The organism is Listeria tempestatis, from assembly GCF_963575625.1.
GTDB classification, from domain to species: Bacteria; Bacillota; Bacilli; order Lactobacillales; family Listeriaceae; genus Listeria; species Listeria tempestatis.
In genome coordinates, this window is the sequence record NZ_CAUYTK010000008.1 from 56,464 (window position 1) to 108,508 (window position 52,045).

At 38.6% G+C, this 52,045-nt stretch carries 55 protein-coding genes and 1 tRNA gene (1 of these 56 cut by a window edge); 4 read left to right on the forward strand and 52 right to left on the reverse strand.

Translation table 11 applies throughout. From position 1 onward, the window contains the following. The 4 genes from R8923_RS10340 to R8923_RS10355 all read right to left on the reverse strand — a co-directional run. Window positions 1-95, reverse strand: the beginning of a protein-coding gene (locus R8923_RS10340; protein WP_485872695.1) for a hypothetical protein. The gene continues 136 nt to the left of window position 1, outside the view; 95 of the gene's 231 nt are visible here — the first part of the coding sequence; it begins with the start codon at window positions 93-95; its stop codon lies off the left edge, out of view. Between the two features lie 144 nt (window positions 96-239). Then, entirely contained in the window at window positions 240-797 is a 558-nt protein-coding gene (locus R8923_RS10345; protein ID WP_485872696.1) for a hypothetical protein, read from the reverse strand. 15 nt (window positions 798-812) lie between these two features. Continuing rightward, entirely contained in the window at window positions 813-1,472 is a 660-nt protein-coding gene (locus tag R8923_RS10350; protein ID WP_485872697.1) for a hypothetical protein, read from the reverse strand. A gap of 410 nt (window positions 1,473-1,882) precedes the next feature. Then, window positions 1,883-1,954: transfer RNA gene (locus R8923_RS10355), tRNA-Arg, on the reverse strand. A 182-nt stretch (window positions 1,955-2,136) separates the two neighbouring features. Here R8923_RS10355 and clpP point away from each other — a divergent pair. Continuing rightward, a complete protein-coding gene (gene clpP / locus R8923_RS10360) occupies window positions 2,137-2,730 on the forward strand; it encodes an ATP-dependent Clp endopeptidase proteolytic subunit ClpP (protein ID WP_088809773.1) in 594 nt (197 codons plus the stop codon). A gap of 45 nt (window positions 2,731-2,775) precedes the next feature. On the opposite strand, the gene R8923_RS10365 is transcribed toward clpP, so the two are convergent. The 4 genes from R8923_RS10365 to R8923_RS10380 are packed head-to-tail and all read right to left on the reverse strand — an operon-like array spanning window position 2,776 to window position 7,465. Further along, entirely contained in the window at window positions 2,776-3,945 is a 1,170-nt protein-coding gene (locus R8923_RS10365; protein ID WP_485872698.1) for an MFS transporter, read from the reverse strand. A gap of 46 nt (window positions 3,946-3,991) precedes the next feature. Then, on the reverse strand, window positions 3,992-4,480 hold the full coding sequence (locus R8923_RS10370; protein ID WP_485872699.1) for a hypothetical protein: 489 nt from the start codon (window positions 4,478-4,480) through the stop codon (window positions 3,992-3,994). Window positions 4,481-4,537: 57 nt separating this feature from the next. Next, window positions 4,538-5,863 carry a 6-phospho-alpha-glucosidase gene (locus R8923_RS10375; protein WP_485872700.1) on the reverse strand — a complete coding sequence of 442 codons (1,326 nt, stop codon included), beginning with the start codon at window positions 5,861-5,863 and terminating at the stop codon, window positions 4,538-4,540. A gap of 21 nt (window positions 5,864-5,884) precedes the next feature. Further along, window positions 5,885-7,465, reverse strand: coding sequence for an alpha-glucoside-specific PTS transporter subunit IIBC (locus R8923_RS10380; RefSeq protein ID WP_485872701.1), 1,581 nt, complete (start codon window positions 7,463-7,465; stop codon window positions 5,885-5,887). A 245-nt stretch (window positions 7,466-7,710) separates the two neighbouring features. Here R8923_RS10380 and R8923_RS10385 point away from each other — a divergent pair, with 245 nt between their 5' ends. After that, window positions 7,711-8,469 carry a MurR/RpiR family transcriptional regulator gene (locus tag R8923_RS10385; RefSeq protein WP_485872702.1) on the forward strand — a complete coding sequence of 253 codons (759 nt, stop codon included), beginning with the start codon at window positions 7,711-7,713 and terminating at the stop codon, window positions 8,467-8,469. Between the two features lie 150 nt (window positions 8,470-8,619). Here R8923_RS10385 and R8923_RS10390 read toward each other — a convergent pair whose 3' ends face one another. The 44 genes from R8923_RS10390 to R8923_RS10605 all read right to left on the reverse strand — a co-directional run bounded on the left by R8923_RS10390 (window position 8,620) and on the right by R8923_RS10605 (window position 51,258). Next, window positions 8,620-9,417 carry an alpha/beta fold hydrolase gene (locus R8923_RS10390; RefSeq protein ID WP_485872703.1) on the reverse strand — a complete coding sequence of 266 codons (798 nt, stop codon included), beginning with the start codon at window positions 9,415-9,417 and terminating at the stop codon, window positions 8,620-8,622. Window positions 9,418-9,938: 521 nt separating this feature from the next. Further along, window positions 9,939-10,952 carry an NADPH dehydrogenase NamA gene (namA, locus tag R8923_RS10395; protein ID WP_485872704.1) on the reverse strand — a complete coding sequence of 338 codons (1,014 nt, stop codon included), beginning with the start codon at window positions 10,950-10,952 and terminating at the stop codon, window positions 9,939-9,941. A 15-nt stretch (window positions 10,953-10,967) separates the two neighbouring features. Then, on the reverse strand, window positions 10,968-11,942 hold the full coding sequence (gene whiA / locus R8923_RS10400) for a DNA-binding protein WhiA (protein WP_485872705.1): 975 nt from the start codon (window positions 11,940-11,942) through the stop codon (window positions 10,968-10,970). Window positions 11,943-11,947: 5 nt separating this feature from the next. After that, the gene (locus R8923_RS10405) at window positions 11,948-12,913 is read right to left on the reverse strand and encodes a gluconeogenesis factor YvcK family protein (RefSeq protein ID WP_485872706.1); all 966 of its coding nucleotides are present in this window, start codon (window positions 12,911-12,913) and stop codon (window positions 11,948-11,950) included. Between the two features lies 1 nt (window position 12,914). Next, on the reverse strand, window positions 12,915-13,790 hold the full coding sequence (gene rapZ / locus R8923_RS10410) for an RNase adapter RapZ (protein ID WP_485872707.1): 876 nt from the start codon (window positions 13,788-13,790) through the stop codon (window positions 12,915-12,917). A 211-nt stretch (window positions 13,791-14,001) separates the two neighbouring features. Next, on the reverse strand, window positions 14,002-14,130 hold the full coding sequence (locus R8923_RS10415) for a hypothetical protein (protein WP_485872708.1): 129 nt from the start codon (window positions 14,128-14,130) through the stop codon (window positions 14,002-14,004). Between the two features lies 1 nt (window position 14,131). Then, window positions 14,132-14,779, reverse strand: a complete 648-nt coding sequence (locus R8923_RS10420; protein WP_485872709.1) for a hypothetical protein — start codon at window positions 14,777-14,779, stop codon at window positions 14,132-14,134. A 301-nt stretch (window positions 14,780-15,080) separates the two neighbouring features. Then, window positions 15,081-16,808: a phospho-sugar mutase gene (locus tag R8923_RS10425; protein WP_485872710.1), complete on the reverse strand. Its 1,728-nt coding sequence runs from the start codon at window positions 16,806-16,808 to the stop codon at window positions 15,081-15,083. Window positions 16,809-16,856: 48 nt separating this feature from the next. Further along, window positions 16,857-17,891: an aldose epimerase family protein gene (locus R8923_RS10430; protein WP_485872711.1), complete on the reverse strand. Its 1,035-nt coding sequence runs from the start codon at window positions 17,889-17,891 to the stop codon at window positions 16,857-16,859. Between the two features lie 66 nt (window positions 17,892-17,957). Next, window positions 17,958-18,947 (reverse strand): UDP-glucose 4-epimerase GalE, encoded by a 990-nt coding sequence (galE, locus tag R8923_RS10435; RefSeq protein ID WP_485872712.1) that lies wholly within the window; start codon window positions 18,945-18,947, stop codon window positions 17,958-17,960. Between the two features lie 132 nt (window positions 18,948-19,079). Further along, window positions 19,080-19,469, reverse strand: a complete 390-nt coding sequence (locus R8923_RS10440) for a hypothetical protein (RefSeq protein ID WP_485872713.1) — start codon at window positions 19,467-19,469, stop codon at window positions 19,080-19,082. Between the two features lie 189 nt (window positions 19,470-19,658). Then, window positions 19,659-20,615, reverse strand: coding sequence for a thioredoxin-disulfide reductase (trxB, locus tag R8923_RS10445; protein ID WP_485872714.1), 957 nt, complete (start codon window positions 20,613-20,615; stop codon window positions 19,659-19,661). Between the two features lie 82 nt (window positions 20,616-20,697). Further along, window positions 20,698-22,161, reverse strand: coding sequence for a tetratricopeptide repeat protein (locus tag R8923_RS10450; protein ID WP_485872715.1), 1,464 nt, complete (start codon window positions 22,159-22,161; stop codon window positions 20,698-20,700). A gap of 200 nt (window positions 22,162-22,361) precedes the next feature. Further along, complete coding sequence (locus R8923_RS10455; protein ID WP_485872716.1) at window positions 22,362-23,297, reverse strand: hypothetical protein; 936 nt, start codon at window positions 23,295-23,297, stop codon at window positions 22,362-22,364. 1 nt (window position 23,298) lies between these two features. Beyond that, window positions 23,299-23,970, reverse strand: coding sequence for a hypothetical protein (locus tag R8923_RS10460; RefSeq protein ID WP_485872717.1), 672 nt, complete (start codon window positions 23,968-23,970; stop codon window positions 23,299-23,301). Further along, window positions 23,967-24,461 (reverse strand): acyltransferase, encoded by a 495-nt coding sequence (locus tag R8923_RS10465; protein ID WP_485872718.1) that lies wholly within the window; start codon window positions 24,459-24,461, stop codon window positions 23,967-23,969. Before R8923_RS10465 ends, R8923_RS10460 begins: the two co-directional genes overlap by 4 nt. A 1-nt stretch (window position 24,462) precedes the next feature. Then, the gene (gene ppaX / locus R8923_RS10470; RefSeq protein ID WP_485872719.1) at window positions 24,463-25,116 is read right to left on the reverse strand and encodes a pyrophosphatase PpaX; all 654 of its coding nucleotides are present in this window, start codon (window positions 25,114-25,116) and stop codon (window positions 24,463-24,465) included. 30 nt (window positions 25,117-25,146) lie between these two features. Further along, window positions 25,147-25,977, reverse strand: a complete 831-nt coding sequence (gene lgt, locus R8923_RS10475) for a prolipoprotein diacylglyceryl transferase (RefSeq protein WP_485872720.1) — start codon at window positions 25,975-25,977, stop codon at window positions 25,147-25,149. Window positions 25,978-26,075: 98 nt separating this feature from the next. After that, complete coding sequence (gene hprK, locus R8923_RS10480) at window positions 26,076-27,011, reverse strand: HPr(Ser) kinase/phosphatase (protein WP_485872721.1); 936 nt, start codon at window positions 27,009-27,011, stop codon at window positions 26,076-26,078. A 95-nt stretch (window positions 27,012-27,106) separates the two neighbouring features. Then, entirely contained in the window at window positions 27,107-27,463 is a 357-nt protein-coding gene (locus R8923_RS10485; RefSeq protein WP_485872722.1) for a phage holin family protein, read from the reverse strand. A 6-nt stretch (window positions 27,464-27,469) separates the two neighbouring features. Then, window positions 27,470-27,667 (reverse strand): PspC domain-containing protein, encoded by a 198-nt coding sequence (locus tag R8923_RS10490; RefSeq protein WP_485872723.1) that lies wholly within the window; start codon window positions 27,665-27,667, stop codon window positions 27,470-27,472. Between the two features lie 31 nt (window positions 27,668-27,698). Further along, window positions 27,699-28,913, reverse strand: a complete 1,215-nt coding sequence (locus tag R8923_RS10495) for a PspC domain-containing protein (protein WP_485872724.1) — start codon at window positions 28,911-28,913, stop codon at window positions 27,699-27,701. Window positions 28,914-28,974: 61 nt separating this feature from the next. Beyond that, window positions 28,975-30,222, reverse strand: a complete 1,248-nt coding sequence (locus R8923_RS10500) for a DUF4097 family beta strand repeat-containing protein (protein WP_485872725.1) — start codon at window positions 30,220-30,222, stop codon at window positions 28,975-28,977. Between the two features lie 183 nt (window positions 30,223-30,405). Next, window positions 30,406-33,273, reverse strand: coding sequence for an excinuclease ABC subunit UvrA (gene uvrA, locus R8923_RS10505; protein WP_485872726.1), 2,868 nt, complete (start codon window positions 33,271-33,273; stop codon window positions 30,406-30,408). A gap of 7 nt (window positions 33,274-33,280) precedes the next feature. Then, window positions 33,281-35,254 (reverse strand): excinuclease ABC subunit UvrB, encoded by a 1,974-nt coding sequence (uvrB, locus tag R8923_RS10510; protein ID WP_485872727.1) that lies wholly within the window; start codon window positions 35,252-35,254, stop codon window positions 33,281-33,283. 435 nt (window positions 35,255-35,689) lie between these two features. Then, on the reverse strand, window positions 35,690-35,935 hold the full coding sequence (locus R8923_RS10515) for a CsbA family protein (RefSeq protein WP_485872749.1): 246 nt from the start codon (window positions 35,933-35,935) through the stop codon (window positions 35,690-35,692). 29 nt (window positions 35,936-35,964) lie between these two features. Beyond that, complete coding sequence (locus R8923_RS10520; RefSeq protein ID WP_485872728.1) at window positions 35,965-36,612, reverse strand: HD domain-containing protein; 648 nt, start codon at window positions 36,610-36,612, stop codon at window positions 35,965-35,967. A 21-nt stretch (window positions 36,613-36,633) separates the two neighbouring features. Further along, window positions 36,634-37,020 (reverse strand): hypothetical protein, encoded by a 387-nt coding sequence (locus tag R8923_RS10525; protein WP_485872729.1) that lies wholly within the window; start codon window positions 37,018-37,020, stop codon window positions 36,634-36,636. A gap of 179 nt (window positions 37,021-37,199) precedes the next feature. Beyond that, window positions 37,200-37,499: an ArsR/SmtB family transcription factor gene (locus R8923_RS10530; protein ID WP_485872730.1), complete on the reverse strand. Its 300-nt coding sequence runs from the start codon at window positions 37,497-37,499 to the stop codon at window positions 37,200-37,202. A gap of 62 nt (window positions 37,500-37,561) precedes the next feature. After that, the gene (locus tag R8923_RS10535; protein WP_485872731.1) at window positions 37,562-38,611 is read right to left on the reverse strand and encodes a bifunctional transcriptional activator/DNA repair enzyme AdaA; all 1,050 of its coding nucleotides are present in this window, start codon (window positions 38,609-38,611) and stop codon (window positions 37,562-37,564) included. An 83-nt stretch (window positions 38,612-38,694) separates the two neighbouring features. Further along, the gene (locus R8923_RS10540) at window positions 38,695-39,273 is read right to left on the reverse strand and encodes a nuclear transport factor 2 family protein (RefSeq protein WP_485872732.1); all 579 of its coding nucleotides are present in this window, start codon (window positions 39,271-39,273) and stop codon (window positions 38,695-38,697) included. A gap of 73 nt (window positions 39,274-39,346) precedes the next feature. Then, a complete protein-coding gene (gene phoU, locus R8923_RS10545; protein ID WP_485872733.1) occupies window positions 39,347-40,006 on the reverse strand; it encodes a phosphate signaling complex protein PhoU in 660 nt (219 codons plus the stop codon). Between the two features lie 13 nt (window positions 40,007-40,019). After that, window positions 40,020-40,766, reverse strand: a complete 747-nt coding sequence (gene pstB, locus R8923_RS10550) for a phosphate ABC transporter ATP-binding protein PstB (RefSeq protein ID WP_485872750.1) — start codon at window positions 40,764-40,766, stop codon at window positions 40,020-40,022. Between the two features lie 45 nt (window positions 40,767-40,811). Further along, on the reverse strand, window positions 40,812-41,639 hold the full coding sequence (gene pstB / locus R8923_RS10555; protein ID WP_485872751.1) for a phosphate ABC transporter ATP-binding protein PstB: 828 nt from the start codon (window positions 41,637-41,639) through the stop codon (window positions 40,812-40,814). 17 nt (window positions 41,640-41,656) lie between these two features. Continuing rightward, window positions 41,657-42,544: a phosphate ABC transporter permease PstA gene (gene pstA / locus R8923_RS10560; protein WP_485872734.1), complete on the reverse strand. Its 888-nt coding sequence runs from the start codon at window positions 42,542-42,544 to the stop codon at window positions 41,657-41,659. Further along, window positions 42,541-43,464, reverse strand: coding sequence for a phosphate ABC transporter permease subunit PstC (gene pstC, locus R8923_RS10565; RefSeq protein WP_485872735.1), 924 nt, complete (start codon window positions 43,462-43,464; stop codon window positions 42,541-42,543). Before pstC ends, pstA begins: the two co-directional genes overlap by 4 nt. Window positions 43,465-43,576: 112 nt before the next feature. Next, window positions 43,577-44,473, reverse strand: a complete 897-nt coding sequence (locus R8923_RS10570) for a phosphate ABC transporter substrate-binding protein PstS family protein (RefSeq protein WP_485872736.1) — start codon at window positions 44,471-44,473, stop codon at window positions 43,577-43,579. 245 nt (window positions 44,474-44,718) lie between these two features. Beyond that, the gene (gene pnpS, locus R8923_RS10575; protein ID WP_485872737.1) at window positions 44,719-46,497 is read right to left on the reverse strand and encodes a two-component system histidine kinase PnpS; all 1,779 of its coding nucleotides are present in this window, start codon (window positions 46,495-46,497) and stop codon (window positions 44,719-44,721) included. Then, entirely contained in the window at window positions 46,494-47,207 is a 714-nt protein-coding gene (locus R8923_RS10580) for a winged helix-turn-helix domain-containing protein (RefSeq protein WP_485872738.1), read from the reverse strand. The genes pnpS and R8923_RS10580 overlap by 4 nt, the downstream gene beginning before the upstream one ends. A 157-nt stretch (window positions 47,208-47,364) precedes the next feature. Beyond that, window positions 47,365-48,540: a serine protease gene (locus R8923_RS10585; protein WP_485872739.1), complete on the reverse strand. Its 1,176-nt coding sequence runs from the start codon at window positions 48,538-48,540 to the stop codon at window positions 47,365-47,367. A gap of 25 nt (window positions 48,541-48,565) precedes the next feature. After that, window positions 48,566-50,014 (reverse strand): cardiolipin synthase, encoded by a 1,449-nt coding sequence (cls, locus tag R8923_RS10590; RefSeq protein ID WP_485872740.1) that lies wholly within the window; start codon window positions 50,012-50,014, stop codon window positions 48,566-48,568. Between the two features lie 188 nt (window positions 50,015-50,202). After that, entirely contained in the window at window positions 50,203-50,415 is a 213-nt protein-coding gene (locus R8923_RS10595; RefSeq protein WP_485872741.1) for a hypothetical protein, read from the reverse strand. Window positions 50,416-50,498: 83 nt separating this feature from the next. Continuing rightward, window positions 50,499-50,729 (reverse strand): recombinase zinc ribbon domain-containing protein, encoded by a 231-nt coding sequence (locus tag R8923_RS10600; RefSeq protein ID WP_485872752.1) that lies wholly within the window; start codon window positions 50,727-50,729, stop codon window positions 50,499-50,501. Beyond that, window positions 50,686-51,258, reverse strand: a complete 573-nt coding sequence (locus tag R8923_RS10605; protein ID WP_485872742.1) for a recombinase family protein — start codon at window positions 51,256-51,258, stop codon at window positions 50,686-50,688. Before R8923_RS10605 ends, R8923_RS10600 begins: the two co-directional genes overlap by 44 nt. Window positions 51,259-51,448: 190 nt before the next feature. Between R8923_RS10605 and R8923_RS10610 the strand changes: the two genes are divergently transcribed. Both R8923_RS10610 and R8923_RS10615 read left to right on the forward strand, forming a co-directional pair. Continuing rightward, complete coding sequence (locus R8923_RS10610) at window positions 51,449-51,685, forward strand: glycoside hydrolase family 25 domain-containing protein (RefSeq protein WP_485872743.1); 237 nt, start codon at window positions 51,449-51,451, stop codon at window positions 51,683-51,685. Continuing rightward, a complete protein-coding gene (locus R8923_RS10615) occupies window positions 51,612-51,863 on the forward strand; it encodes a hypothetical protein (protein WP_485872753.1) in 252 nt (83 codons plus the stop codon). The genes R8923_RS10610 and R8923_RS10615 overlap by 74 nt, the downstream gene beginning before the upstream one ends. Window positions 51,864-52,045 lie beyond the last annotated feature (182 nt).

The following is a 52,045-nucleotide window of genomic DNA, read 5'->3' on the forward strand; positions in this document are numbered from 1 at the left end:
CGAATACATACCGCCTTTTTTAAATTCATCGCATTCAGTAATGTAAAAACAATTTCATCTTCTAACATTCTTTCCTGTTCAAACAAACTATACATGCTCTCGCCACCTATTTATTTCCTTTTAAACATTATACGAACGTTTGTTCTATTTTGAAATAGGTCAAATGAACGAAAAAAAGAGACGAGCTTTCCTCATCTCATTCGAAACTAAAGATTAGTATATGACTACATGCTATTCTGTTAACTGTTTACTGTCTCTAAATCCAAAATACATTTTGCTAGCTTTTCTTGTATCTTGTTATTAAAAGCAGCTTCACCAAAAGTTACATAATGCGTTTGATTATAATAGAATAACAATTGCACCTCTTCTTTATCTTGCATTTCTAGCGCTGTCCAATTTTCAATGTCGGAATTCATAAAAGCTGGGGCACTTATATTTTGACAGTTTAAAAATAAAAGCGGGGTTTTTTTAGCGCCTCGTAGTAGCTCTCTTAATTTCTTTAGGTCGGCCTTTTTTAAATATTCACCTGTCACCGCGAGAGCGTCGTATTTAGATAAATTTTCCGACGTTACTTTTTCAGTTGTTAAACTTTCAAAATCAAACCATTCACTTGTCCCTGTGCCTTCTCCAAAAATACCAACATGTATTATTTTTTCGTTTTCTGATGTAGAAATAAGCGTATTCCCTCTACTAGATGCGTGGAGTATTTGACTAGGATTAACAAAAATGACAGTGATGAGGCAAAAAGCAATGACAAGGATACAAATTGCAAATTGTGATGCTTTTTGAATTTTCATTTCCAATCCCCCCTGTTATTGAGCGTAAAAATGACCATACTTATACACATACTTATATTTTGTCTTAGCTTTTGAGACAGAATAATTAACTGAGCCTACTCCACCAACATTTAATGATACGGACGAGGAAGAAGAAGTCGTTCCTTTATCATAAAAATCACCATTTATACACCAATAAATATTATTTTTCGATAAAAATTTTACTTTGAATGAGCCTTTAAATTGTTTAGATACACCGTACCATGATCTGACTAAATTATAATCAATAATTTTATCAAATTGTCTAAATGATCCTTGTGCCCACATTTTCACATAAATATCAATTTTAGGCTTCCATATTCCGCCAATATTTATCGTTTTTGTTAAGTGTTTATACAATGTATTTGAGGAAGCTTTTAAAAGTGGACGTTTAACATCTCCTTGCGCTAAACGCTTTTTTACTTGATCGATTGAAAGCCCGTCTCGTTTTGCGATTCCTGCTATCATTTCGTCATATGTAACTGAATCAATTGTCGTCCCGTCTTTTGTCACAACATGGGGTTTAGTTAAATCAACACCTTCTAAATTAATAATTTCACCTTGCACATTTGAACTAGCAGAAGCACTTTCTGTACCGGTTTGAGCTCCTGTCAAAATAATCGTGAGAAGTAAAATTCCATAGAAAAACTTTTTCATCTTATATGCTCCATTCTATTATGCGTTTAAAAAGCTTTTACATGTAAATGATATCACATAAATGAAATGTATAGATTCAGAAGCATATTGATGTAAATCCTTACTTTTTTAAGCGATTTTTATTGCCAAAAAGAGTTATTTACCCTTTTCATTAGTAAAAAATTAGTTTTTATCTGTAACTATTCACATTTTATGCAGTTCGCTTAGCGACTAGACATATTTTCTTCATAATTTTAATAGAATATGAAAACAATAATAGTTTTTTAAGCATAATTTATTTAAATATGTGACTTTTGATAAATAATTATTTACCGATATACAAAAATAATAAAAAACATCTCGAAATTAGCCTGAACAGTTAAAAACTGATTTTAAAGCCGTTTTCGAGATGTTTTCAAAAGAATTTTTAACGCCCTCGGAGGGAATCGAACCCCCATTTTAAGAACCGGAATCTCACGTGCTATCCGTTGCACCACGAGGGCAAATAAATTTACCGTACGAATAGTAATTATAGCGGAAGCAGTGCTCTTTGACAAGTTTTTAATCAAAAGAAAGGGTTTTAAGAGTCTTTCATTTGACCTAATTTGACCAATATTGTATGATGTAAACAGTGAATGGGATATATGCCCATCTTAAATTTTAGGCTTATAGGAGGAATCTTAATATGAATTTAATCCCTACAGTAATTGAACAAACAAGTCGCGGGGAACGTGCTTACGACATTTATTCCCGTCTTTTAAAAGATCGTATTATTATGCTTGGTTCTGCAATTGATGATAATGTTGCCAACTCCATTGTTTCGCAGCTACTTTTCTTGGATGCACAGGATCCTGAGAAGGATATTTTCCTATACATTAATTCTCCGGGCGGGAGTATTTCTGCTGGGATGGCAATCTATGATACGATGAATTTCGTTAAATCTGATGTGCAAACAATTGGTATGGGTATGGCGGCTTCAATGGGGTCATTCTTGCTAGCTGCAGGAGCGGACGGTAAACGTTTTGCGCTTCCTAATACAGAAATCATGATTCACCAACCACTTGGCGGAGCACAGGGACAAGCTACGGAGATTGAAATCGCAGCACGCCACATTTTAAAAATCAAGGATCGTATGAATCGTATTTTATCCGAAAAAACGGGTCAAACGCTTGAAGTAATTGCGCGCGATACGGACCGTGATAACTTCATGGATGCGGAGCAAGCGAAGGAATACGGCTTGATTGATGATATTGTTGTAAATAAAAATAACTTGAAATAAGACTATTTATAAAGATTGTCGGTTGCTAGCAATCTAAGTCCAAACTCAAATGAGTTTGGACTTTTTTACTGCCTGTGCTTGCAATTGGGTTGTCAGCCACAAAGCAACAATCGGGATGACACCCACAATAAATAGCGTAATATCAACATTAAATGCCTTTGTAAGGTAACCAGATAAAACGGGGATAAGTAAGGATGAGAGCCCGGTAAAAATACTAAGGGCGAACAATTGACCAGTTGATTGCATTCTTTCATCAGTCATATCAAAAATAAGTTGTTTGGAGGAAATCATTAATAATGGGGTTGTAAAAAACTGGAGAGCGCTTAAAGCAATGATGACCCAAGCACTTCCAGAAATAGCGAATAAAATGAATTGCATGCTAAGGACACACGCCGTTATTTTTAATAATGTGAAATTGGTCCATCTACTAAATAGTTTGGCACCAAATAAGTACGCTGGAATTTCAAAAAGGGATTGAATCGACCATTTGTAACCAATTTGGAGATTAGTTGCCCCGAGCGTTATCATTTTATCAACAACCGTAATATTATTCGCAATAATCGCGCTATAAAGTAAAAATAAAATGATAATGAGCAGTCGGTAGTGCCGGCTAGCAATTACCGTTTTAAAATCTTTTAACTTCACCTTTTCAGTATGTTTTTTTATTGTCTTTTCAATATCTTTTAGAAACAAAACGAGTAGCATTGAAATCACAACTAAGGCAAATATCCCTAAAGAAAGCCCTGTGTATCCAGCGCTACTAATAAAAAGCGACAGCAATAAACTCCCAATTGCCCAGCCAATCGAACCGAATGCTTTAATAAAAGAAAAGTTTGCCCGAACTTCAGCACTTCCTTTTAAAATCCACGTATCCGATAATCCTGTAATCGTGTTGATTAGTCCGCCACTAATAGCTAAAAGAAATAAATGCAGCAAAAAAAGTGGTGCATCAATCAAATAAAGCCCGCATGTTGCGAGTAAATAAAAAAGAAGCAGCAAAAATACAAATCGCTTGATTGTTTGAAATTTATCCGCATAAAAGCCGATAAACATTTGTAAAAAAATAGTAGTTACCGCGTAAGAGGATAATAAAATACCTCGTTCAAATTCATCGTAGCCGATTTTTGACAGATACGGAGTAAACTGAGTTAAACCAAACGAAAAAGCCATATACATCAAAATGTACAGCACGACAAAACGCTTCCTCTCACTCACACAAAAACCTCCTTTTGCTTAAAAGAGAACGTTTTTTAAGCGCCGTTCATAATAAAAGTTGCCTAATTATAAAAATGACAAAAGCAATGATCCCAACATACACACAAATTAATAGCTGCCAGCGCCATTTCAATTGCCGAAAATGAATGTGCCTAACATCCCACGAAAACTCATTTTTAATAAACCAAACGATGAGTGCTGCACCTATCATGTTTAACATAAAAAGTTGCGAGACCAGTAAAACAATTGCTGCAAGCTTCGCAAATGATTTGTCTTCCTCTTTTAACACACGAATTTGACGCGTTAGAAACCCGCAAAAAAAGAAGCAGAGAAACGTAATGAAATATACCGTATAAATTGGGTTGTGCTGAACAGGTGATAAAATTCCTAATTTTGTTTCTAGTGATACAAAAAAAAGATATCCTAAAAAAAGACACGGAATTATATAAAAGAATTTTTCCGTTATGTGTAAAATCCAATCTGGTGTTATTTTCGTTCGAAACAACTGCATTTTATGTAAAACCAGCGCTCTCATTTTATTTCCCCCTAAAAGGAGAAGCAAAATGACCGAGGTCATTTTGCCCCTTCCACTTTATTTTAAAACCGGCCAAAACTCCTTGTTCGCCTCAATTAAATCGTCTAAAATTTCCTTTGCCACTTTCGCACTTGGTACCGTCTTGTTCATCGTAATGGCCTGCCAAACTTTCTGGTAAGAACCTTCGATATAACCTTCCACAGCCAATTTTTCAGAAGCAATTTGCTGCTCCATCAACCCCTTTTGGAAAGTTGGAATTTTGCCCATTGAAAGCGGCTCAAAACCATTTTTCCCAACAATACAAGGAATCTCCACCATCGCCTCAGAATCAAAATTTTCAATTGCTCCATTATTTTGCGTGATAAGAAGCATTCTTTCTTTTGTGTTAAAAGTTAAGGCTTTAGCTAAGTCGACGATAAATGAGGCGTGTTCACTCGAATGAATCGATGTGTCTTTCGCTGTTTGATTCCCCACAATTCGTTCGCACTCTTCAAAAACTTCTTTTTCACGTCCATCTATTATTTCATTGGCACGCGTATAATTTTTATCCGAATGAAGAACGGTTTCATCGGCCATCAAATAATATTTCAAATATGTGTTGGACAAGTACTCTGGCTCAATTTCAAGCAACTCTTTACCAGCACGCATCGCTTCAAGCCAGCTTGCCTCTTTATGTTGTCCCGCTTGAGTATCTTCCGTATAGCCCTGCTTGGCAATATGTGCTTTAATTTTTGGCATTAAGTCATTCCCTTCGTGATCTTGAATGTTTGTCCACCAGCCAAAATGATTGAGCCCGTAATATCGCACTTCCATATCTTTACGGTTTTTCAAGCCAATTACACGCGCCATAATATCTTCCAGACAAATTGGCATGTCACAAATATTAATGATTTTTGAATTAGGACGTAGACGTCTAGTGCCTTCTGCTACAATTGCCGCCGGGTTCGAATAGTTTAACATCCATGCATCAGGCGAATATTTTTCCATGTAATCGACCATTTCAATAATCGGTCCAATCGAACGTAAACCGTAAGCAATTCCCCCCGGACCACACGTTTCTTGCCCAACAACCCCATGTTTTAATGGGATTTTTTCATCTTGCTCGCGCATCGCATATTTCCCAACACGAAGTTGTGCCATCACGAAATCAATATCAGAAAAAGCTTCTTTTGGATCAGTAGTATAGCTAAACTCCACTTCTGGCGCACGTTCTTTAATAATAATTGCACAAGCCTCTGCCACTTTGCGCTGCCTTTTTTCATCATTATCATAAAACTTAATTTTCCGCACTGGGAATTCTTCCATCGCTTCTAAAAGCATGACAACAATCCCAGCCGTATACGTACTTCCTCCACCAGCAATCAAAATTGAACTTTTTTTCATAACAACAACATCCTTTTCTAATTAAAGTAATTTTTCAAATTCCGAACGAACAGATGGGACCGACAGGCCGACAATAATTTGAATGGCGTCACCGTTTTTTACAAGCCCCTGAGCCCCAGCCTTCCGAAAATCGCTTTCAGAAGCAATGATGGACCCGTCTTTAACGGTCAGCCGTAAGCGCGTCATACAATTGGTCACATCCACAATATTCTCTTTTCCGCCTAGCGAATCTAAAAATTGTAACGCCTTTTTTGCATTCGGATTTTCTTTTTTCCCATTTCCTTTTTTCTCATTTTCCTGTTTTTCCTTATAATCTTGTTTGCTATAAAGCTTCATTTCCTCGTTTTCATCTTCACGACCAGGCGTTTTCAAATTGAATTTTTTAATTAGGAATGTGAAAACAAAGTACCAGATAAATACGAATATGAGCCCGAGAATGATTTGCGTCACATAGGTTGGCCAGTGATATTTCCAAAGTGGCAACCAGTTTATCGCAAACCAATTGATTAACCCGCCTCCAAAGTCTCCGACAACACCAAATACATAACCTAACGTTGAAAGTGTAGCGGCTAACAAGGCATGCACCACAAATAATACTGGCGCAAAAAATAGGAATGTAAATTCAAGCGGCTCCGTAATACCAGCAAATACGGCTGTAGCCGCGACTGGAATCATCAAGCCTAGTACTGCCTTACGTTTTTCTGGTTTCGCCGTTTTATAAAACGCCAACGTAATCCCAATGGAACCAAATACTTTTGACATGCCAGATAGGGCAAAGCCGCCTGCAGGATACATTTCCTTCAATGTTTGTGCATTTGTTTGGAATTCACCAAGATGTGTTGCCCAATATGCGGCCATTCCTCCTGGAACAACAGCATTATCATACGCGAAAGGCGCATATACAAAGTGGTGAAGTCCCGTTGGTATTAATATTTTTTCTAAGAAAGAATACACCCACACGCCTAGTGCCCCTGAAGAAATGAAGAATCCTTGCATATCGAGCATAAAAGCTTGGAAATGCGGCCAAATAAAAGCAAATAAAAAAGCGACGGGGAGCATCACAACAAATCCTAAAATAACGATGAAAGATGTTCCTCTAAAAACGCCTAAGACTTCTGGTAATTCTGTATCAAAATAACGATTATGTAAGTAAACGACAATACCAGAAATAATCAATGCTCCGACCATTCCAGTGTCGAGGGTTTTAATGCCCGCAATATTGGCTAGCCCACTTGTTCCGCCAATTTCTTGTGTCATATCCACACCAAAATTCGCTCCCCAAGTCGTTAAAATCGCAGATACAAAATAGTTGAAAGTCACATATGTAACGAGCGCTTCAAGACAGGCACGCCCGCTTTGTGATTTTGCAAGCCCAATTGGAAGACCAATTACAAATAGTAACGGAATTTGCCTAAAAACAGCCCATGCTCCCTCTGCAATGACATTCCAGATTTGAAACCATAAATGATCTGGAGTCGCAATATCTCCCATAATATCTGGATTCATAAATAAAATTGAGAATCCTACGACAATCCCTGCGAATGAAAATAATAGTGCTGGTGCCAGCATGGCTCCCCCAAATTGTTGTACTTTCTTCATCATAATTTGCAAAACCTCCTTTTTTAATGTTAAGACGTCTTATGATGCTCATTTTAGACTGAATGATAGCGCTTTACAATACTATTATTCGGATTATCTCTCAAGTTCCAAAACAGGAATTTTTCACAAAAGATGGAACTTTTCACACGTTTTGTTTTATAAAGAAAATATCGCTCTGTCGTCAGTTTAATGCTACAATAAACTTAGAAACGTAAGCGCTAACAAATATGTAAAGGATTTGATTTCAATTGAAACTTGAAGAGCTTGTGAATAAAAATTACGAACAACTTAATCAGAATGATAGGCATATTTGGAATTATATTTTGTCGAATAAGCGGGCATGCAGTGAAATGAACATTAATGAAATTGCGAAAAATTGTGCCGTTTCAAGAACGACGATTCTTCGTTTTGCAAAAAAAATTTCACTTTCAGGATTCAGTGAATTAAAAATTCATTTAAAGTGGGATTTAGAGCAAGAGGTGAACATGATGGCAGAATCAGTCGATATGATTTCTGAGGGTTATACGCGTACAATCCAAGAGTTGGTACGAAAGGATTTTCTTCCAATTTGCCGGCTGATTCATCAAGCAAACCGCGTCTTTATCTTTGGTTCAGGTGATTATCAAATGTCGGTTGCCAAACAACTAAAATTACTTTTCTTACACGGTGGAGACTGTTTCTACGATTTTGATGCGGTAACGATGAACAAAGAATTTTTCCAAATTGTAAAAGAGGATGATTTAGTTTTATTAATTTCATTAGATGGCGAGTCACAGTCTGTCGTCTCTGTTGCACAGCAATTAAAACTTGCAAACGTACCCGTTATTTCGATTTCAAAATTAAAAAATAGTACGCTAGCAAGCTTGAGTACCGAAAATATTTATATGAATAACACTAAAATTAGTTTTGACAATAAAAGCACCAAAACATTTGAATCTACTGCTAGCCTATATCTCATTGCCGAATTGCTTTTTGTACAGTACAACCTTTATAAAAATCAACTTTAAAACGAGTTTTCTCAAAACAAAAAGCCATACGACGGGGAGATGGCTTTTTGTCATTCTAGTGAATGCTCTTTACTTCTTTATGTATATTCTCATTCTTTGGCTAATCAGTGTAAGCTATCACACAGGCGAATTAGGGGCTGAATAAATATGTTACACATCCCCAATAAATTTCAAAAAATGCTTATTTAGCTCTTCTTTTGCATCTATTGGCAAATTGTGCCCAGCTTCATCAAGAATATACACCTCTTTATTCTTTTTACGCTCTTTGTCTTTCATCAATTGTTCTTGATCTAAAAAACCAACAATCTGATCAAATTTCCCCAATAAAACGGTGCCCTTCACCTCAGAAATATCATCAAATAAAGTGCCTTCAAATGAAAATGCATAATCGTCATCCTTGATATGTTCCCAAAATTCATTAATTCCTTTTTGAACTCCAGGTAAAATAGACTGCTGGTAATCAAACCAAGTTTCCTCGCTAATACGAACATTCATATTTAAAAAATCCGAGAAAAATTCCTGATTGCAAATTGGATCTACTCTTTCTGCAAAAATATTTTTATGTTTAGCAAGACGTCTCTCTTCTTTTTTTGCTTTAACAACTGGACAAGTCAAGAAAAAACCTCTAACTTGATTTGAAAATATACGGGTTAATCCTAAGCAAAGATAGCCGCCATATGAGTGACCACAAAGGATAATTGGCTGTCCCTTTGAGTGACGATTAATAAATTTTTCAAATTCAAGTAAGACATCATCCGAATTTTTTATGCCCTGCTTTATTTTAGATTCTCCCATACCAGGAATATCTAGATAAACTCTGTTAAAACTTGATTTACTATCAAATAGTCCTTCATAAAATTGAATCATACTCTCTAAACTCAGACCATTTCCATGAATAAAATAAATAGGTACTCCCGCACCAAATTCTTTATAATGAATATCCTCCATTTCCATCCCCCTAACTATTTATCATAAATCAAATCCATGTTTCATCTTATTTTCAGACAAACTTCAAGATTATAGACTTCTATTTTTTTAAAATTAATAAGTATATTTCTATACTATCATAACTTTGACTCTTTTCTTGAATTTTTTTGTCCAACTTTACTGTTCCACTCAAATACGACTTATTTCCCTAGCATATATTGAACAGGTGGAGTATATTCTATTGCTCCATTTACTCTTCATAAATTAGTTATTTAATACATTTGACGTGTAGCACACTATACTTTTAACTTACCCTAATAATTAATTCTGTCAACTCATTGTCTATATGAAATCTCCTTCTAAATCTTCGAAACATACTTGCCTAGCTGCTTCAGCTCCATTTAATATTTAAATCAAGTTATTCAACTATAAGCATGAATTGTCACTCTAAGCTTATCCCGTCATTTATCCCCAAAAAACCGGGCAAAATTTTACCCGGTTTTCATATTCAGCTAAGATTATGTCTCAGCCACATTAATTTTTTACCATCCTCGGCTATACTGCTTCGGACCATCAATTGTTTCTCCGAGCTCAATGGCTGCTTCACGTGTAAAATATGGGTTACGCAGTAGTTCACGGCCGATAATAATTAAATCTGCTCGGTCGTTACACAAGATTTCTTCTGCCTGAGTGCCATTTGTGATAAGACCTAAAGCGCCTGTCGCGATTCCAGCGTCACGGCGAATCAATTCGGCAAATGGCACTTGGTAACCAGGGTAGCTAGATGGTGCTACAGGTACTAGACCTCCGCTTGACACATCTACTAAATCAACGCCATCCGCTTTCATCCACTTCGCAAACGGCACATAATCTTCAGGTTTTAAGCCGCCATGCGCATAGTCTGTTGCTGAAACACGTACAATGACGGGACCGTCCCAGACTTCGCGCACTGCTTTTATAATTTCACTTACAATTCGGTAGCGATTACCAGCAGGACCGCCGTATGCATCTTCACGGCGATTTGTAATAGGTGATAGGAATTCATGAAGCAAATAGCCATGTGCCGCATGCAATTCGATGACATCAAATCCGGCTTCTGCCGCACGATAAGCGGCGCGTTTAAAGTCTTCTACCACTTCTTTTATTTCTTCTAAAGTTAGCGCATTTGGTTCGCTGTATTTCTCACTAAATGCGATAGCAGATGGCGCAACAATTTTCCCAGGAAGTTCAGCTTTTCTACCCGCATGAGCAAGTTGAATTCCTGCTTTTGCGCCGTGATAATGAATACCATCTGTAATTCGCTTAAGTGCTGGAATCTGCTCATCGTTCCAGAGACCTAAATCTTTTGTGGAGATGCGGCCGACTTCTTGAACGGCCGTCGCTTCCAAAATCACGAGTCCGATTCCACCTGCAGCACGGCTCATGTAGTGCGTGAGGTGAAAGTCGGTGGCAATACCGTCTTCTTTATCGACCGAGTACATGCACATTGGCGACATCACAAGGCGGTTTTTTAGTGTAATATCTTGCAATTTGTAACTGGAGAATAATTTCGACATCAACATTCGCATCCTTTATTTTATACTTTGAACATTTAATCCAATTTGTGAAGGGGTTTCCCCGTTTTTTAGACGTTCGGCAATTTGGTCAATTTTTCGCAAACGGTGATTAATGCCTGATTTTGAAATGGTACCATTTGAGAGCATTTCACCAAGCTCTTTTAGCGAAACGTCTTCATGCGTGATGCGGAGTTCAGCAATTTCACGCAGTCGTTCTGGCAGTGCTTCTAAGCCGACTTCTGCGCGGATAAATTTAATGTTTTCAATTTGTCTAACTGCCGCATTAATTGTCTTATTCAGATTTGCCGTTTCACAATTGACAAGGCGATTCACAGAATTTCGCATGTCGCGCATAATACGGACGTCTTCAAAATGAAGTAGCGCCTGCGTTGCGCCAATAATACTCAAAAATTCCGTAATTTTTTCTGCTTCTTTTAAATACGTAATGAAGCCACTCTTACGTTCGAGCGTCCGCGCATTCAAGTCAAATGAATTGAGCAGTGCGCAAACCGCCTCGTTATGTTCCTCATAAACTGAGAAAATTTCAAGATGGTAAGACGAAGTTTCTGGATTGTTCACCGAGCCACTTGCTAGAAAAGCGCCACGCAAATAAGCACGTTTGGCATTCCGTTTTTTTACAAATGCCCTATCAATCGACTTTGTAAACGTAAAATTATCTTGTAAAATATATAAATCTTCAAGAATTTCCTTCGCCTTTGCCTTCAGCCGAACAATATACACATTATTTTTTTTCAACTTCATTTTTTTTCTAACTAAAAGCTCAATCGGAACGTCGTATAAACGCTTCAAGAGTTGATACATACGCCTAGCAGTGGCTGCGTTCTCCGTTTGAACATCCGTCACCATTAAACCATTTGAAAATGACATGGCACCGTTCATTCGAATGAAGGCGGCAAGTTCGGCTTTCGCCTCATCTTCTGTCACATCCATATTCGTTAATTCTTTTTTTGTTTCCGAGGCAAACGACACAACACTCACTCCTTTTCATCATCATCGGAAAGCATATTTAAAAGAGCCTGCGCTACTTTTTCACCATCATGCCGGACAAGACGATTTTCTGTTGAAAGAAAGTCATGATACACTTCTTCAACACCAATTTTTTTAAGTGCTTCGCCGCTGTGGGTCACTTGTCGCACATCATCTGGAAATAGTAATTCTACCGGAACTTTCTCCGTATTAATCAACATTTTCGTAATAAACGGCGTGCCCACATGTTCATGGATTGCCTGAATGTGGTCTGCATCACTAAAATAATCTGTTTCACCAATTTGAGTTAAAATATTCGTGATGTAAACCTTCTCTGCTTTTGATTGAACAATGGCCTTTGATAAACCTTTGACGAGGAGGTTTGGCATGATACTTGTATATAGGCTACCTGGGCCAATCACAATTAAGTCTGCCTCTTGTACTGCTGCTACAGCCGTTTCAAGTGGTGCCACATCTTCTGGCTCGATGAACACCCGTTTGATTTGCTTTCCTTGTAAAGGAATAATCGACTCGCCGGTTACAATTTCCCCGTCCTCCATCTCCGCTTTTAAAATAAGAGGGTGGTCGGTAACAGGAATGACTTTGCCACGAATCCGCATCACTTTTGAAAGGACGTCAATGGCGTCCACGTAGTTTGCATTGAGTTCAGAAAGCGCCGTTAAAATAAGATTCCCTACAACATGACCAGATAAATCACCATCTACTTTGAAACGATACTGAAAAAGGTCAACAAGGCGCTGGTCAGCATTTGATAAAGCAACCATGACATTGCGAATATCGCCGGGCGGGAGCACATTCATTTGCTGCCGAATTTTCCCAGAGCTACCACCATCATCAGCCACTGTGACGAGCGCAGTCAAATCAACATTTTTATTTTTCAAGCCTTTTAAAATGACGGGAATTCCAGTACCACCGCCGATAACTACAATCTTTGGTTTTCTAGCTTTTTCCATGTTACTTTTCCTTTCTGCGTTTCATATCTCGATGTGAAATCGTCGTTTCATATTTACGTTGCAAAGCTTTTCCAATATATTCAGAGAGCGCAACAGAACGGTGTTGTCCGCCCGTACACCCAATCGCGATGACAAGCTGCGTCTTTCCTTCACGTTTGTAATAGGGCAGTGTGAAATTGAGCAAATCAAGCGTTTTATCCAAATAAGTTTGCGTTTCCGGCCATTTCATTACATAATCATAAACATCGCTGTCAAGTCCAGTTAAAGGACGCATTTTATCAATATAATGCGGGTTAGGTAAGAACCTCACATCAAACACAAGGTCAGCATCAATTGGTAAGCCGTACTTAAAACCAAAAGACATCACTTGCACATTAAAAACATCTTTATCTTCTGCTTTAAACTCTTGATTAATACGTTCTCTAAGCTCGCGTGGTTTCATATTGGACGTGTTAATTACAAGTTGCGAGCGACCCTTTAAATCACTTAATAAATCGCGCTCGGCTTTAATCCCTTCTAAAACAGAGCCATTTGGTTCAAGAGGATGATGCCGTCTTGTTTCTTTGTAGCGTGAAACTAAAACCCCATCATCTGCTTCTAAAAAGAGAATTTTAGTCGTAATAAAAGAGGTGTTATCAAGCTCATCTAGCGCTTGTTCAATCGAGTCAAAAAAGTCACGACCACGTAAATCCATAACGAGAGCAATCTTGTTCATTTTGCCAGATTCCTTCATAAGTTCCCAAAATTTAGGCAATAAAGTCGGTGGTAAATTATCAACACAGAAATAGCCTAAATCTTCTAAAGACTGCATGGCAACTGTTTTACCTGCCCCGCTCATCCCCGTAATAATAACTAATTGCAATTGATTCGTCGCCAAAAACACTCACCCTTCCGTCATTTACTATATACCATTCTACCATATTTAAAGCTTGAATGATGCAAAAAGAGGTTTAGTCGGTAAAGCGGATGATGTATAAAAACTGCGGTGCCTACCTTTTACGATTAAAATTCCCTCTCTTAAATAAAAAAAGCGATGCAAGCGTTTGACGAATCAAAACACACACCACTTTTCTATTTTATAATCCCGATTACTTTTCTATTTTCCGTGTCTCTATAATGGCTTGTTTAACAGCTTGCTTGATAACCCAATAGCTAATAGCAAAAAATGCAACTGCCAGTACTCCTAATAATGCTAAATTTACTAAACCGTACGTCATATTATCCTCCCCATCCACTATCCTTTTCACGGTAAGTGTCTTTTCCAACCCAAAGTTCAGATTTAATAGTATTTTCCCGATACGGGGAACGAGCTATGCCTTTGTATAAAGCTACCGCATAATAGCTATTTGTTTCTTTTTTTCTGTATGTTCCAAAATATGTTTGCTGAAAAGAACCTCCAAAATAGGAATTCTGTGAGGAATTGTATGTTCGACTAATATAATCGTATCCTCCTGGAACATTAGTAAAGTCAACATTGTAAGATACGGTGATAGGACCAATTGATCTCTTCACCTTAACCTTATAATTTCGATAACCTGTACCGCTAGACACTGAATTAATTGTTACACTCTTAAGAAGATTTGTGTTGTATGGAGTCCCATTATCATTTAGTAAAGGTAATCCCTCATTAGAAATCTTACTTTCCAAAGTTTCTATTGATTCGATAACAACTGAATTGTCACTAAACGCATATCTAATTGATTTTTCACCCTCAAAAAATATTACTTCACTACTTACTGATTCCGATACTTCTTCAGTATATGATAGTGGTACGACTCCCTTCTTTTCATTTTCGACTAAATGAATTGCATTCTCTTCTGAAACGTCTACACGAGTGAAAAATTTAATATACTCTTGTTCTTCCATTTTGAAACTATCTAGTCCAACTGCAAAAACCTTTTCCTCACCAAAACTTAACAACAATATAATACTTAGTCCAAAAAATACTAACCCTTTTTCATTTAATTCATCTCTTTTTTATGAAATAACATCTGATATAATGTTCATTATATCACACATTTATAAAGAAAACAAATTATTTTCTGAAAATTACAATTAATTCCTGAACATTATTCCGCAAATCAGAGACTGAATAGATAAATCGAACAAAGAAAAAACTCAGTAAAACGCGTTTAAACTAGCATTTTACTGAGTTTCTTTACCTCTTTTATTTTTCAATCCGTTCAAGGAGCTCGGTACGAATTTTCTCAAGCTTAGCCGTGCTAGCTGTTTCCGACTCACCTTTTATACTAAAGTAGAACTTGATTTTTGGCTCTGTTCCAGAAGGACGCAGACAGAACCAAGAGCCATCTTCTAAATAAAATTTTAGAACATCGGCACGAGGAAGTAAGATTGGTGCTGTTTCGCCTGATGTAAAGCTTTTTTCACTTCGTAAATAATCTTCCACATGTGCGATTCTTTCGCCGCCCATGCTTGTCGGAAGTTGATTGCGGAAGCTTGCCATAATGTCTTTAATGCGCTCGGAGCCATCTTTTCCGCTAAGCGTTAGCGAAACGAGATCTTCTTTATAAAAACCGAACTGGGCGAAAAGATTGTCTAGCTCTTCTAAGAGCGTAAGTCCGCGTTCTTTAGCGTCTAGCGCCACTTCGGAAATAGCAAGAACGGCTTGGATGGCATCTTTATCGCGTGTAAAGGATTTGACCATGTAGCCATTACTTTCTTCATAGCCAAATTCAAAAGTGTGCGATCCTGTTTCTTCAAATTGTTTAATTTTCTCGGCGATAAATTTAAAGCCTGTTAAAACTTCAATCATTTCCGCTCCGTAAAATTCAGCGATTTCACGACCAAGGTCACTTGTTACGATGGATTTCAGGACAGCTGCGTTTGCTTTAAGCTCCCCTTGATTTTTCTTTTGTTTAAGCAAGTAGTTTAAAATGAGGGCGCCGATTTGATTGCCTGAAAGCACATTGTATTCGCCGTTTTTCGTGCGTACAGCTACGCCCAAACGGTCCGCATCTGGATCCGTTCCGACCAAAATATCCCCGTCGTACTTCTCACCGTATTCAATCGCAAGTAGGAAAGCTTCACGGTTTTCTGGATTTGGTGATTTTACCGTTTTAAAATCTGGATCGTTTTCAAATTGCTCCTCAACACGAATAATGTTCGTGAAGCCCACACTTTCAAGGGCAGGCACACCTAGAATGCCTCCCGTCCCGTGAAGCGGCGTGAAGACAATCTTCAACGTGTCACCTTTTTCTTTTACAAGCGCTTTATTCACCGTAACCTCTTTTAATTTTTCTAAATAAGGCACGTCTACTTTATCACTGATGACTTCAAGCAAACCGCTCGCCGTAAGCTCGTGTTTGTCACGAATTTCCACCGTAAAAATATCCTGAACCGAATCAATATATTCCGTTACCGCATCCGCTCCTCTTGGTGGCATTTGCCCGCCATCCTCGCCGTATACCTTGTAGCCGTTGTATTCTGGTGGATTATGGCTTGCTGTTATCACAATCCCACTGAAGCAATTTAAATCGCGAACCGCGAAAGAAAGTTCTGGCGTCGGGCGAAGCGATTCAAACACGTAACTTTTTATCCCGTGGGCGCCTAAAACCATAGCACTCTCGTATGCAAATTCTTGCGACATGTGACGCGGGTCATACGCAATCACTACACCACGTTTTTTTGCCGCATCGCCATTTTCTGCTACAAATTTCGCAAGTCCATAAGATGCCTTACGAATTGTGTAAATGTTCATGCGATTAGTCCCTGCACCTAGAACACCTCGCATCCCAGCAGTTCCAAATTCCATATTTTTATAAAAACTATCTTCAAGTGTTTTTTCGTCACCTTGTAAGTCTTCAAGTTGTTTACGCAAATCAGCATCTAGCTGCGCATTGTTCAACCATTTCTCATATTCTGTCTTCCAGTTCATCGTTCACGGACTCCTCTCACAAATACCTTCTGTTATATTTTATCAGTTTCAAGCTTTATTTACAAAAAAGCGAAAAGTTGTCTTAGAGTAAAATGGCTTTTCAGGACGTAATACACTATCGCCAAAGTGCGGATGATGAATTGCATCTGGTAAAATTTGCGTCTCAAACGTAATGCCTGAAAATGGCCGAATTTTTTCATCAAAAACTTTATAGTCCCCAAAAAGTGTATTACCAGTGTAGATAACGACGGCTGGCGCGTCCGTTTCCACTGTAAGCCCGCGACCCGTTTTTATATCGACCAAAATCGCATCAGGTTGTCCTTTTTCATGTTCCAAAATGAAGCCATGATCAAGACCACCGCTTGCCAAATCAATTTGTGGATCGCCTTGTAAAATGGCCTCTCGAATTGGTTTTTTCGTCGCAAAATCAAACGCAGTGCCTGCTGTCGCTTTTATTTCTCCAGTTGGAACTAGATCAGCGTCCACACATGCAAACGCCTGACTGCGCACAAAAAGCTCATTATCAAAAACTGACTCTTTCACATCTCCCGAGAGATTAAAATATGTATGATTCGTTGGATTGAACAAAGTCGGCTGATCCGTCTTCGCCTCATATTCAATTACCCACGCATCGTCGTCCGTCAATGTATAACGAAACACAGCGTCCACTTCACCAGGATAGCCGTTCTCAAGAGCAGGACTTTTATAAGAAAAAACCAGCGAATTTTGTTTTTCTTCTACATGAAAAATTGCACGACTGAAATTGGGACGGCCACCGTGCAGTTGGTGATTCCCATTATTTTTCACAACATCATATCGTTTACCGTCCAGCTCAAAAGAGCCATTTCGAATCCGCCCCGCAACACGACCAACAAAAGCACCAAAATAAGGCGAATGCGCCAAATAGTCAGCTAAATTGTCAAAGCTCAAACTAATATTTTGAAATTCACCAGAACGATTTTCAGTCATAATGCGTGTTACAATGCCACCATAATTTAAAGCTGAGATTTCCGTGCCGCGTTTATTTTTAAGCGTGTACTCATAAATTGGTACACCTTCTATTTCCCCAAAAGTCCGTTTCAATTTGCCCCTCCTAGTCGTTTAACATGCAAACTGACGACAATTCAAGTCGCCAGTTTCAACACTATTTTATTCTTCATACCCGTTTGGATGGCTTACATGCCATTTCCACGCAGTTTCAATAATTTCTTCCATATCTGTATGTTTTGGCGTCCAACCAAGAATTTGGCGAGCTTTCTCACTTGAAGCAATAAGAGTACTAGGGTCACCCGCACGGCGCGGCCCAATTGCAGCCGGAATTTCCTTACCCGTTACACGTCTAGCTACATCAAGCATTTCCTTCACAGAAAAACCGTTACTACTACCTAAATTGAAAATATTACTCGCACCGCCATTTTTCAAATACTCCAGCGCCAAAATATGCGCATCAACTAAATCCACCACATGCACATAATCGCGCACACAAGTACCATCTTCCGTCTGATAGTCATCCCCGTAGATTGATAGTTCCGCACGCTGGCCTAAAGCCACTTGTAAAATAATCGGAACTAAATGTGACTCAGGATTGTGGTCCTCGCCAATCGAGCCATCTTCTTTCGCTCCAGCAACGTTAAAATACCTTAGCGACACGTAACGTAACTCATGAGCCAAGTCACACCAGTGCATCATTTTTTCCATAATAAGCTTTGTATCCCCGTATGTGCTTTCTGGATTCGTTGGCATATCTTCTGTAATCGGTACGCGCTCTGGCTCCCCGTATGTTGCAGCTGAGGACGAGAAAACGATGTGACAAACGCCGAACTCCTCCATCACTTCGAGAAGAACTTGCGTCCCGTAAACATTATTATTTAAATAAACAAGTGGAATTTGCATTGATTCCCCAACAAGCGAGTTTGCTGCGAAGTGAATCACACCCTCAATTTCCTCTTTTTTAAAAACACTTTGTAAAAAAACTTTATCCCGAATATCACCTTTATAGAAAGTCGCCTGGTCATTTAAAGACGCCAGATGCCCCGTCTGTAAATTATCAACTACGACCACTTTATAGCCTTTTGCTAGTAAACCATCTACTGCATGAGAGCCAATATATCCAGCTCCACCTAAAACTAAAATACTCATCTCTCTCCTCCTCGTAAGTACTAACCTTCTTTCCATTTTACAACAGTTCCAAGCAATCGTCACCCATTCCATGAAAAATTTAACACTTTCTTCATAAATAAAAAACCCCCTCCAAAAGAAGGGGGCCCCGCATTATTCCATCACAGTCGAAAGTTCCCGGTAATGCGCTTCATTTTCACATTGCGGTAACGTCTTCACTAAAAGGTCCTGACTTTCAAAAATAATCCCATCAAATTCAGCATTCGATAAATAAAAAGCACTCATATGCGAAAAATAAACGAATTGCAACATATTTTCATATTCCGGCACATCTTTTATTTTCAAAATTTTCCGAACAAAAAAGTTTACCAGAGTATCGCCAGTTTTCACATACCAAGGAATACGGATAAGATTCACATCTAAATCCTGATGCCTCTTAGACCATTCTTCTGCAGCCTCATTCCAAACCGTAAAAACAACCGTTTTTCCGTCCACAGCTTTAACTTTAGTAGCATCAATCGTAATAATCGCAATTTGTTTCATGAAAATTACTTCCTTTCATCTGGCTTTACTAAAAAGATAACATAGATTTACTTAGAATTATATCTAAATAGCTATTTCCGCATTTATAAAACTATAATCAAAGTTTACAACTCCCGCAAAATCACCATTTTCTATACACATTTATTTCCAAAAATAAGGAGATTGCAGTCGCTACAATCTCCTAAAATATTATTCATTTACCGCTTCAAGCGATTCTTTTAATTCTTCCACAAATTTTTGTGCGTTTTGCCCAGCTAAACCACCATCACCCGTTGCCGTCACAATTTGGCGTAAGCTTTTGACGCGAACATCTCCAGCAGCGAAAATACCCGGAATAGTCGTTTCCATTTCTTCATTTGTATAAATATAACCTTCATCATCAGTAATGCCTAGGTCACGAAATGCGCTTGTTAGTGGTACAAGTCCAACATAGATGAAGACGCCATCAGCTTCTAAATCACGTTTAGAGCCGTCTTTTGTGGATACTAATCGTACGCCAGTCACTTTTTTGTCATCACCAACAATCTCTTCCACTGTGGCATCCCATACAAAATCTACTTTTTCATTTTTAAACGCGCGGTCTTGCAGGATTTGTTGTGCACGCAATTTATCGCGGCGATGCACAATAGTTACTTTGTCCGCATAACGCGTCAAGTAAGTGCCTTCTTCAACCGCTGAATCGCCACCGCCAACAACAATTAAATCACGATTTTTGAAAAAAGCTCCATCACAAACCGCACAATATGACACGCCTCGGCCGCTTAGCTCATCCTCACCCGTCACACCAAGTTTCCGATGTTCGGCACCAGTCGCGATAATAACCGCACGGGCTTTATAGCTTTTTGAACCAGCAGTTACCAGTTTGTACTCTTTAAAATCTTCAATGCCTTTAATATCACCGTAAGCATATTCTGCGCCAAACTGTTTCGCTCCCGTAAACATTTTATCTGATAAATCAGGACCTAAAATGCTATCAAAACCCGGGTAGTTTTCCACATCTGCCGTATTTACCATTTGCCCACCAGGCACACCACGTTCAATCATCAATGTATCTAAATCAGCACGGGAAGTATAAAGCGCTGCTGTCATACCAGCAGGTCCAGCGCCAATAATAATAACGTCATAAATTCTTTCTTCACTTACCATTTTACATCCTCCTAAGGTTACGCATTAAAGTCTACACCTAGCTTAATACGAAATAGTAAGTTCGTCTATATATATGCTCACACTACTCGAACAAATCAATATCTTGTATATTTTGGTCTAAAGACGCTTGTTTCATTTGCGACTTGCTACCAAAACGGGCGACGAAGCTTGATAAAACAGCTTTCATTTCGTATTCTGGCAAGAGGATTTGTTTTTCCGTAATCTGCCAAATAGTTTTTACAAAACGCATATAAAGCGCTAAATTTTCATCTGAAAGAGGTAGGTTTGCGTTTTTTAGCTCTTCGAAAAGTTCAACCATATAGCGACTATTTTGCTCAGGAATGCCATCTGCCAGGAAGACAAATTGTGTGAAAACAAGGTGTTCCTCATATGTCCAATTTGTCATTTCAAACAGCGGGTGAAAAAGCACAAGTTCCGCGCGCGCAGGCGAAATTGAGAGCGCGTAAACGCCAAGATAGTGTAGCGTACGCTCTTTTGAAGCCAGAAGTCGCAACACATTTGGAACGTCTGCTACAAATTCATTTTCCCTTTCATCAAACGGAAAATCTTCCTTTTCATATACGTCACAGTTTAAAAATTGCGTCCACATTTCACGCGCAAATTCAACATTCCCAAGGTAAAAAGCCGTTTTTGCTCGGTAATAATAAAATTTCGGCCGTTCAGTTACCTCTAAATCAACAATATCGCCTAAAAATGAGTCCGCCGTTTTATATGCTCCCATCATCGCATGAACATACCCCAGCCGTTCTCGGTGGTGTGTCAAAATTGGTACAATTTTCATAAGCTCCGCATACAGCTTTTGAACTTCTTCCTCATTTGCCTTAAAGTAATGGTACATAAACAAATCGATACGTCCTAGCAGATTGCCGCTCGAGCGCTCCAATAAATCATACAGAACCTTAAGCCCTTCCTCTTCGCGTAGCTGCTCAAAATAAAGCGCCGCCAGTTGGTTATAAGCTGGCCAAAAATTCGGTTTCTCATCAATCACTCGCTCTAAAACGCGACAAGCCGAAACACTGTCTTCCTCCGCTAAATAGCGATTGATTTCTTTTTTATATTCATAAAATTCCTGTTCCACTTTAATAAATTTATTTTCAAGGTTTTGTCCGATTGGCGTTTCTTCCAGTAACACGTCCATTAAGTCGTTCGCTTCCTCCACATATTCACCTTCCGGATCCTCCGCCACATAGCGCTTAGCGTACTGAAGCGCCCGTTTAAAGTCCTTCAAATAAGCAAAATTGTTTGCAATAAAGTAGTAGCAATAGTGCATGTTTCCATCTAAATTTTCTAAAACATATCGTAAAAGCTGGTTTGACTTATGAAATTGTCCAATTTCCGTATAACAGATGGCAAGCTGGCAAATGATAACCGGTTCAAATGGTTCCAAATCACGCGCACGCTCTAAATAGCCTATCGCTTCCGTTATTTTCTCCTCACGAAAAGCCATAATCCCTCGTTCAAAATAAAACTGTCCGTTTGGGAGAAAGTGAATCACTTTCGGTTCCCGAAACCGTTTTTCCGTCATTTTTTCTCCCCTCCATTTCGTTTATTTAGTATATCATAGTTCCGAATTCCGTCAATCCGTCCATGCAAATGGATATAACACAAAAATCATCATTAATCATGTTAACCAAAAGTAAAAGAACTAAAATCACTTTAAAGTTCCATTACTAAAAAATGGATTCAGTGCGATTTTAGTTCTTTTTAATCATATCCAGAATCTTTCTATAGAACCTCTACTTCCCCAGAAAGAACCCTTTCTACAATTGAATTATGTAATATACCAATAAAGGTTTTCTTATTTATCGAGTTCACTTCAATAAATTTCCCCTTATCATCGAACTTTATACGTAACTCTTCAGGAAGTTTCCACATTGCCTGTTTTATTTTTTTTATTGGAAAACTTTTTTTTGAATCGTAAATACCTAGTCTTGTAGTCAATCTTTTACTTTCTAAAACCTCATTTTTTATATTTGAGAGATTACAAAAAGTGACCCTATACTCTTCAACACCTACAGTCAACTCCCCACTTTCAAAAAGCTCTAGATTTTGAATCGCCTTCTTTTTCTTTCTTTCAAATGTCCCTATTATTGATTCAAAATCATCATTATTGATTACACACAACCTTTGACTAAGTTTATTAAATATTGCACAAACAGTTGTAGGGAATGGAACTCCCATATTTATATCATGTACCACATTTTGATTTCCTGTTGATAGTTTTTTAAAGAATCCGAACTCCATCAAACGTTTTTTCCGAATTATTCCTCGTGTTTTTATTGGCAAAAAAATTATAGCATCCTCTGATTCTATCATCAAAAATTTAGGCGTTTCTTTCGTTTCATCGATTTCAACTTTTCCACTTCTACCAAATGAAATTACTGGATTATCTAGGCTTAAGCATCTATCCTCCAAAATTTTTTCTGCAAACATATCTAGAAAATGGTCCTTAGTAATTTTTTCCAAATCAATATAATATCCTTCTTCTAAAAGCAGCGCATCTGATCGGAATTCACCGAAATTTTGAAAGTCAATTGGTATAGCTCCCTCATCATATAATGTATCGACAATACCTTCATAAAATTCCTTATCATTTGGCAACAACAGTATTCTATCCAGCCTATTGTTTCTAAAAATTCCTACCCATACTTTTTCAGCCATCTTATTCCTGCCCCTTTTTGTAAATGTATGTATGGCACATTTCAGAATCTCCAATTCGTACAAGCTTAATTTTTTCCCTCGATAGCCTTAACTTCCCATTGATTGTTAGTATGAAGCTTCCTTCATGAAGTTGGTATACATCAATTCCCATCATTATCATTGGAACATTAAAAAACACACTATGACTTTTCAACATAAGAACTAATAACACTAATTGTAGCAAAGTAAACACAATCAATGTATACGCCACGCTGTTTTCAAAAATAATTATAGATGGTAAAATAATGCCCACCAAAAATGTTACAGCACCATTATTTCTACTAGAAATTTGACTTCTTTCGTTTATTAGTTTTTCAACTTCGGCACTTTTATCCTCATTGTACCTATTAGTCATGAGAAATTTAATAAACCACACCATAAAAATACTAACCATGAATATAACAATAAGTATTATACCAAAAAAATAAATATTGATATTTTTTTTTAGATAAAGTTGAATATCTAACAAAATATATGCAGGCATCATCGCTGTTAAAAAATATAATATTCTAAAAAGAAAATTAGTTCCCTCAAAAATTTTAAGTCCCTCCCCATCATACAGTAGCACATTCGCTTTTTCAAATGATATTATATATAATTTTCTGTTTTTTGTCCTTGTCCGATTCTCACTCAAGAATCGGATTTTTCTTTAATCCTAATAGGATTCCCAAATGCTACGCTATCAGCTGGAATATCCTTTGAAACAACAGCGCCCGCACCAATTACAGCACGGTCACCAATTTCAACGCCCGGTAGAATAATAACACCTGCGCCAATCATTACGTCGTCACCAATTTTAACGGCACCCACACGGTACTCATTCACCAAATATTCGTGCGTCAAAATCGTGGTTTGATAACCAATAACCGAATTTTTACCAATCATAATCTTTTCTGGGAAAAATAAATCAAATGTTACTTTAAACGCAATGGCCGTTTTGTCACCAACCTTCATGCCTAACAGTTTGCGATACAAATTGCGTTTGCCTCCCATCCAAGGGAAGTAACGCGCAAATTCGATGACTAGCGTGTTTTTAAAGGTGCGCCAAAACGAGACCGTCTTATACACGTGGTTGAGCGGGTTTTCGTTCGGAATTTTTGGCTCGTAACGCTTATAGTTTCGCATATTAAGCCTCGGTATGCACGATTTCAAGTAAATCGCCCATCGTTTTTAACATATAGTCTGGCTCAAACTGTGTTAAGTAATCTGGACCTTTAATGCACCACGAAACGGCTGCCGTCTTGGTACCTGCGTTTTTCCCCGCATAAATGTCGTGAAAATTATCGCCAACCATTATGGCCTCGCTAGCTTCTGAACCGAGTAGTGCAAGGGCCATTTCAATGCCTTCCGGGTCTGGCTTCGCTTCTTTTACTTGATCGAGCCCAATGACGACCTGAAAATATTTATCAAGACCCGTGAGTTTTAGGCCTTTCATGATCACATCATACATTTTTGTAGAGACGACCGCGAGCTTGTAATCTTCCTCGTAGAGCGCACGAATCGCCTCGTAAACGCCGTCATACTCTAAAACAAGGTCATCATGATGCGCAATATTAAACTCACGATAAAACGCAATCATTTCCTCCACCCGCTCTGGCGCTAAGTTTGCGAACGTTTCCGTAAGAGGTGGTCCGATAAATTGTAAAATTTCTTCTCTTGAAAAGCTTCTTTCTGGTAAAAATTCCGCCAATGTTTTCTTAAACGTTTCGATGATGAGTTCGTTCGTATTAATTAACGTTCCATCCAAATCAAAAAGCAAAGTCGTCATTTTTTTCGTCATAAATTCAACCTTTCCTTGCCAAAGCAAAGCTTATTTTTGGGGCACATCCCCGTATTTGTCCGCTAAATAATAAGGTGGGTTTAGTTTGATTCGTCTGTAAATGATTAGACCGATAGACACAACAATTAAAATCACAGCGAGTACTTGTGATACTCTCATATCGCCCCACATCAAACTATCCGTACGCATCCCTTCGATAAAGAAGCGTCCAAAAGAATACCAGATTACATAACCCAAAAACAGCTCCCCGCGGCGAATCTTCGTCCGGCGTAAAACAAGAAGCACAATAAACCCAAGCACATTCCATAAACTTTCATAAAGAAAAGTGGGTTGATAATAAGCACCGTCTATGTACATTTGGTTAATAATAAAGTCTGGTAAATGTAAACTTTCCAAGAAACTTCGCGTTGTCTCTGCCCCGTGTGCCTCCTGGTTCATGAAATTTCCCCAACGTCCAATCGCTTGAGCAATCAGTAAACTTGGAGCTGCAATATCTGCTAGTTGGAAAAAGGAGATTTTCTTGATACGCGAGAATATGATAGCCGTACCGACCGCCCCAATAAGCGCCCCGTAAATTGCAATCCCGCCGTGCCAAATTTTAATAATCTCACTTGGGTTGTCCTTATAAAAATCCCACTGAAAGATTACATAATAAATACGGGCGCAAATAATTGAAATTGGAATCGCCCAAATTAATAAGTCTACAAATATTTCTTTATCAAAATGACGTTTAGTCGCCTCTCTAAGTGCTAATAGTAGCGCCACAACGACACCTATTGCAATAATCACCCCATACCATTTGATGGAGAAATTCCCAATTTGGATGGCCACCGGATCAAGCGGTGTAATTTGATTTTCCATTCTGAACCCACTTTCTTTTCTTCAATTTCATTATTCAATTCTACCTTTTCTAACACAAAAAAGAAAGTTGCTTGACTAAAATTGCCAAGCCCCTTTCATTAATCGTTCATGCTATTTTGGTTAATCAAATTGTTTAAGTCACTTGTGAAGCGTTCCGCCGCATTGTATCCCATGTTTTTCAAGCGGAAATTCATTGCTGCCACTTCAATGATAACAGATAAATTTCGACCTGGCCGAACTGGAACTGTAATTTTCGGAACGTCCATATCGAAAATTTTCGTTTTCTCCTCGTCCAGCCCAACTCTGTCATAATGTTTCGTTGGATCCCAGTTTTCAAGGTGCACAACAAGTGTAATTTTCTTGCTTGAGCGAACAGCTCCTGCTCCGAAAAGTGTCATTACATTAATAATTCCCAAACCACGAATTTCAAGTAGATGCTCAATAATTGCTGGCGAAGAGCCAATTAAGGATAATTCATCCTCCTGACGGATTTCAACATTATCGTCAGCCACTAACCGGTGCCCACGTTTCACAAGCTCAAGCGCAGTTTCACTTTTCCCAACACCGCTACTTCCAGTAATTAAAACCCCGAGGCCATAAATATCAACAAGCACCCCGTGCATTGAAATAACTGGCGCCAATTTACTTTCCAAAAAGTTGGTTATATAAACAGAAAGACGCGTCGTTTTGAGTCTCGAGCGGAGTACTGGAATTCCAGCTTCGCTAGCCGCCTGAATGAGCTCTTTTGGTGTTTCTAAATTTCTGGAAACAACAAAAGCTGGCGTTCGCTTCGTGCACATTTGCTTATAACGTTTTAAACGTTCTCCTGGTTCCATTCCTTCCGAAAACGAAATTTCCGTCATACCGAAAAGTTGCACACGATCTTCTGGGTAATAAGAAAAGAAACCCGTTAACTCAAGACCAGGCCTTGATAAATCACTCGTTAAGATGGGCCGCTCCAAACCTTCTTCGCCGCAAATCAGCTGTAAGTTTAGCCGCTCCACTAACTCCTTTACCGTCACGCTTTTTGTCATGTAAGTCCCTCCACTACGGTTTTTTCTTTTATTTTACCATGTATCACAAGATTCGAATAGCACAAACAAAAAGTTATGAGCAGTTGCTCATAACTTCATTGCCGATTCTTATTGTCAAACAGAACCGAATTAATAATCATATTGGCAAAAGCCATAATTGCCGCTAAAATTAGGGCTGTTCCGAAACCATCAATATTGAAAGAGCTTCCCATAAAGTAAGTTGTAAGCTCTAACATTAGCGCGTTGACGACAAAAGTAAAGAGTCCAAGCGTTAAAATATTAATCGGCAATGTTAATAGTAGCAAAATCGGTCGAATGAGCATATTCAAAATTGCTAAAATAAAGCTCGCTAGTATTGCCGTAGTAAAACCATCTACATGAAAACTAGAAAAGAAACCTGATAAAGCTACAAACAGTACTGCATTAATTAAAACACCTATTATAAAACGCAAATTCTATCACTCCCACTCTGTGCTTGGAGCTTTCGGCATTACAATTGCTGCAATAATGTAAAGTAAAATTCCCGTGCCAGCGAATAATGAGATAACCGCCCAAGCTAGGCGAATCCATGTGACTTCAAAACCAAAGTACTCCGCAAATCCACCACATACACCAGCCAACATTTTTTGATTATTAGACTTCGTTAATTTTTTCATTTTCTTTCCCTCCTGGTTAAAAGTATTTTTCTTATTTTGCTTCTTGCTGTTCAAGTTCCGTTACTTTAATAATACCCGCATTTACATTAGCCTGAATCGTACCCGTACTAATTTCTTCCGCATTTTGCGTAAAGACAAACGTCTGATTTGAATTGTCCCAAACCTTTGCATTTTTCAAATCGAAATAAATTTTCTCGCGTCTAGTCCCAAGCGTTCCGTCCACATTCCACGATGCGGGAATTTGGATGCGAATATCTCCATTTGGCGCTTTTAAATCAGCCGCCGTGGCAGTGTCATTGTAAACCGTATAATCCACATCGCCATTAGCCGTTTTAGCAACCGTTGTAAGTAAGTTCCCAGCAATTGAGACATCACCTTTTTGCGTTGCTAAATCAATGTTTTCAACATTAGCGCGTTTAAAGAAAATTTCACCATCTGTTACTTCGGCACTTAAAAATTTCCCACTCGCTCCAGTAGATCTTACATCACCATGACGTACTTTTAAAATTGCATCTTCAGCTGAAATATCATCAAATTTCAAGTTTCCGTTAAGTAACTGTATTTTCATTTGTTCATAAAGCCGTTTTGGCACTGTTAGCACAACATCTGTTTTTAACACTTCATTTTTAGATTCAAATGTAAATTGCTCTGGTGTGATTTCAAGCATAGTTTGACTGAAAAAGTAATCCCATAATTTATCTTCACTTAATTGACGAATCGAACGCGCCTTTTCATGTACGGCGAGCACAACTCGCACTTTTAATTCATCTTTTTCCCAAACACGAAGCGTCACATCACCTGTTGCAATTTGAACTTTTAATCCTTTAAATGTGGTAGCATCGAAACTAAATTCACGGGAAGGTCTTGGTCGTTTTCCCAAATGATTTTTTTCCATATGTTGCATTCTTACATTTTCATGATGCATCTTATGTTTCATATGTGCTTCTTGATGGCGTTCCATACGATCGATATGTCGATTTCTGCGTCCTTCCATGCGACGTCTTTTCTCATCAACACGTCTACGATGATGCTCAAGCACCTCTTCATTTGTCATGTTTTCAGAAGGAATCACAAACAGGGCAATAATATAAGCAATGATTGCGATACCCGTTTTCATCGTAAAAACAGCGACAACAATGAAAATCAGACGCAGAATCGTTGCATCTATACCAGTGTATTCAGAAATACCACCAAAAACACCGCCGATTTTACGATCAACACGAGATCTTCTTAGTTTTTTGTCCATACTATGCGCTTCCTTTCAAAATAATCTTTCAAGAGTCTTCGCTACGTGGCGAAGACTCGTTTTACTTAGATTCACGAATTTTAACACTACCTGTAGTTGCTTCTGCTTCAATTTTAAGCGCATCACCCATAGAAGGTTTTGTGAAAATCATAGTTTTACTAACTGATTCAGATTTTGAATCCAACACTTTAGCATCTTTCACCTCTAATAGTAATTTACCAAGGTTCGTATGAAGACGACCATCCAGTCCTAATTCTCTTGGTACAGTGATTTCAAGGTTTCCAGCACCTGTTTTTGCTTTTAAGAATGCAGCCTCTTCATTTTGCAAGTGATAATTAATATTTCCATTTTTAGTCATTAAATTAGTAGAATAGAAACTACCTTTTACCGAAACGTTGCCGTTAAAAGTTTTCAAAGATACATCTCGCACATTACCATTTTGTACGCGAACATTCCCATTAATTGACTCGATTTCTGCCAGTGTCGCTTGAATGGTGCCAACACTAATATTTCCATTTGTTGTTTTCGCAAATAAATCGCGACCAGCTAGTTCATCAATATGGAAGTTACCATTTAAAATTTTCACCGAAACATAATCATATTCACGACGCGGCAAGTATACCGTCAAATTCGTTACAATTTGTTTTGATTTTGATTCAAAGCGAAGCGTTTCTTCATCAACACGAAGCGTTGTGCGGTCAAAGAAGATTTTCATTGCTTCTTCCTCTGGATACTCTTTAAATAGTTTAATCATCGCATGTACACGAATATCATCATTGTCAGACGGTTTAAATTCAATATTGCCGTTTGCCACTTCAAATTCTAAAATCGAAAGTGTTGTATCATGATAAACAAATTCACGTTCAATTTTTGTTGAAGTTAAAAATGGAAATGGCATATCTTTCACTTGATTAAACGCACTGCTTAAAAATGAGCCAATCTTTTCGCCAGCTTGTGATAAATCATTCATCACATTTTTCATGGATTCTTCACGTTTTTCTTTCTCAATACGAGCACGTTCCGCATCTTTTGCTTTTTGCTCTGGACGCTCTCTACGTGGTTTTTTGGCTTCCCCGCCGCGATACGGATTTCCCGCTGTATTCCACCCTTGCGAGTAGTCATAGCCTTGTTCCTCTTCGTCCTCAAATGTTTCTTCATATGAAGTTCTACGTTCTGCTTGACGAATATTTTCAGAAGCTGCGGATTTTCCTTCTTTTTTTGAAATATTTTCAAGTAATGTTAATGCTTCTTCCGTTGAAATAACACCTTGTTTCACGAGTTCTAAAATGCGTTTGCGTTCATTTTCCATTCCAGTTCCTCCTAAAAATATATTTAAGTATTGTCATTAAATTCATAGGTTAATTAACTATATGTTCATTATGAAGGATTACTCGTCATCTGTCATACAACTTAAGAACGATTCTTTCTTTGGACTTTTGGGGAAAAGGAAAAGCCTGATGAGAATATTTCCTCCCAATCAGGCTTTTAAGCTTTATTTCTGCGCATTTTCAATCCAGTTTTTCGTTCGTTTTTTATCACGTTCAAGAATCCGTTTCAAATATTTACCAGTATATGATTTTTTTGAACGTGCGACTTTTTCGGGTGTACCCGTTGCAATAATTTGACCGCCACCGTCGCCACCTTCTGGACCTAAGTCAATTAAATAGTCAGCTTGCTTAATAACATCTAAGTTGTGTTCGATAACTAAAACGGTATCGCCATTCTCATCAACTAGGCGCTGTAGCACTTTCAATAACCGACTAATATCATCAGCATGTAAACCAGTCGTCGGCTCATCTAAAATATAAAATGATTTTCCGTTACTTCGTTTGTGGAGCTCAGAGGCAAGTTTAACCCGCTGTGCCTCACCGCCTGATAAAGTTGTGGCAGGTTGCCCAAGACGGATGTAACCTAAACCGACATCGACAATCGTCTGTAATTTGCGCGCAATTTTAGGTTGATTTTTGAAGAATTCCAAGCCTTCTTCAACTGTCATCTCCAAAACTTCTGCAATATTTTTACCTTTATAGCGAATATCTAACGTTTCGCCGTTGTAGCGTTTCCCAGAACAAACCTCACATGGTACATAAACATCTGGCAAAAAGTGCATTTCAATTTTAATGATACCGTCGCCCTTACAAGCTTCACAACGACCACCCTTTACGTTAAAACTAAAACGACCTTTTTTGTACCCGCGTACTTTCGCCTCATTTGTAGAGGCAAATAAGTCACGAATATCATCAAATGCGCCCGTATAAGTCGCCGGATTCGAGCGGGGCGTCCGCCCAATTGGAGACTGATCAATATCAATAATTTTCTCCAAGTGCTCAATCCCTTTAATTTCCTTATGCGCGCCAGGTTTTGCATTTGCCCGGTTTAACTTACGCGACAACGCTTTTCGCAATACTTCATTTACAAGAGAGCTTTTCCCAGAACCAGAAACGCCCGTTACACAGGTGAATGTTCCAAGCGGGATATCTGCACTAACATTTTTTAAATTATTCGCCTTGGCGCCAATAATCTCAATTTTATTGCCATTTCCATCACGACGAGAACTAGGTACCGAAATAAATTTTTCCCCAGATAGATATTGACCTGTTATTGAATTTTTATCTTTTGCAACCTCTTCAGGCGTTCCAGCGGCCACAATTTGCCCTCCATGTTCACCAGCGCCTGGTCCAATATCAATCAGATAATCTGCGGCCATCATGGTATCTTCGTCATGTTCCACGACAATTAGCGTATTCCCAATATCACGCATATTTTGTAGCGTTTCAACTAGTCGGTCATTATCACGTTGGTGCAAACCAATTGATGGCTCATCTAAAATATATAGCACTCCCGTTAGTCGCGAACCAATTTGTGTCGCTAGCCTAATTCGCTGAGCCTCTCCGCCTGAAAGCGTTCCAGCAGCTCGACTAAGTGTTAAATAATTTAAACCAACATTATTTAAAAAGCCAAGACGGCCTCGTACTTCTTTCAAAATTGGTGCTGCGATTTGACTTTCTTTTTCCGAAAGAACAAGCTCTGAAAAGAATTTCAAGCCTTCCGTCACAGAAAAATTACTAATTTCACCCAAATGTTTCCCTTCAATTTTTACTGCTCGGGCTTCTTCCTTCAAGCGATAGCCATGACACGTTGGGCAAGGTAAGTCCGTCATATACTGTGCCATCTGTTCACGCGTAAAGTCCGAATTCGTTTCGCGGTAACGTCTTTCCACGTTTGGTAAAATTCCTTCAAACGGCATCCACGTTTCCCTTGTCATGCCAAAATCATTTTGATATTTAAAGAAAAACTCCTGGTCACCTGAACCATTTAAAATAATTTTCTGCTCTTCTTTCGAAAGCTTTTCAAAAGGCTTAGTCATATCAATTCCAAATTCCTCACAAGCTGATTCCAACATTTGCGGATAGTACTGCGAACTAATTGGTCGCCAAGGTACAATTGCCCCGTCTTTTAAAGAAAGTGAGGCATCTGGAATGACCGTGTCGACATCCACTTCTAATTTCGTGCCTAAACCATCACATGTCGGACACGCCCCGAATGGACTATTAAAAGAAAACATCCGCGGTTCAAGTTCCCCAACTGTAAAGCCACAATAAGGACAGGCATAGTGTTCGCTAAATAGCAATTCTTTTTCGCCCATAACGTCAACAACCGCATAACCATCTGCTAATCGAAGTGCCGATTCCAATGAATCATACAAGCGGGATTGAATACCTTCTTTAATGACAATTCGGTCAACAATAATTTCAATAGAATGTTTTTTGTTTTTTTCAATTGTAATATCATCATTAATGTCATAAATTTCCCCGTCAACTCGAATACGAACATAACCTTGCTTTTTAACTTCTTCTAGCGTTTTTTTGTGTGTGCCTTTTTTGCCAGAAACAATGGGTGCCATTACTTGAAGACGTGTTTTTTCTGGATATTCTAAAACGCGCTCTACCATTTGTTCAATTGTTTGTGATGTGATTTCAATGCCATGGTTTGGACAAATTGGATGCCCGACACGTGCATAAAGCAATCTGAGATAGTCATGAATTTCCGTTACGGTTCCGACTGTGGACCTTGGATTACGACTTGTTGTTTTTTGATCGATAGAAATTGCAGGACTAAGTCCTTCAATTAAATCTACATCAGGCTTATCCATCTGCCCTAAAAACTGGCGTGCATAAGCAGAAAGCGACTCCACATAGCGGCGCTGTCCTTCCGCATAGACAGTGTCAAAAGCTAAGGAAGATTTCCCTGATCCTGATAGCCCCGTCATAACAACTAATTTATCACGTGGGATTTCAACGTCAATATTTTTTAAGTTATGGGCTCTTGCCCCTTGAATGATAATTTTATCTTTATTCAAATTCGTTTCATCCTTCCGCTTTTAATTCGAGTAAGGCATCACGAAGCTCGGCAGCACGTTCAAAATCAAGCGCTTTAGCCGCAGCCTTCATTTCATGTTCCATATCTTCAATGAGTTGTCCGCGTTCTTGTTTAGTTAATTTGCTTAAATCAGGACGTGTTTCCTCTTCCCCTTCTACAGCAATGGTTGCCGCAATTACGCCACGAATTTCTTTACGAATTGTTTTTGGTGTAATGCCGTGTTTTTCATTATAGGCTTCTTGAATTTGGCGACGACGTTCGGTTTCTTCCATTGAAACGCGCATTGAATCGGTAATCTTATCAGCATACATAATGACTCGTCCATTTTCATTTCGGGCAGCCCGACCCATCGTCTGAATAAGTGAACGTTCTGAACGCAAGAAACCTTCTTTATCCGCATCTAAAATCGCAACAAGAGAAACCTCTGGTAAATCGATTCCTTCACGAAGTAAGTTGATTCCAACTAGGACGTCAAACACTCCAAGGCGTAAATCGCGGATGATTTCAATCCGCTCAAGCGTCTTCACTTCCGAATGGAGGTATTGCACTTTGACGCCAGCTTCTTTTAGGTAGTCCGTTAAATCTTCCGCCATCTTCTTGGTCAGTGTTGTCACGAGTACGCGTTCATCTTTTTCCGTGCGCTCATTAATTTCATCCATTAAATCATCTATTTGCCCTTCAATCGGTCTGATTTCAACAATAGGGTCAAGTAATCCAGTCGGTCGAATGATTTGCTCGATAACATCAGGATTTTTTTCGAGTTCATACGGGCCTGGTGTTGCCGAGATAAACATGATTTGGTTAATGTGCTTCTCAAACTCCTCTAAGCGCAGTGGTCGGTTGTCGAGGGCAGACGGCAAACGAAAGCCGTGATCGACAAGCATTTGCTTCCGCGCTTGGTCACCATTGTACATTCCGCGAATTTGCGGCATGGTCACGTGCGACTCATCAATAACAATTTGAAAATCATCAGGAAAATAGTCAAGTAGTGTGTACGGCGTTGAGCCAGCTGGACGATGTGCCAAATGTCTGGAATAGTTCTCGATGCCTGAGCAGTAGCCCATTTCTTCCATCATTTCAATATCGTAATTTGTTCTCTGCTCTAAACGCTGTGCTTCTAAAAGTTTATTATCAGCACGAAGCACTTTTAATCGTTCTTCAAGTTCGATTTTAATATTTCCAATTGCTTTTTTGAGCGTATCTTGGCGAGTAACAAAGTGAGAGGCTGGGAAAATAGAAATATGTTCCCGTTCTGCTGTAATTTCTCCAGTAAGCGCGTCAACTTCGCGAATGCGCTCGATTTCATCGCCAAAAAACTCAACACGAATACAATGTTCATCACGTGATGCGGGGAAAATTTCAACCACATCACCGCGAACACGAAAACGGCCACGCTGAAAATCAATGTCATTCCGGTCATATTGAATATCTACTAAACGGCGCAATAGAACATCACGACTGATTTCCATACCCGGTCGTAACGATACAACGAGTTCTCGGTATTCTTCCGGAGCCCCTAAACCATAAATACACGATACGCTAGCAATAATAATTACATCCCGTCTTTCGAGTAATGAGGCCGTTGCAGAGTGTCGCAATTTATCAATTTCATCATTGATACTAGCATCTTTTTCAATATATGTGTCACTTTGTGGAACATAGGCTTCCGGTTGATAATAGTCATAATAACTCACAAAATATTCTACCGCATTGTTTGGAAAAAACTCCTTAAATTCACTATAAAGTTGCCCCGCTAACGTTTTATTATGTGCCATAATTAAAGTTGGCTTATTTACTTCTTGTATAACGTTCGACACCGTAAATGTCTTCCCTGTTCCAGTTGCCCCAAGCAAAGTTTGGTGCTTTAACCCGCTATTTAAACCGGCAACTAATCGCTCAATGGCACGCGGTTGATCCCCAGACGGTTTATATTCAGAAACGAGTTCAAATTTATCGGTCAATGTGAGTTCCCCCATTCTTGCTTCATTTTATTTCCCACTTTCAGCTCTTCTATTTTACCATAAACTAGCAATATATCCTAGCAAAAACCGAAAATATGTTCGGTTTCAGACTGCTGACAAACGGCAATCTTCGTTGTTAAACCCTCCGTTCCGATGTGCTCCGCATAACTTCTCACATGGTCAGGCAAACTACGCCTTCCCTGTTTTCAGTCATCACGTACTCGAGTACGCTCCACTTCGGTACTCGGCTTTGCCTAGAATCTCACCATTTGTCAGCAGTCTGATTTTGCGTGGTCGTTTTGTTTTGTGTAAACTTTAAGTTTTTCTTCAAACTAAAACCGAAAATATGTTCGGTTGTTTTTATAAAACAGAAAGAACGCAATCAATTTGATTACGTCCTTCTTCATCTATTTTACCACTTTATTTTCTATTTACCTATTTATGTGCTTTCTCTTGATTACGAATGCGTTGCAACATGTTTGTTGCAAATACAAACCCTATTGTTATGGAAAAAGCATCGATTATAATAAGCCACCACGTATCCGTGTAACCAAGTTTGGCGCTAGCAGCAATGAGTGCCACCACTAAAAATAAAGCAACATAGCGGTTTAGTGTAACGCGTGCCAAGACGATGACAAGTAATCCTGGGAAGAAAATTGCTGATAAAATTTGATCTAACATCATTGTCTTCCTCTCATATTTTAATTCGTTTAATTGCCACGGAGTGCTTTAGTAGTTATTTCGGCAGTTAATTCAGGAAGGTCTGTTTTACGAATACCTTTCTCGCTAAGCATCTCTCTCAAAATTTCACGTAAAAAATATTTCACACTCTCCATCTCTCGATACTCATATATCGTTATTAGCGCCTCACTATAAATTTCAACAAAAATATTTTCTGGATTGCCTTTACGAATTTCACCAAAAGATTCATATAATAAGTCAACTTTATCTGAAATGGCTAAAATCTTCCCTTCAAGGGTGGCATCTTTACCTTCTTTTAGCAAATGACGGTAAGTCGACTGAAACTCATCTGGAATTTCACGCTCGATAAAGTTTTGCGTCATGCTTTCTTCGACTTCGGAAAGCATTTCACGTAATTCAGCAGTAGCGTATTTTACAGGCGTTTTAATATCTCCAATAAAAAGTTCTGAATAATCATGGTTTAGCGCACGTTCGTATAATGATCGCCAGTCCACCTGATTACCAGCTCTTTCTTCTACATTTCCAAAAAACTGTGCGATTTGTGTCACTTTAAATGAATGTTCCGCAACAGAGTGTTCTTGATATTTAAATTTCCCTGGGCAACGATAAATATTTTCCAAATCAGATAAACTTTGAAAATATTGATGAATTCCCATCAAAATCACTCCTTCTCTTCATTATTCTTCACGTTTTTGATTTTTATTGGCTGGATTTGTATTTTCTACTTCGCGCATGATAAGGGCAGAACCGTAACCGAGAAGCGCGATAATTGCGCCTGAGTAAGAACGGAAATTTTCCGGGGCAAAAATTGCAATAATCGCTGAAAATAAAATTGTAGTTAAAATTCCCCAACTAAAAAGTTTGGTCCCTCTTGAAGTCCCTACTTTCATTTGTGAATAAATACCGATATAACAAACTGCTTGAATCAGTACAAATTGGACGACTCCAAGTATGATAACAGTTGCCAATTGATTATTCCATATAATACCAAAAATCGTTACCGCAATCATCAAAATAATTCCGACAACTACTAACGTTTTTTGTTGTGCCGTCAATTTTTTCACTTTTTTTCCTCCAAAGTCTTATTTATTTTTACTTTACCATAAAAAAACTAGCTTTTCGATTGAAAAAGCCAGTTTAGCTGTTATTTTCTTCTTTTGATTAGGGATGCGCTCATCCGCATGGACAGTTGATGCTGTCTACACCTTTGTCCTGTAACAATGAACTACATTTTTGCATGTATTTATTCATGGTGAACATGACGAATAGCTTGAGCAAGTAATTCTAACACATGGTTATCATCTTGTGAATAAAAAATTGTAGTTCCTTGACGACGAGATTTAACAAGTCGTAAATTTTTCAAAAACCGCAGTTGATGTGATACAGTCGTTTGATTAAATTCGAGCGTCCGCGCGATTTCGTTCACTGAGTATTCTCGTTCTTGTAGCAAATTTAAAATTTGCACACGAGTTGGATCTGCTAACGCTTTAAATATTTGAGTCACATTAAAAAGTGTTTCTTCATCTAAAACTGAACCGTTCATTTCCTTCACTCCATTACTATATGGTCATATACTCATATGATAGCGCGAAATCTAAAAAAAGTCTAAACTATTTTAGACTTTTCAAGGTTAAGCAAGTATTTTTTTCGCTCCACTCCGCCCCCGTAACCACCTAATTCCCCGTTTGCTCTAATCACACGATGGCATGGAATTAAGATAGCAATTTGGTTGGCCCCGTTTGCATTACCCACAGCGCGAACCGCACGAGGATTCCCAAGTTCATTTGCAATTTCCGTATACGTCCGGGTTTCACCAGCAGGAATTTTTTCAAGATACCGCCATACATCCTTTTGAAACGAAGAACCTTTTGTGTAAAGCGGGACGGAAAAATGCGTGCGTTTCGATTGAAAATATTCTGTTAACTGCTCCGCTAATTGCTGGCTAATTTTAGTTTCTCCGGGTAGAATTCGCGCATTTTGCACAGTGCGCAATTTTTCAATCTCACGTTCTAATCCGCGTCGATTCATAAATTCAAGCAAGTAAAGTCCCTCCGCGTCTGTCAAACTAAGCATACGCCCAATTGGTGTAGCAATAATACTTGCATAAATAATGATGCCCCGCTGTTTTTTAGGAGGGTTACCCATAATTTTTGTGAAAGCATCATTAAAGGCACTTGCCGATTCATATCCTGCTGACAATTGTTCATCAATCACTTTAGCTCCAGCTGAAATTTCTTTAAAAGCTATTCCCATGCGGCGAGATCTCGCATATTGAACAAAGGTCATTCCATACACTTCTTTAAACTTCCTTCTTGCAGATGCGGAATGTAGACCTAGTTCATGAAAATCATTTTCTTTCCAACGCTTTTCTGGATTTTGCTCTACTTTTTTTACAAGAAGAGTCACTTCTTCTGGGATACTTTGCGGGTAAGAGAGTGGTTCACACCTTTTACACGGGCGGTAGCCGGCGAGTAGCGCTTCTTCTGCAGTGGAAAAAAATTCACAGTTCTCAAATTTGGGCTTTCTCGCTTTACACGTTGCATGACAAAACACACCTGTCGTTTTAATTCCTGCAAAAAAAACGCCATCATAATTTGGATTTTTTTCAACGAGAGCCTGGTAGAATTCTTCTTTTTTACGTTCTACAGTTATCATAATTTTAAACTCCTAACCTATAAATTTCATCTCTCCTTTCAGTATAGCGATTATCCATTTTTTTACTTTCGAAAAATGAACAACTATTTTATGATGACATAGGAAATGATTTTTATTATTTTAGCGTCTTTTGCGTGATTTTCAAATTCGAATACGTCAGCGAAATATACATGTTGCCCTTCTTTAGTAATCATCGTACCATTTAAGGAACCCAATTTTCCGTGTGTGATAATATTTTCAAGCTCTAGTGAACTTACGGGTTCAAAATGGCTGAAAAGCTCGTCCATAAATTTAGTTCGGCCACGGATTTCAAATTCGCCAGGAACTTCCCAAACAAAGTTTTCTACTAAAAGGGCTTCTAACGTTTTTCGGTCTGCTTTCGCTGTGGCAATCGTGTAATCGCGAATAATTCGCTTTTTGGGAGCATTATCGCAATCTGTTGGCGCAATTAAAGCAAAGTCCGTTTCGATATTTTGGTCAGGTTGAAACGACCAATTTTGTTCAGCTAGTGCATGCCTTAAAATCTGAATTGCTTTTGGTCCAACACCGTGTAAGTTAGAAAGTGTTTTTTCATCATATTCCTTTACTTGTTCAAGCGTCCCAATTCCAATTGTTAAGAGAGCATTTGTTGCAGGTTTCCCAATTTTAGGTAGCTCCGTCACGCGCTTCACCTCACACTTTTATTTATCTGTATTATAACAAAAACGTGTTCCTCCCACTAGGAACACGTTTTGTTTATTGATTCAACTCCTCGATTTCGCCGCTCTCTAAGTAAACAATCCACTCGGATACATTTGTAATATAATCCCCAATTCGCTCTAAATTTTGTGCCACAAGAAGTAAATGCGTCACATCCTCTAAATGCTCAGGATCTTCTTGCATTAAATCAATACATTTTTTAGAGACTAGACGATGCAATTTGTCTACTTCGTTATCGCGCGCTGCAATTTCGCGAGCCGCATTCGCATCTCCTGCTAAGTATGCATTTAACACATCGTGTAGCATATTTTTGACGATTTCACCCATCTCTGGAATTTCAGGAATAGGTTTTAATGCTTTACTGTTCCCTAATTGAATTGTTGCTTTCGCAATGCTGACCGCATGATCACCAATTCGCTCTAAATCAGAGCTAGCTTTTAAGACGGTCACAATTTTTCTTAAATCAGTTCCAACTGGTTGTTGCAGGGCAATTAGTTCAAAGGAGCCTTGTTCAAGCGAAAGCTCCATGTCATTAATTGCTTTGTCTTCTGAAACAACTTGTTTGGCAAGCAATTGGTCACGCTCCACTAAGGATTTCACTGCTTTAAAAATAGATTCATTCACAAGAACGCCCATTTTTAACAAGTGTTGATGTAGCTCATTTAATTGTTCTGTAAATAATTTCCTTACAACCATATAGGCACACTCCTCATCCAAATCGACCAGAAATATAGTCTTCCGTTTTTTGTTTTTTCGGGTTTGTGAAAATTGTTGTCGTATCAGCAAACTCAACAATCTCGCCATTCAAGAAGAAGGCTGTTTCATCAGAGATACGCGAAGCTTGTTGCATATTATGCGTCACAATCACAATCGTATAATCTTTTTTTAGCTCTAAAATTAGGTCTTCTACTTTTGCGGTTGAAATAGGGTCGAGTGCCGAAGTTGGTTCATCCATTAGAATCACTTCGGGTTTCACAGCAAGAACGCGAGCGATACAAAGTCGTTGTTGTTGTCCGCCTGACATTCCTGTCGCTGGTTTGTCTAAGCGGTCGTGAACCTCGTCCCATAAAGCAGCTTGTTTTAAGCTTCTCTCTACAATAGCATCCAGCTCTTTTTTATTTGTTACCCCGTGCATCCGTGGCCCGTAAGCGACATTATCATAAATGGAAAATGGAAATGGGTTGGGTTGTTGAAACACCATGCCAACGCGCTTACGAAGGTTTACCATATCTAATTTTGTTTGATTGACTTCCTCATCTGCAATGCGAATACTACCGGTTGTTTTAACATTTGGTATTAAATCATTCATTCGATTTAATGTTCTTAGAAATGTTGACTTACCACAACCGGAAGGCCCGATAAGCGCCGTTACAAAATTTTCTTTTATTTGCAAAGAAACTTGTTTGAGGGCTTGTTTTTGTCCGTAAAATAAATCGACATTGTCCGTTTCAATCATAAATTTTGTTGCTTCAGCAGTTTCTACCAATTTATTCGCCTCCTCTTATCCAAAGTTTCCTGAAATATAATCTTCTGTACGCTTTTCTGCAGGGTTTGTAAATAATTCTGTCGTACTTGTAAACTCAACGACTTCACCTAAGTAGAAGAAGGCTGTATAGTCGGATACGCGTGCTGCTTGCTGCATGTTGTGCGTCACGATGACAATCGTATACTTCTCTTTTAGTTCATTAATTAAATCTTCAATTTTACTTGTCGAAATCGGGTCAAGTGCTGATGCTGGTTCATCAAGTAACAGCACTTTTGGCTGCATCGCGATGGCACGAGCAATACAAAGGCGTTGCTGTTGCCCACCGGATAGAGAGAGCGCACTTTTATTTAAATCATCTTTCACTTCATCCCATAAAGCCGCACCACGTAAGCTTTTCTCTACACGTTCCATGAGCTCTTTTTTATTCTTCATGCCATGACGTTTTAATCCAAAAGCAATATTTTCATAAATTGACTTTGAAAATGGATTTGGCTTTTGAAACACCATACCGATTTCCTTACGTACATTGTATAAGTCAACTTCTTTACGATTAATATTTATGCCGTTATATAAAATTTGTCCAAGTGTGCGACAGCCTTCAATTTCATCATTCATTCGATTTAAAGCCCGCAAGTAAGTAGATTTCCCGCAACCAGAAGGACCAATTAATGCCGTTACTTTATTTTCAGGGAAAGCGAGATCGACTCCTTTTATCGCATGATTTTCGCCGTAATAAACGTGGAGATCTTGTGTTGCCATCGCATGACTGTCCATTTCAAAAGGAGGAATTATCGCTTGTGTTTCTTCGACTTCCACATTTATTGGCATCGTTTTTGTGATCATCATTTACAAAACTCCTTTTAAGACGAAGACGTCATTTTTTTAAATACAATTTTTCCAAGAATACGCGCTAAGATGTTGAAAAGTAAAACAGAAATAATTAACACTGCTGAAGCACCGTCCGAAACAGCACGTGCATCAGGCATAATTCCTTCCCCGTTAATCTTCCAAATATGGACCGCGAGCGTTTCTGCGGGACGGAAAATATTGAGTGGCGAAGTAATTTCAGCTGGATTCCAGTTCGAAAAATCAAGCACTGGCGTACTTTGACCTGCTGTAAAAATAAGCGCCGCCGCTTCGCCGAATACTCGACCAGCTGCCAAAATAATTCCCGTAATAATCGCAGGTAAAGCTGCTGGAATTAAAACGCGCGTAATTGTTTCCCACCGGGTTAACCCTAGGGCTAGTCCTGCTTCGCGCTGAGTGTTTGGAATCGCATTTAAAGCATCTTCTACTACTCGAATTAAAAGTGGTAAGTTAAAGATGGTGAGCGTTAGTGCCCCGGAAATCACCGAGAAACTCCAGCCCATTTGAATGACGAATACAAGAAAGCCAAAAAGGCCAACAACGATAGAAGGAAGCGAGCTTAACACTTCAATTGTCGTCCGAATCAAATCGGTCAACCAATTTTTTCGCGCATATTCTGCCATGTAAATTCCCGCGCCAAGTGCAATTGGAACCGAAATAATCATTGTAATAATGAGCATATAGAAGGAGTTCCAAATTTCAGGCCCAATCCCGCCACCTGCTTGGAATGATTTTGGCGGTGTCGTTAGAAATTGCCAACTAAGTTGTGGCACGCCCTTCACTAAAATATAACCGAGAAGGCTTGCTAAAATGATGACGATGATAGCAGCAATTGCGTAAAATACGCCAGTTGCAATTTTATCTTTAGTTTTTACATTCATTTCGCTTTCCTCCTACGGCCGATGAATCGGATAATGATGATAAAGAATAGCGACATGGCAAGTAGTACCATCGCGAGTGACCATAAAACGTTATTTTCCAGCGTACCCATAACTGTATTTCCCATGCCCATTGTTAGAATACTAGTTAAAGTAGATGCGGGCTCGAATAATGAAGTGGGGATGACAGCCGAATTCCCGATAACCATTTGAACGGCTAATGCTTCACCGAATGCGCGGGCCATCCCAAAAACGATGGCGGTCATAATGCCTGCGCGCGAGGAACGAAGTACAACACGCCATATGGTTTGCCACCTAGTTGCCCCAAGTGCAAGAGAAGCTTCCCGGTAATGACGTGGCACCGATTTAATTGCGTCCACAGAAAGCGATGTAACCGTCGGTAGAATCATAATCGTAAGTACAACTGTAGCTGCTGCAATTCCGAAGCCACTACCTGAAATGTGTTCCCGAATAAACGGTACGACCACACTCAAACCGATGAAACCATAAACAACAGAAGGAATACCTACAAGGAGTTCCATAACTGGTTGTAAGATTTTTTTCCCAAAGCGAGGAGAGATTTCAACCATAAAAATGGCGGCACCAATTGCAAGCGGCCCAGCGATACATGCGGCTAGAAGTGTAACAGCAAAGGATCCGATAATCATCGGAAGTGCACCAACCAGTGCATTTCCTGCTGCATCCACTTTTGACGGGTTCCAATCTGTACCTGTAATAAAATCAACAAATGATACATTATTTACAAAAAAGGTGGATAATCCTTTTGAAATGACGAGATAAAGAATTGAGATGGCCGCTAAAATCATAATGCCAATGCAGAGGAACGTGATGAGTTTCCCTCTTGTTTCTAAACGTGCTTTTTTCGATGTTTTTGTCAGATTTTCTTCGTTAATAATTTCCAAGGCTAAAAACTCCTTTCAGTCCCTAACATGCGGGTAAGTCTCCCTTGTTAAACAAGAAAGACTTCCCGTAAGTAGCAGGCTTCTGGTCATTTTTCCCTTTGCCTGCTTTTTTTTATTTTACGTCTGTTAATTTTCCGTCCGCATCACGTTCCACTTTCATGGAGTGAATCGATTGGTAGCCTAATTGTGGTACTAAGTCGTTTTGAATTGTTTCACTTGTCATATATTCTAAAAATGCTTTTGTTGCACCTTTTGGCTCACCATTTGTGTACATGTGCTCGTAAGACCAAATTTTCCAATCGTTTGTTGCGACGTTATCCTCATTTGGCTCGACACCATCTACTTTTAGACTAATAACAGAATCGTCAATATAGGAGAAAGCGAGATAACTAATTGCCCCTGGCGTTTCACTTACAATCTTACGTACTGTTCCCGAAGAGTCTTGTTCTTGTGCTTTAATAGGTGTCGCCCCTTTTAAGCCCCATTTTTCGAAAGTGGCACGCGTTCCGCTACCTTCTGCACGGTTAATGACTGTAATTTTTTCATTTTTACCACCAAGATCTTTCCAATTTGTTACTTTACCAGTGAAAATATCAATTAATTGTTGTTGTGTTAAATCTTTTACACCAACATCTTTATTTGCAACAGGCGCCATTCCAACAACTGCTACTTTATGGTCAACAAGTTTCGAAGCATCTACTCCGTCTTTCTCTTCCGCAAAAACATCAGAGTTTCCAATTTCAACCGCTCCTTGTCCAACTTGTGTTAAGCCAGTACCAGAACCACCGCCCTGTACGTTAATTTGTACTTTCGGATTCTCTGATTGGAACTGTTTACCTCCTGCTTCTACAAGTGGCTGAAGTGCTGTTGAGCCGACTGCTGTTACTGAACCAGAAACCTCATCACCAGCTCCATTTGCTTTATCACTCGATGAACTGCTACCACAAGCAGCTAAGACTAACATTAATGCTGAAAGAACCGTAAGTAATCCCAAAACTTTTTTATTCATAATTTCGTTACCCACCTTATTTTTTAAATTAGTGTTTCTTACATGTCTAACTATAACCGCTTGTAGTTAAGCACATATGTAGCTAATGTTAAGAATTTGTAAACCTGCTTTTTTTATGTAAATTTCATTAAATTAGGATGATAAAAACATGGTTTTTATATCGGCTTGTTACCGCAATTTGTAGCTTCCGTAAAAAACATCAAAAAATCCCCCTTTTCCCGTCATGAGAAAAGGAGGATTTTTCTTTAACTATGCGATTTTGGTAGTCGTACATAAAATTTAGTGCCCACATTCTCTTCACTAGTCACTTGAATGGTTCCGTCCATCATGTCAACTAAATGCTTCACAATTGACAGGCCTAAACCAGTTCCACCAGAATGTCTCGTTCGCGCTTTATCAACGCGGTAAAATCGTTCGAAAATGCGATCTAAATCCTTAGCCGGAATTCCAATGCCGTTATCTGAGACAATCAATTGGATTTCATCGCCAATATCGTCTAGTTGGAGCACAATGCGGCCTTTTAAAGGCGTATATTGAATCGCATTGGATAGCAAATTAATTAAAATTTGTTGCAAGCGGTCACGTTCATTTTCGATGAAAAGCGGTTTCTCGTGGTCCCAAATTTCTTCAATCGTAATTTCTTTTAAAGAAGCAAGCTCACTAACCGTTTTAACCGACTGCTCCATCACTTCATTCATATTAATTTGTTCTATTTGTAACGGTAATGTTTTTTGTTCAATTCTCGATAAAGCTAAAATATCTAAAATTAAACGATGCAGGCGATCACTTTCATCTTTAATAATTGTTAAAAATTGCTTTAGGAGGGCCTCATCATACATAGCGCCGTCAAGAAGTGTCTCCGCAAAACCTTTTAGTGCCGTAACTGGTGTTTTTAGTTCATGCGAAACGTTTGCAACGAACTCTGAACGAACATTTTCTAAATGTCTAATTTGCGTAATATCATGTAGTAAGAGAACTAAACCTGAAATTTCACCGTCTTCCATCAAAATGGGGGATACGCTCGCATCTAAAATCATTTCTTTTGGAAAATAAATCGCAATTTCTTGTTGCTTCATCCGTTTAGTTTTTAACGTTTCCTCAATCAATTCACTCAGACCATAGCTTTTTATGACCTCATAAAACGGCTTGCCCGTAATCTCCTGTTCTCCGAGAATACGGTACATCATTCGGTTCGTCATCACAATTTCCTTATCATGATTAATCAACATGACCCCGCTCACCAAATTTTCCACAATAGCCGTAAGTCTTTGCGAGTTCTCACGAATTTCAAACATTTGTGTTTCTAAACTTTCGGCTAGTTTATTCACGCTGATGGAAAGGTCTCGTAGCTCCCCGCTTGATTTCCCGTAAATTCGACTGCTATATTCGCGGTTAGCTAAATCTGTTGAAACATCCATAATTTCCTGAACTGGCTTCGTGATTCGACGCGCAATGATAAAGCTAATGAGCGCAATCAAAATGAGTGCCAAACTGAAAATGAGGAAGAGGTTCCCCCAAAGCGTATTGATGGCGGACGCTACCGATTCAAGCGAAACCGAAACTCGAAGCGCCCCAGCGGTTTCGCCGTCTTGCACAATGGGTACTGCTACATAAAGCATGCTATAACCAAGCGTGTCACTTTCACGTGTCGCAATCCCCACTGTATCTCCGTCCTGTAAAACTTTTTTGAACTCCGGACGATTGGCATGATTTTCAAGTTTTGTCGGATCCTCTTTCGAGTCAGCAATCACACGCCCATCTTTATCAACAACCGTAATGCGCGCATCAACATCTTCTGTCAGCGGGCTAAGCTCTGCCTGAATTTCAGCACTGTTCTTATCTAAATCTATATTTTCAATATTCGTTGTGTGCAAAAGCACCTTTGCTTCATCTTCCAATTGGTTTTCCTTCATGCTTAAATAAGTCGTTTTCATTAGTTCGCCTGAAAACAAACCGACGATGCCCATCGTTACAAAAAATAAAATGAAAAAGGAAATCCCAATTTTAAACCATAACTTTTTCATAGCTCATCCTTTACATTCTCCATTTTGTAGCCAAAACCGCGAATCGTCTTAATGTAGCGCGGTTGTTTCGTGTCCGCCTCAATTTTATCACGCAAATGACTCACATGTACGTCAACAATACGCGTTTCTCCAATATAATCATAATTCCAAACCGCATCCAGCAATTGGTCGCGTGAAAACACCTTTCCGCGGTGGTTCGCCAAATATAACAACAGTTCAAACTCTTTCGGTGTTAAATCAAGTCGCTCACCGTGCATAAAAACCTCATAGCTTTCCCGGTGTATTTTTAACTCCCCAATTTCTAAAATATTTTCAACAGAAAGAGGCTCTTTTTCATCGCGTCCCTTATCTACACGGCGCAAAATAGCTTTAATTCTCGCTACTACCTCTCTCGGGCTAAACGGCTTCGTCAAATAGTCGTCTGCGCCAAGTTCGAGGCCGATAATCTTATCTAGCTCCTCATCTTTAGCCGTCAACATCAAAATCGGAAAATCATACTTATCTTGGCGCAATTTTTTTGTTACTTCAATTCCGTCCATTTTCGGGAGCATTAAATCAAGCACAATTAAATCTGGCTTTTCTGAAATCGCAAGCTCATAGCCCATCTGACCATCCGTTGCAGTCACCACCTCGTAACCCGCTTTTTCAATATTAAATTGAAGTAACGTTACAATTGAAACTTCATCATCTACAACTAAAATTTTAGCCACAAAAATCTCCCTTTCCTGACAAATTCCGCACTTTATCTGCTTATTACCTTAAATATAGCATGAATTTACAATTTCTGGATAGCAATACATCTATCTTTACAAAAACTTAAAACGAGCACCAAACAAAATCCAAGTTTTGCTTAGCACTCGTTTTGATTTATCGTGGTTCAACTAAAAGAATTCCAAGCTCGAACGACTCATTTTCATATAGCGCTGTCTGTTCAATACGCGGCTCCCCGTTTTGATCCATCACTTTCAAACGACAGAACGCCCGGTTCATATTAAGTGCCTCATACATATCCGCCCGTGTTTTAACCGCTATACCATTCACTTCTGTAATTTTTTCGCCTGGAGTTAGGTTCATCCGAGCTGACGGGGAACCTGCCCTAGCACCCAAAATCACAATGCCATCTGGTTGTGGTGCATATTTCCGCGGCGCCAGCTTATCATACCTATAATAACGCCACATAATCCAAAATCTTGAAAGAATCGCGAGCACAAAAGCAAATAGAGTAAGGACTGGTATAACAATACTCAACAGACCAATTCCCGCAACAAAAACCGCGAGCGTCATAACTTGCCCTGCAATCTGTTTACTTAAAACTTGCGGCAGTTCCGAACGCGTCTTTTGCTCAAAACCAATAATAAGCGGCAATATAATAAGCGTATAAGAATCCGATCCAATATTAAAAACCGGCCACCAATCAAACAGATGGGTTATTTCCGTCCCCGGAATAAAAGCGACAAGTGGAATAAACCATAACTTACGCAGTTGAAATGCTCCAACTAATTTCCCCCGTCTACTTTTCCGGAGCGACGGAGAAGGCGAACTCGCACTCGTGCGACTAATTAAATGAGCTTCAACAAACAATGCAATAGCAAGTAAGAATGTCATCGCCACCATAAAATTATCTACATTTAAATTATCATAGAGTAAATATTTATCTTGAAGAGGTCCAAATTGTATATCGAAATAATAACAATAATAAAAGATTAAACTTGAAATCCCTATTGTTATCGCTGCTGAAGTTAATCGGAACATTGATGTTAGCAAAGCTAGAATTGTAACCACGTTAAAAACAACCAGCCATGAAATCATCACACTAAAACCTGAGAAAAACAATAGAATAGAGATTAAAAGCGAAACGAATATGCCTAAAGTAAAAAAATTCTTAAGTTCCAACCACGGCGAATAAATTCGTGCGCTAAACGATTTGCGCTCCCATTTGATACGGTCAAACCCAGCAAGAATAACAAAGAGGATGGCCAAATAAAAGACTGGCTGCAGAAACAGACTAGCCAAACCTTTTAAAATAATCTCAATTACTTCCATTTCCATCCACCCTTCTAACTTCTTTCTATAATATTGGCGCCAGTAATCTGCTGACTGCCTCTTTCAATTTAATCCAAAGCGAACGTTCTTTATAAAGTTCTGGCGTAAGTTGATAAGATTTTAAAATATCTTCTAAAAAAATATCTTCTAATTTTTGCGCCATTGTCTTTTCATAAATAAACGCATTCACTTCAAAGTTCAGTCTAAAACTACGAAAATCCATGTTTGCTGTCCCAACCGAAGCAATTTCCCCATCAATAACAAGCATTTTCGCATGAATAAATCCATTGTCATAAATGAAAATTTTCGCTCCCGTTTCCATTAATTCACCCGCATAACTTGTTGTCGCTCGGTAAACAAATGCGTGATCAGGCTTATTTGGAATCATAATACGTACATCAATCCCAGAAAGCGATGCAATTTTTAAAGCTTCGAACAAACTTGCATCTGGAATAAAATAGGGTGATTGTAAATAAATTGATTTTTTAGCTGAATTAATCATTTTAATATAACCATTTTTAATTTGTTGCCACTCTGAATCTGGTCCACTCGAAACAATTTGTAAACTTGTATGTCCACCACCATAAAATGCAGGGAAATAACGCGCTTTATAGTCCACCTTATGATTTGGTGCAGCCGAATTCCAGTCCATGATAAACCTCGTCTGCATGGCATAAACCGCCTTTCCGTGCACTCGGAGATGCGTATCACGCCAGTAACCAAATTTTTTCGATAGCCCTAAATATTCATCCCCGATATTAAACCCGCCAATATAGGCAACTTGCCCATCAATAATCGCTAGTTTTCGGTGATTACGATAATTCAGTCGAAAGTTAATAAGCGGAAGCTTCGAAGGAAAAAATGGCCTCACCATACCCCCATTTTTCTCCAACTGGTGAAAAAACGACTTCTTCGTTGTCCTTGAGCCCATGGCATCATAGATGACTTTCACGTTTAGTCCCTCTGCGGCTTTCCTTTCAAGCAAGCGAACCATTCGCTTTCCAAGCTCATCCGAGTGGAAAATATAATAAATAATATGGATGTGATCCGTTGCATTCTCAATATCCTTCATTAACGCTTCAAATTTCTCATGCCCATCCACATAAACATCCACTTCGTTATCTTGCGTTAAGATTGCCCCATCATTGACAAGTAGCAAATAAATTAAATCCCGATATTTTTTTACATTTGAATCACTAAACGGAAATTCTTTCTGCCGAATTAATTCAATTTGATTGTCTGTCGATTCTTTTATCCCGATTTTTTCCTGCCCTTTCCAGTCAAAAATCTTCTTATTGGAAAGTTTTCTACCAAAAATCAAGTAAATAACAAATCCAAGAATAGGGATAAACGTTAAAACTAGCAGCCATGCCCATGTTGCTGACGTATCTCTACGTTCTAAAAATACTGTTACCGCTGCGAATAAAACATTTAAAATTAACAGGACAATGAGAATTGCTGTCAAAATCCCCATTTTGCTCTCTCCCTTTTTGATTTATTCTATCCAATCATATCATAAAATCCCTATTTTCGCCCATTTTACAGTAAAAAACTAGATAAAATTACATTCTTGATATTTCTTCTTTAATACTAAAAAAGTTTGGACCAAAATTTTGTCCCAAACTTTCTACCATGAAGGCAACATAACAGATTAAAATTCCCCTAAAGCCATTTAATTTCGACAACATCCTTATCTATTATAACTTTATCAACCACAGCTCTCAATAACTTTTGTTTGCCATAAAATGAGAGTTTGCGAATATCTTTTAAATTATTTTCTTCCCCAAACAACGTTAATAAGTCTTCGTCAATTGCAGCGGCTTCCATACTATTTTTTTCAGCTATTAAGGTTGAAAGGTTAGTGTCGATTTTCAAGGTTGATTTATCTAGTTCATCCTTGCTGAAATAGGAACTTAAATATAGGTCTAACAGCCGCGATTTTTTATTTTGTAATTCAGTTATTTTGGATTTGGCTTTGTTGATTGATCTTTCGTTTTTTTGACTTTTGAAACAACCGAATACTTTTCTACTCTGCTCAGTATTATTTTTTCTAATTTGTCAGCTCTAATACTTTTATTATTACATTCCTCATATTGGTAAAGTCGCCGTTTTGACTTGCAATGATAGTAACGATATTTTAATTTCTTACCTTTGTAAGTGATCGTTTTGGAGGCATGAGAATGAGGCAGACCTCATTTTCCACAAACAACTAGCCCGGCTTAGCAACGATTGTGATTCTTGGTTTATATTAGGCAGTTCCTCAACCCCTTTAAATATTTGCTGAACTCGATAAAATTGTTCCTCTTTTATAATGGCTTCATGAACTCTTTTTGTATGAACTTTATCCGCATAGCTACCAATATAAATGTCGTTAGTAAGGAGACTTTTATAACGCTGCCGATTGAACACTTTATGTCCTAATTCCTTCATTCTTTTTTGCTCTTGTAAAATACTTTGAGTTTCTTCAAATAAATCATAAATAAGCTGTAAGTGTTCAGCTTCCTCTTTGTTTACAAACAATTTAGTGTCAATAACATCATAGCCGAATGTCCTACCTTTAGCAGTGACAAGCGGTAAGCCTTCTTCAATACGTTTTGTTTTCCCCATCACTAACCTGTCTCTTATAGTTTCACGTTCCAATTGAGCAAAATCCAACAATATACCAATCATTGCGCGACCAAATGGGCTAGAGGTGTCTAGAGTCTTTGACAGACTCACAAACTCTACATCGTTTTTTTTAAATATTCCTCTATTAGCATTAAGGTATCACGTTGTGATCTAGAAAGCCTATCAAGCCTATAACCCTAATTTAGACGTATCCCATCATCAAAATCCGAATATGTTGGATTGGCCACGACTAAAAATAGAGGTCGTGAGCATTATTATACGGGGTTAATTTGGAAGTAATTTGATTGACAAGCAATACAAAAGTTTTATAACAAAGGTGAAGCAATACAAAATTCCTTTTGGATTATATACGTTTGATATGCTCGTGTCTGTGAACGATGCAAGAGTTGAGGCGCGTGATTTTTTAGCACGAGGAGATGCTGAGGCGAAGTTCTGGGTGCTTGATGTGGAAAAAGAGACGATTGCCGCTTGTGGAACGAAAAATCTTGCAGAAGCCGAACAAAAAAGGGAAGATTAATACAATCATTAAAGTCTTCGCTATTTTTTGGGACAACGAAAACTTGAATGGCGGTCAAGTTTTGACATATAAACCCAGAGTGAAATTGAAGCATTATCCTACGAGAAGCGGCTTGAAATCAGCGTATTTTTCAAAGCAGAAAAAAATATTTTACACAACGACTTATTGGCTTAATTGACCCTTCGCCTCATCCTTCAGGATGGGGCGTTTTTTTATGTATTTCTATCGAAAATTCACAAATCATCCGCATACTATTTTTTTCTATGTTAAACTAGAAAGACAAGAGGTGAATTTTTTAATGAAAGATATACATTATCAGGAAGATGACTTTGAAAAAGCGAAAAAAAGCATCGGCAACCT

Excerpts from the sequence above, each read along its gene's own strand:
- R8923_RS10535 (WP_485872731.1), bottom strand. The coding sequence starts at position 38,611 with ATGATAACTGTAGAACGTAAAAAAGAAGAATTCTACCAGGCTCTCGTT.
- R8923_RS10515 (WP_485872749.1), bottom strand. The coding sequence starts at position 35,935 with ATGTTAGATCAAATTTTATCAGCAATTTTCTTCCCAGGATTACTTGTC.
- R8923_RS10495 (WP_485872724.1), bottom strand. The coding sequence starts at position 28,913 with ATGGACAAAAAACTAAGAAGATCTCGTGTTGATCGTAAAATCGGCGGT.
- R8923_RS10490 (WP_485872723.1), bottom strand. The coding sequence starts at position 27,667 with ATGAAAAAATTAACGAAGTCTAATAATCAAAAAATGTTGGCTGGTGTA.
- R8923_RS10415 (WP_485872708.1), bottom strand. The coding sequence starts at position 14,130 with ATGACGTACGGTTTAGTAAATTTAGCATTATTAGGAGTACTGGCAGTT.
- hprK (WP_485872721.1), bottom strand. The coding sequence starts at position 27,011 with ATGACAAAAAGCGTGACGGTAAAGGAGTTAGTGGAGCGGCTAAACTTA.
- cls (WP_485872740.1), bottom strand. The coding sequence starts at position 50,014 with ATGGGGATTTTGACAGCAATTCTCATTGTCCTGTTAATTTTAAATGTT.
- R8923_RS10500 (WP_485872725.1), bottom strand. The coding sequence starts at position 30,222 with ATGGAAAATGAACGCAAACGCATTTTAGAACTCGTGAAACAAGGTGTT.
- lgt (WP_485872720.1), bottom strand. The coding sequence starts at position 25,977 with ATGGAAAATCAAATTACACCGCTTGATCCGGTGGCCATCCAAATTGGG.
- R8923_RS10465 (WP_485872718.1), bottom strand. The coding sequence starts at position 24,461 with ATGCGAAACTATAAGCGTTACGAGCCAAAAATTCCGAACGAAAACCCG.
- R8923_RS10405 (WP_485872706.1), bottom strand. The coding sequence starts at position 12,913 with ATGGAAAAAGCTAGAAAACCAAAGATTGTAGTTATCGGCGGTGGTACT.
- R8923_RS10370 (WP_485872699.1), bottom strand. The coding sequence starts at position 4,480 with ATGAGAGCGCTGGTTTTACATAAAATGCAGTTGTTTCGAACGAAAATA.
- trxB (WP_485872714.1), bottom strand. The coding sequence starts at position 20,615 with ATGGTAAGTGAAGAAAGAATTTATGACGTTATTATTATTGGCGCTGGA.
- R8923_RS10570 (WP_485872736.1), bottom strand. The coding sequence starts at position 44,473 with ATGAATAAAAAAGTTTTGGGATTACTTACGGTTCTTTCAGCATTAATG.
- ppaX (WP_485872719.1), bottom strand. The coding sequence starts at position 25,116 with ATGACGAAAAAAATGACGACTTTGCTTTTTGATTTGGATGGAACGTTA.
- R8923_RS10420 (WP_485872709.1), bottom strand. The coding sequence starts at position 14,779 with ATGGAAGAACAAGAGTATATTAAATTTTTCACTCGTGTAGACGTTTCA.
- pnpS (WP_485872737.1), bottom strand. The coding sequence starts at position 46,497 with ATGAAAAAGTTATGGTTTAAAATTGGGATTTCCTTTTTCATTTTATTT.
- phoU (WP_485872733.1), bottom strand. The coding sequence starts at position 40,006 with ATGGTTGTAAGGAAATTATTTACAGAACAATTAAATGAGCTACATCAA.
- R8923_RS10455 (WP_485872716.1), bottom strand. The coding sequence starts at position 23,297 with ATGGCTGAAAAAGTATGGGTAGGAATTTTTAGAAACAATAGGCTGGAT.
- R8923_RS10615 (WP_485872753.1), top strand. The coding sequence starts at position 51,612 with ATGTGGAAAAAGAGACGATTGCCGCTTGTGGAACGAAAAATCTTGCAG.
- R8923_RS10425 (WP_485872710.1), bottom strand. The coding sequence starts at position 16,808 with ATGAACTGGAAGACAGAATATGAGAAATGGTTGAACAATGCGCAGCTA.
- R8923_RS10380 (WP_485872701.1), bottom strand. The coding sequence starts at position 7,465 with ATGATGAAGAAAGTACAACAATTTGGGGGAGCCATGCTGGCACCAGCA.
- galE (WP_485872712.1), bottom strand. The coding sequence starts at position 18,947 with ATGAGTATTTTAGTTTTAGGTGGAGCTGGATATATTGGCTCTCATGCA.
- R8923_RS10390 (WP_485872703.1), bottom strand. The coding sequence starts at position 9,417 with ATGGAGGATATTCATTATAAAGAATTTGGTGCGGGAGTACCTATTTAT.
- R8923_RS10375 (WP_485872700.1), bottom strand. The coding sequence starts at position 5,863 with ATGAAAAAAAGTTCAATTTTGATTGCTGGTGGAGGAAGTACGTATACG.
- R8923_RS10450 (WP_485872715.1), bottom strand. The coding sequence starts at position 22,161 with ATGACGGAAAAACGGTTTCGGGAACCGAAAGTGATTCACTTTCTCCCA.
- R8923_RS10530 (WP_485872730.1), bottom strand. The coding sequence starts at position 37,499 with ATGAACGGTTCAGTTTTAGATGAAGAAACACTTTTTAATGTGACTCAA.
- pstB (WP_485872751.1), bottom strand. The coding sequence starts at position 41,639 with ATGATCACAAAAACGATGCCAATAAATGTGGAAGTCGAAGAAACACAA.
- R8923_RS10520 (WP_485872728.1), bottom strand. The coding sequence starts at position 36,612 with ATGGGAATTCATCAATATTTTCAAAGTTTATCTGATTTGGAAAATATT.
- R8923_RS10350 (WP_485872697.1), bottom strand. The coding sequence starts at position 1,472 with ATGAAAAAGTTTTTCTATGGAATTTTACTTCTCACGATTATTTTGACA.
- R8923_RS10585 (WP_485872739.1), bottom strand. The coding sequence starts at position 48,540 with ATGGAAGTAATTGAGATTATTTTAAAAGGTTTGGCTAGTCTGTTTCTG.
- pstB (WP_485872750.1), bottom strand. The coding sequence starts at position 40,766 with ATGATTGAAACGGACAATGTCGATTTATTTTACGGACAAAAACAAGCC.
- clpP (WP_088809773.1), top strand. The coding sequence starts at position 2,137 with ATGAATTTAATCCCTACAGTAATTGAACAAACAAGTCGCGGGGAACGT.
- R8923_RS10440 (WP_485872713.1), bottom strand. The coding sequence starts at position 19,469 with ATGAAACAAATTGCGATTATTACGATTGATGCTACTAAAGTTAAAGCT.
- namA (WP_485872704.1), bottom strand. The coding sequence starts at position 10,952 with ATGTCGAAATTATTCTCCAGTTACAAATTGCAAGATATTACACTAAAA.
- R8923_RS10345 (WP_485872696.1), bottom strand. The coding sequence starts at position 797 with ATGAAAATTCAAAAAGCATCACAATTTGCAATTTGTATCCTTGTCATT.
- pstA (WP_485872734.1), bottom strand. The coding sequence starts at position 42,544 with ATGAATGTAAAAACTAAAGATAAAATTGCAACTGGCGTATTTTACGCA.